Annotated in this window: 52 protein-coding genes, 2 pseudogenes and 1 riboswitch; of the genes and pseudogenes, 30 read left to right on the top strand and 24 right to left on the bottom strand. The window is 45.5% G+C overall.

The genetic code is table 11. From position 1 onward, the window contains the following. Window positions 1-156 precede the first annotated feature (156 nt). Window positions 157-1,345, bottom strand: a pseudogene (locus K941_RS14790) (RNA-guided endonuclease InsQ/TnpB family protein). Continuing rightward, window positions 1,342-1,956, bottom strand: coding sequence for an IS607 family transposase (locus K941_RS0105030; protein WP_029102751.1), 615 nt, complete (start codon window positions 1,954-1,956; stop codon window positions 1,342-1,344). The pseudogene K941_RS14790 and the gene K941_RS0105030 overlap by 4 nt, the downstream one beginning before the upstream one ends. Between K941_RS0105030 and K941_RS16785 the strand changes: the two genes are divergently transcribed. The 5 genes and pseudogenes from K941_RS16785 to K941_RS0105055 all read left to right on the top strand — a co-directional run bounded on the left by K941_RS16785 (window position 1,934) and on the right by K941_RS0105055 (window position 4,295). Further along, entirely contained in the window at window positions 1,934-2,305 is a 372-nt protein-coding gene (locus K941_RS16785; protein ID WP_167539587.1) for an SMI1/KNR4 family protein, read from the top strand. The genes K941_RS0105030 and K941_RS16785 overlap by 23 nt on opposite strands. Window positions 2,306-2,354: 49 nt before the next feature. Next, the gene (locus tag K941_RS0105040) at window positions 2,355-2,606 is read left to right on the top strand and encodes a type II toxin-antitoxin system Phd/YefM family antitoxin (protein WP_029102753.1); all 252 of its coding nucleotides are present in this window, start codon (window positions 2,355-2,357) and stop codon (window positions 2,604-2,606) included. Beyond that, window positions 2,599-2,857, top strand: a pseudogene (locus K941_RS14800) (Txe/YoeB family addiction module toxin). Before K941_RS0105040 ends, K941_RS14800 begins: the two are co-directional and overlap by 8 nt. Window positions 2,858-2,915: 58 nt before the next feature. Then, window positions 2,916-3,425: a peptidylprolyl isomerase gene (locus tag K941_RS0105050; protein ID WP_029102754.1), complete on the top strand. Its 510-nt coding sequence runs from the start codon at window positions 2,916-2,918 to the stop codon at window positions 3,423-3,425. A gap of 66 nt (window positions 3,426-3,491) precedes the next feature. Beyond that, window positions 3,492-4,295: a UDP-2,3-diacylglucosamine diphosphatase gene (locus K941_RS0105055; protein WP_029102755.1), complete on the top strand. Its 804-nt coding sequence runs from the start codon at window positions 3,492-3,494 to the stop codon at window positions 4,293-4,295. Between the two features lie 96 nt (window positions 4,296-4,391). Here K941_RS0105055 and K941_RS14805 read toward each other — a convergent pair whose 3' ends face one another. From K941_RS14805 to radA, 9 genes are all read right to left on the bottom strand, one after another. Next, window positions 4,392-6,908 (bottom strand): lipase family alpha/beta hydrolase, encoded by a 2,517-nt coding sequence (locus K941_RS14805; RefSeq protein ID WP_051225893.1) that lies wholly within the window; start codon window positions 6,906-6,908, stop codon window positions 4,392-4,394. Window positions 6,909-7,008: 100 nt separating this feature from the next. Further along, window positions 7,009-7,857 carry a tetratricopeptide repeat protein gene (locus K941_RS0105065; protein WP_029102756.1) on the bottom strand — a complete coding sequence of 283 codons (849 nt, stop codon included), beginning with the start codon at window positions 7,855-7,857 and terminating at the stop codon, window positions 7,009-7,011. Between the two features lie 166 nt (window positions 7,858-8,023). Beyond that, complete coding sequence (locus tag K941_RS0105070) at window positions 8,024-9,874, bottom strand: ABC transporter ATP-binding protein (protein ID WP_029102757.1); 1,851 nt, start codon at window positions 9,872-9,874, stop codon at window positions 8,024-8,026. 192 nt (window positions 9,875-10,066) lie between these two features. Next, window positions 10,067-10,795 (bottom strand): ABC transporter ATP-binding protein, encoded by a 729-nt coding sequence (locus tag K941_RS0105075; RefSeq protein ID WP_029102758.1) that lies wholly within the window; start codon window positions 10,793-10,795, stop codon window positions 10,067-10,069. Window positions 10,796-10,827: 32 nt separating this feature from the next. Then, entirely contained in the window at window positions 10,828-11,304 is a 477-nt protein-coding gene (locus K941_RS0105080; RefSeq protein WP_029102759.1) for a hypothetical protein, read from the bottom strand. Window positions 11,305-11,393: 89 nt separating this feature from the next. Continuing rightward, the gene (locus K941_RS14810) at window positions 11,394-12,425 is read right to left on the bottom strand and encodes an ABC transporter substrate-binding protein (protein WP_051225894.1); all 1,032 of its coding nucleotides are present in this window, start codon (window positions 12,423-12,425) and stop codon (window positions 11,394-11,396) included. Window positions 12,426-12,548: 123 nt separating this feature from the next. Further along, a riboswitch (TPP riboswitch) is annotated at window positions 12,549-12,650 on the bottom strand. Between the two features lie 254 nt (window positions 12,651-12,904). After that, on the bottom strand, window positions 12,905-13,711 hold the full coding sequence (locus K941_RS16355; protein ID WP_228130368.1) for a Hint domain-containing protein: 807 nt from the start codon (window positions 13,709-13,711) through the stop codon (window positions 12,905-12,907). A gap of 260 nt (window positions 13,712-13,971) precedes the next feature. Continuing rightward, window positions 13,972-14,739: an ABC transporter permease gene (locus K941_RS0105105; RefSeq protein ID WP_051225896.1), complete on the bottom strand. Its 768-nt coding sequence runs from the start codon at window positions 14,737-14,739 to the stop codon at window positions 13,972-13,974. Between the two features lie 35 nt (window positions 14,740-14,774). Continuing rightward, window positions 14,775-16,181: a DNA repair protein RadA gene (gene radA / locus K941_RS0105110; RefSeq protein ID WP_029102761.1), complete on the bottom strand. Its 1,407-nt coding sequence runs from the start codon at window positions 16,179-16,181 to the stop codon at window positions 14,775-14,777. Between the two features lie 709 nt (window positions 16,182-16,890). On the opposite strand from radA, the gene sodA reads away from it, so the two are divergent. Further along, on the top strand, window positions 16,891-17,505 hold the full coding sequence (gene sodA / locus K941_RS0105120; protein ID WP_029102762.1) for a superoxide dismutase [Mn]: 615 nt from the start codon (window positions 16,891-16,893) through the stop codon (window positions 17,503-17,505). A 489-nt stretch (window positions 17,506-17,994) separates the two neighbouring features. On the opposite strand, the gene K941_RS0105130 is transcribed toward sodA, so the two are convergent. The 6 genes from K941_RS0105130 to K941_RS0105155 all read right to left on the bottom strand — a co-directional run bounded on the left by K941_RS0105130 (window position 17,995) and on the right by K941_RS0105155 (window position 22,932). Continuing rightward, window positions 17,995-18,471, bottom strand: coding sequence for a c-type cytochrome (locus tag K941_RS0105130; protein ID WP_029102763.1), 477 nt, complete (start codon window positions 18,469-18,471; stop codon window positions 17,995-17,997). A 189-nt stretch (window positions 18,472-18,660) separates the two neighbouring features. Next, on the bottom strand, window positions 18,661-19,638 hold the full coding sequence (hemF, locus tag K941_RS0105135) for an oxygen-dependent coproporphyrinogen oxidase (protein WP_036387552.1): 978 nt from the start codon (window positions 19,636-19,638) through the stop codon (window positions 18,661-18,663). Window positions 19,639-19,744: 106 nt separating this feature from the next. After that, window positions 19,745-21,055: a S1C family serine protease gene (locus tag K941_RS0105140; RefSeq protein ID WP_029102765.1), complete on the bottom strand. Its 1,311-nt coding sequence runs from the start codon at window positions 21,053-21,055 to the stop codon at window positions 19,745-19,747. A gap of 324 nt (window positions 21,056-21,379) precedes the next feature. Further along, window positions 21,380-21,520, bottom strand: coding sequence for a hypothetical protein (locus tag K941_RS17335; protein WP_167539586.1), 141 nt, complete (start codon window positions 21,518-21,520; stop codon window positions 21,380-21,382). Next, the gene (locus tag K941_RS0105150; RefSeq protein ID WP_029102766.1) at window positions 21,517-22,701 is read right to left on the bottom strand and encodes an aspartate aminotransferase family protein; all 1,185 of its coding nucleotides are present in this window, start codon (window positions 22,699-22,701) and stop codon (window positions 21,517-21,519) included. The genes K941_RS17335 and K941_RS0105150 overlap by 4 nt, the downstream gene beginning before the upstream one ends. 48 nt (window positions 22,702-22,749) lie before the next feature. Next, on the bottom strand, window positions 22,750-22,932 hold the full coding sequence (locus K941_RS0105155; protein ID WP_029102767.1) for a DNA gyrase inhibitor YacG: 183 nt from the start codon (window positions 22,930-22,932) through the stop codon (window positions 22,750-22,752). Between the two features lie 561 nt (window positions 22,933-23,493). Between K941_RS0105155 and K941_RS0105160 the strand changes: the two genes are divergently transcribed. Further along, window positions 23,494-24,996: a DUF3360 family protein gene (locus tag K941_RS0105160; protein WP_228130366.1), complete on the top strand. Its 1,503-nt coding sequence runs from the start codon at window positions 23,494-23,496 to the stop codon at window positions 24,994-24,996. 667 nt (window positions 24,997-25,663) lie between these two features. Here the strand turns inward: K941_RS0105160 and panF are convergent. The 3 genes from panF to rpsT form a co-directional block, all read right to left on the bottom strand. Next, complete coding sequence (panF, locus tag K941_RS0105165) at window positions 25,664-27,100, bottom strand: sodium/pantothenate symporter (protein WP_036387555.1); 1,437 nt, start codon at window positions 27,098-27,100, stop codon at window positions 25,664-25,666. Next, on the bottom strand, window positions 27,097-27,429 hold the full coding sequence (locus K941_RS16790) for a YhdT family protein (protein WP_084137678.1): 333 nt from the start codon (window positions 27,427-27,429) through the stop codon (window positions 27,097-27,099). The genes panF and K941_RS16790 overlap by 4 nt, the downstream gene beginning before the upstream one ends. Window positions 27,430-27,603: 174 nt before the next feature. Next, window positions 27,604-27,870 carry a 30S ribosomal protein S20 gene (gene rpsT, locus K941_RS0105175; RefSeq protein ID WP_029102770.1) on the bottom strand — a complete coding sequence of 89 codons (267 nt, stop codon included), beginning with the start codon at window positions 27,868-27,870 and terminating at the stop codon, window positions 27,604-27,606. A 529-nt stretch (window positions 27,871-28,399) separates the two neighbouring features. Between rpsT and gyrA the strand changes: the two genes are divergently transcribed. From gyrA to K941_RS0105220, 6 genes are all read left to right on the top strand, one after another. Next, window positions 28,400-31,093: a DNA gyrase subunit A gene (gene gyrA / locus K941_RS0105185; protein ID WP_036387559.1), complete on the top strand. Its 2,694-nt coding sequence runs from the start codon at window positions 28,400-28,402 to the stop codon at window positions 31,091-31,093. Window positions 31,094-31,479: 386 nt separating this feature from the next. Further along, window positions 31,480-32,457, top strand: a complete 978-nt coding sequence (locus K941_RS0105195) for a DUF1852 domain-containing protein (protein ID WP_029102772.1) — start codon at window positions 31,480-31,482, stop codon at window positions 32,455-32,457. An 84-nt stretch (window positions 32,458-32,541) separates the two neighbouring features. Next, the gene (locus K941_RS0105200) at window positions 32,542-33,576 is read left to right on the top strand and encodes a methionine synthase (RefSeq protein WP_029102773.1); all 1,035 of its coding nucleotides are present in this window, start codon (window positions 32,542-32,544) and stop codon (window positions 33,574-33,576) included. An 80-nt stretch (window positions 33,577-33,656) separates the two neighbouring features. Then, window positions 33,657-34,163: a flavin reductase gene (locus K941_RS0105205; RefSeq protein WP_029102774.1), complete on the top strand. Its 507-nt coding sequence runs from the start codon at window positions 33,657-33,659 to the stop codon at window positions 34,161-34,163. A gap of 467 nt (window positions 34,164-34,630) precedes the next feature. After that, complete coding sequence (locus K941_RS0105215; protein WP_084137679.1) at window positions 34,631-35,746, top strand: peptidylprolyl isomerase; 1,116 nt, start codon at window positions 34,631-34,633, stop codon at window positions 35,744-35,746. 9 nt (window positions 35,747-35,755) lie between these two features. After that, a complete protein-coding gene (locus K941_RS0105220) occupies window positions 35,756-37,042 on the top strand; it encodes a molybdopterin molybdotransferase MoeA (protein ID WP_029102777.1) in 1,287 nt (428 codons plus the stop codon). A gap of 151 nt (window positions 37,043-37,193) precedes the next feature. Here K941_RS0105220 and K941_RS0105225 read toward each other — a convergent pair whose 3' ends face one another. Then, window positions 37,194-37,406: a hypothetical protein gene (locus K941_RS0105225; protein WP_029102778.1), complete on the bottom strand. Its 213-nt coding sequence runs from the start codon at window positions 37,404-37,406 to the stop codon at window positions 37,194-37,196. Window positions 37,407-37,916: 510 nt separating this feature from the next. Between K941_RS0105225 and moaA the strand changes: the two genes are divergently transcribed. The 11 genes from moaA to folD all read left to right on the top strand — a co-directional run bounded on the left by moaA (window position 37,917) and on the right by folD (window position 47,689). Beyond that, window positions 37,917-38,921: a GTP 3',8-cyclase MoaA gene (gene moaA / locus K941_RS0105240; protein ID WP_228130369.1), complete on the top strand. Its 1,005-nt coding sequence runs from the start codon at window positions 37,917-37,919 to the stop codon at window positions 38,919-38,921. Window positions 38,922-38,969: 48 nt separating this feature from the next. Beyond that, window positions 38,970-39,671: an MOSC domain-containing protein gene (locus K941_RS0105245; RefSeq protein ID WP_029102780.1), complete on the top strand. Its 702-nt coding sequence runs from the start codon at window positions 38,970-38,972 to the stop codon at window positions 39,669-39,671. Between the two features lie 34 nt (window positions 39,672-39,705). Continuing rightward, window positions 39,706-40,272 carry a molybdenum cofactor biosynthesis protein B gene (gene moaB / locus K941_RS0105250; RefSeq protein ID WP_029102781.1) on the top strand — a complete coding sequence of 189 codons (567 nt, stop codon included), beginning with the start codon at window positions 39,706-39,708 and terminating at the stop codon, window positions 40,270-40,272. Window positions 40,273-40,287: 15 nt separating this feature from the next. Further along, window positions 40,288-40,980, top strand: coding sequence for a molybdenum cofactor guanylyltransferase (gene mobA / locus K941_RS0105255; RefSeq protein ID WP_036387595.1), 693 nt, complete (start codon window positions 40,288-40,290; stop codon window positions 40,978-40,980). Then, window positions 40,977-41,450, top strand: a complete 474-nt coding sequence (gene moaC / locus K941_RS0105260; RefSeq protein WP_036387561.1) for a cyclic pyranopterin monophosphate synthase MoaC — start codon at window positions 40,977-40,979, stop codon at window positions 41,448-41,450. Before mobA ends, moaC begins: the two co-directional genes overlap by 4 nt. Beyond that, window positions 41,440-41,709, top strand: a complete 270-nt coding sequence (locus tag K941_RS0105265) for a MoaD/ThiS family protein (RefSeq protein WP_029102784.1) — start codon at window positions 41,440-41,442, stop codon at window positions 41,707-41,709. Before moaC ends, K941_RS0105265 begins: the two co-directional genes overlap by 11 nt. Before the next feature lies 1 nt (window position 41,710). Then, window positions 41,711-42,199 (top strand): molybdenum cofactor biosynthesis protein MoaE, encoded by a 489-nt coding sequence (locus tag K941_RS0105270; protein ID WP_029102785.1) that lies wholly within the window; start codon window positions 41,711-41,713, stop codon window positions 42,197-42,199. 115 nt (window positions 42,200-42,314) lie between these two features. After that, window positions 42,315-43,334: a ribonuclease Z gene (locus K941_RS0105280; RefSeq protein WP_029102786.1), complete on the top strand. Its 1,020-nt coding sequence runs from the start codon at window positions 42,315-42,317 to the stop codon at window positions 43,332-43,334. A 20-nt stretch (window positions 43,335-43,354) separates the two neighbouring features. Then, on the top strand, window positions 43,355-44,365 hold the full coding sequence (gene dusB / locus K941_RS14825; RefSeq protein ID WP_051225898.1) for a tRNA dihydrouridine synthase DusB: 1,011 nt from the start codon (window positions 43,355-43,357) through the stop codon (window positions 44,363-44,365). 92 nt (window positions 44,366-44,457) lie between these two features. Next, on the top strand, window positions 44,458-46,785 hold the full coding sequence (clpA, locus tag K941_RS0105290) for an ATP-dependent Clp protease ATP-binding subunit ClpA (protein ID WP_029102787.1): 2,328 nt from the start codon (window positions 44,458-44,460) through the stop codon (window positions 46,783-46,785). A 52-nt stretch (window positions 46,786-46,837) separates the two neighbouring features. Beyond that, window positions 46,838-47,689, top strand: a complete 852-nt coding sequence (gene folD, locus K941_RS0105295; RefSeq protein ID WP_029102788.1) for a bifunctional methylenetetrahydrofolate dehydrogenase/methenyltetrahydrofolate cyclohydrolase FolD — start codon at window positions 46,838-46,840, stop codon at window positions 47,687-47,689. A gap of 557 nt (window positions 47,690-48,246) precedes the next feature. Here the strand turns inward: folD and K941_RS0105300 are convergent. Further along, window positions 48,247-49,191: a LysR substrate-binding domain-containing protein gene (locus tag K941_RS0105300; protein ID WP_029102789.1), complete on the bottom strand. Its 945-nt coding sequence runs from the start codon at window positions 49,189-49,191 to the stop codon at window positions 48,247-48,249. Between the two features lie 136 nt (window positions 49,192-49,327). Next, entirely contained in the window at window positions 49,328-49,726 is a 399-nt protein-coding gene (locus K941_RS0105305; protein ID WP_029102790.1) for a type II toxin-antitoxin system HicB family antitoxin, read from the bottom strand. Between the two features lie 297 nt (window positions 49,727-50,023). Between K941_RS0105305 and K941_RS0105310 the strand changes: the two genes are divergently transcribed. Genes K941_RS0105310 through K941_RS0105325 form a run of 4 tightly spaced genes read left to right on the top strand, consistent with a single transcriptional unit; the run spans window position 50,024 to window position 54,503 of the window. Next, a complete protein-coding gene (locus tag K941_RS0105310; RefSeq protein WP_029102791.1) occupies window positions 50,024-51,544 on the top strand; it encodes an AmpG family muropeptide MFS transporter in 1,521 nt (506 codons plus the stop codon). Window position 51,545: 1 nt separating this feature from the next. Then, window positions 51,546-52,382: a peptide chain release factor N(5)-glutamine methyltransferase gene (prmC, locus tag K941_RS0105315; RefSeq protein ID WP_029102792.1), complete on the top strand. Its 837-nt coding sequence runs from the start codon at window positions 51,546-51,548 to the stop codon at window positions 52,380-52,382. A gap of 46 nt (window positions 52,383-52,428) precedes the next feature. Beyond that, window positions 52,429-53,163, top strand: coding sequence for a HesA/MoeB/ThiF family protein (locus K941_RS0105320; RefSeq protein ID WP_407662303.1), 735 nt, complete (start codon window positions 52,429-52,431; stop codon window positions 53,161-53,163). 26 nt (window positions 53,164-53,189) lie between these two features. Next, the gene (locus tag K941_RS0105325) at window positions 53,190-54,503 is read left to right on the top strand and encodes an ABC1 kinase family protein (protein WP_029102794.1); all 1,314 of its coding nucleotides are present in this window, start codon (window positions 53,190-53,192) and stop codon (window positions 54,501-54,503) included. A gap of 93 nt (window positions 54,504-54,596) precedes the next feature. Here K941_RS0105325 and K941_RS0105330 read toward each other — a convergent pair whose 3' ends face one another. Then, window positions 54,597-56,204, bottom strand: a complete 1,608-nt coding sequence (locus tag K941_RS0105330; RefSeq protein ID WP_029102795.1) for a carbon starvation CstA family protein — start codon at window positions 56,202-56,204, stop codon at window positions 54,597-54,599. Between the two features lie 317 nt (window positions 56,205-56,521). Between K941_RS0105330 and K941_RS14830 the strand changes: the two genes are divergently transcribed. Together K941_RS14830 and K941_RS0105345 are read left to right on the top strand one after the other, a co-directional pair. After that, entirely contained in the window at window positions 56,522-57,280 is a 759-nt protein-coding gene (locus K941_RS14830) for a coiled-coil domain-containing protein (RefSeq protein ID WP_051225899.1), read from the top strand. Between the two features lie 21 nt (window positions 57,281-57,301). Beyond that, on the top strand, window positions 57,302-57,616 hold the full coding sequence (locus K941_RS0105345) for an ATP-dependent Clp protease adaptor ClpS (RefSeq protein ID WP_029102797.1): 315 nt from the start codon (window positions 57,302-57,304) through the stop codon (window positions 57,614-57,616). Window positions 57,617-57,671 lie beyond the last annotated feature (55 nt).

Genomic DNA, 57,671 nt, shown 5'->3' on the forward strand with positions numbered 1-57,671 from the left:
AACCGTTCCAAAAAACCTACCAAAATCTACCCAAAGGCAAATTTAGCGTTTTCTTCCTACTTCATCGCTTGTTGCCCTTGCCATTTGGCGTAGGTCTTACATAAGCTCCATAGGCATTTTAAAATTGGGGATAGAACTCACCCGCCAAGATTTTTGTTAAGATAAGGTTAAAATCTTATCCGCTTTGTTTAAAATGTTGATACTGGCGTTGATGTCCCTATCGTGGTTTGTGTTGCAGTTGGGGCAAGTCCAGTTTCTAACAGATAAAGGTAATTCATCTAACTTAACACCACAACAAGAGCAGGTTTTGCTTGAGGGATAAAACTTATCCAGTTCTTTGACTGTCTTGCCCCATTGATTTGCTTTGTAGATGAGTTGCCTTTTAAGTTCATAAAACCCTAAATCATTGATAGCACGGCTTAGTTTGCGATTTTTTTACCATACCTTTGATATTTAGGTTTTCAATACAAATCACATCAAATCGTTTTACCAAATCAGTGGTGAGTTTGTGCAAAAAGTCTTTTCTGATACAACTGATTTTGTAATGCAATCGTGATAGCTTGGTTTTCGCTTTTTCACGATTTTTAGAGCCTTTTTGTTTATGGCTAAGTTGTTTTGATAATCTTTGAAGTTTTTTAAGTTTATTCTTTAAAGGTTTTGGTGCTTGTATCTTTTCTCCTGTTGAAAGTGTGGCAAGGTCGGTAATGCCTAAATCAATGCCAACAGCATTACCTGTTTTAAGAGTTTGATTGGTTTTAAGTTGTTTGGCTTGTGTGTTATTGTTCAGTTCAACCGCAATGGACACAAACCATTTACCACCTTTTGTAAAGACTTTGGCGGATAGGATTTTGCCATCAAAGCGTAAGTTTTCACGCATTCTTACCAAACCTAAATTTGGGATTTGAATGTATGGTTTGTTATTGATGGTTTTGAGTTTAAATTGGTCGTTGGATAGGCTAAAACGGTCATTTACACCTTTTTTGCGAAATTGGGGGTATTTGCTTTCGCCTTTAAAAAAGCGTTTAAAGGCATCGCCTAGTTGCATAATGGCAAGCTGGGGAGAGCATTTGGTAATTTCCAGCATAAAGGGAAACTGGGTGCGTTTGATGGCATTAAGCTGTTTTCTTAATTTGCCTTGTGTGGGTTTGTTGAGTTTGCTTTCGTTAATGGGTAGGTTCTTTGCTAAACAGTCATCACGATATTGTTTATCTTGTTCGTATTGCCTTTTCCACTCCGCCAATGCCCAATTATAAGCAAATCTTGCAACCCCGCAAGCCTTTTTAAAATAAGTGGCTTGTTTGTGATTGGGTTTTAGTTCAATGATGTGCCCACGAATGGCGGTCATTCTAACACCGCCTTAACAGCTTCTAACACTTTTTTATTTTTCTTACTGCGTGAACCATACAGACGAGCGGAAAATACCGTAATGATTTCTAGCACATCTTGAGCAAGCTCTTCTTCAAAGGATGGGTTTTCACCTTGATTGATGATGATAACTTCAACGTTTCTTGCTTCACAGATAGCAAAGACAAGTTCTGCACCAAAGCGTAATAGGCGGTCTTTATGGGTTAAAACCAATCTGCCGATTTCATTGTTTAATATGCCGTCAAGCAGTTGTTTAAGTCCTTTTTTATGGTAGCTCATGCCAGAACCTAAATCATTGATGACCTCATAAGTCCAGCCTTGTTTGGCACAGTAGCGTTCTAAAACTTGGATTTGACGCTCTAAATCGTCCTTTTGGTCGTGGCTTGATACTCGTGCATAGGCAATGGTTTTTCGGTCTTTGTTGCCTATGCCATGCAGTAGGTTTGGGTTGATTTTACTAATATCGTAACGTCTGTGTCCTTTAGGTGTTCTTTCGGCAACAAGCACACCACTTTCGTCCCATCTGCGTAATGTTGAGATGGACACGCCAAGTTGTTTGGAAGCTTCGTTGATACTAATCAATCTATTCATAATTACACATTATAGAGTAGATTTAGGTAGATTTCAAGTAGCTGTTTTTTGCCCTTTTGACTCATGCAGTATAAAAGAAATTGAAAGTTTTGAAAGAAAATTTTCAATAAAAATGCCAGAAGATTATAAAGAGTATCTTCTTAACTTTAATGGAGCAAAACCTATTAATAAAATATGCCGTTTAAACAATGATGAAACATCTATTCATCATATGTATGGATTGCATAACATTCAACATTGTTTGATAAATGTCAAAGATGGCAAATTGTTCTTTGCTGACGACAGTTTTGGCAGTGAATTTTTTATTGATGTACACCCAACCAACTTGATATTTACCACGGGTTTGTAAGGGTGTGCTGAGCACACCCTTTGATGATATTACTATATAGGAGACTATCATGCAAGTGATGAATTATAGCGAATTCCGCCAAAACCTAGCGTCCGCCCTTGATTATGTTCAAGACAGCCATGCCCCTGTGATTGTTAAACGTGGCAAAAATTCTGCGGTAGTGATTAGTCTTGATGAATATAATGCTTTTAAAGAAACAGATTATCTGTTGTCCAACCTTGCTAATGCCGAACACCTTATGCGTGGCGTGCAAGCGGTAAAAAATCGTCAACTTATCCAAAGGGATTTGATTGATGATTAGCTGGTTTGATGAGGCGTGGGAGGATTATTTGTATTGGCAAAGCCAAGATAAGAAAACCATAAAACGTATTAATGCCTTGATTAAGGATTGCAGACGAGACCTTTTTTGACGGTATCGGCAAACCCGAGCCATTAAAATACAACCTAACAGGATATTGGTCAAGACACATTGATGATGTCAACCGCTTGGTTTATTGTTATGAAAATAAAACGCTCATTATCATTTCATGCCGTCATCATTATGAGACTTAACAATTTATCAAATTTTTACTATAATACTCGCCAGTTTTCACTTTTATAAGGAATCCTTATGGACATGCCTATTGTACAGTTTGACACCACACACGGTGCGATTGTTATTGAACTTAACGCCGAAAAAGCCCCTGTTACGGTGGCAAACTTCCTTGACTATGTCGAAAGCGGTCATTATGATGGCACGATTTTTCATCGTGTGATTGACGGCTTTATGATTCAAGGCGGTGGCATGGATAGCGAGATGAACGAAAAACGCACCGGCACCCCCATCAAAAACGAAGCTGACAACGGTCTAAAAAATGACGTTGGCACAATCGCCATGGCTCGTACATCTGACCCACATTCAGCAACCGCTCAATTTTTTATCAACGTCAAAAACAACGACTTTTTGAATTATTCAAGCCCAACACCACAAGGCTGGGGCTATGCGGTGTTTGGTAAAGTAACAGACGGCATGGACGTGGTAAACCAAATCAAAGGCGTACCCACAGGGCGTTATGGCTATCATTCAGACGTACCAACCACGCCAATTGTCATTAACTCTGCCAAAGTGATTTCTAAGTAATTAGCCGTTATTTTGGGCTGTAAGGGCGAATCATTTTCGCCCTTTTTTATCATTTTAAGCCTTGCCATGCAACAATTTGACCATTTATTAACCACTCGCCCCCATGATATTAGTACGGTATTTGTTAGCGACTTGCATTTATCAAGCGACACGCCTGCTCTAAATCAAGCGTTTTTGGCACTTATCAAGGATTTGTACGTTTTGCCAAATTTGCAAAGCCTTTATATCTTGGGCGATTGGCTGGACAGTTGGATTGGCGATGATGATTATTTGACCTTATCCAATGACAAAAAAGCACGGCATTTTTTAACGCCCATTTTAAATACCCTAAAAACTCTCTCCACAAAAACCGCCATTTATGTCATGCACGGCAACAGAGATTTTGCCATTCGCCAACGTCTGTGTGATACCTTTCATGGCACACTTATCAAAGAGCTGCATTTTTTGACACTTTCAAATGGCACAACTATCCGCCTAGAACATGGCGACAGGCTATGTACCGATGATAAGGCGTATCAGCGTTACCGCAAAATCATCCAAAATCCTGTCATCTCGTGGCTTATTTTAAAACAACCGCTCGCCTACCGCCAACGCCTTGCTCACAAAATCAAAGCCAAATCCCACAGCGACAAACACCAAAAATCCGCCACCATCATGGACATAAACTCCGATATGGTCGCCAAAACCATGAAAACGTGCGATATCCTGCTACACGGACACACGCACCGTCCTGCCGTGCATACGTTGGGCGACAAAAAACGCATGGTACTTGGCGATTGGCGGTATATCGATGACAAAGTGCAAGCGGTGATTGGGGCGGTGGACAGTGATGGCGTAGGGCTTTGGGTGTTTGATTGGTTTGTAAAATAAACGCCATTTTTAACGTTATATCAGCAATCCATCAAGGACAAACATGATTTGCCCTTATGTCTCAAAAAACTCCCAATCATCAAAAAAATTGCCATATTAATTGAGATTGGCGTTTATCTCTTCTTTAATGCTTTTTTCGTTAATATCATCTGTTGTGGATTTCCCACTTTCTTTATCTTGCCCATCTTTCCTGTCTTGCTCGTCTTTTTCGTCATTTGCCACATCTGTTATCTTATGATTGCCGTGACGTGCCAAATGCTCGTGTAGGATTTTGCGTAATTGTAAAATGGTTTTGGGGTTTTCGTGAATGTTGTGTCCGCCTGTGACGACTGTTTCGCTGACTGCCCCGTCTAGGTGGGAGCTGTCATAGGGGACGATGCCGTCAGAGAGATTTTGCCCGACCAGATTACCCTGCAAGCTCTCGGCACTACCAGCACGGTCGCCCATGATGGTGTGGTAGGCGACATTGTCATTAATGGTTAGCTCTTTGGTAAGTTTTATAAAGGCGGATTGGTCGGAGAGCTGGCTTGGTCCATTTTGTAGGTAGAGTGAGCCGATGGCACTGTTTTGGAGCTGGGTGCTGTCCACTTGTCCGCTGTTTATGATGGTGCCAGTCACAGTTTTGGTGATGTCTAGGGGTAGACGGACGACACGGCGGGCAAAGCGGGTAAACCAGCGGTCGGCATAGTCCGTGCCTGCAAAAGGGGCGGAGATAAACACTGCTGTATCAACTTGTGGCAGGGTATGCAGGGCAAAGCGGTTGTTAAAATCTTCTTGGTAAGTGTCGGTCAGTAGCTGTCTGATTAGGGTATTGTCATGGGGGTGGGTTTGGTTGTTGGTGATTTTATTTAGGTCGCCATTATCCATGCCGTCTATATGCGTAGCATCAACCAATTTGTCCAAATCATCCAATTTACCCAAATCATCCAATCGGGGTAACAAATCATCATCGGAGACAAGCATTCTTGCCATGATACCACCCATGCTATGCCCGATAATCACGCTATGCTGGCTGGCAGGGTGAGTGCCGTTGGGGTCGATGAGTGTGTAGGCGGTGTCGATGACTTCACGGATTTGGTAGCGGTTTTCGAGCATGGGCAGGTTGGTGGCGTAGAACACTTGCCATACTTGATAGTTATCACGCAGGACGGGGTCGGCAAAGAGATTGTTGGTGAGATTGACCCATGTGGCAGGGCTAGACGCCAAGCCATGTATCATGATGATGACTTTTTGGTTGGGGTCGTAGGGCTTTAACATGAACAGTTGGGGCAGGGTGGTGGTGTTTTTGTTTAGCATGTTTAAAATGCCCACACCTTGTAGTTGGTTCTCGGCAAGCCATAGGGCGTACCCTGCTGAGAAGTTTGCCGATAGGGGGTAATTTTTGCCCAAAATCTCAATGTCTTTGGTTTTATAAGGGTTAAAAAAATGCACGTCTAGCACGTTTGCTGACAGCACGTCAGGCAAGTGCGTGCCTTGGGGCTTGACCACGCCTGTCAGGAGTATGTGTCCTGTGGGATGAATGCGACTGGCGATGCTGTCAGGGCCTTGGCTAAGCAGGGGGTTATTTGCTTTGATGTCATTGGTGGGGTTGTCGGTTGGATTATCGGCAGGGTCAGCGGTAGGGCTGTCGGTGGCGTGACTGATGCGTGGTTCGGTGGGCTGGTTTTGACCAACCAGCTCTCGTAGGGTAATCATTGGGCGATTAGGCAGCACGCTCACATAAGGCACACCCAGACCTGCTCGGCTACTGGTGGTATTTAGGTCTGCCAAACGTGAGTCATAAGCTGAGACTAGGTCGGAGAGCAGGTGCTGATTTTGTGAGCTTACATCTAGACTTGCCATGTAGTCAGGGTCATGGGCAAGGTAGAGATTGACGGTGACGTCATCGCTGTGGTAGCTGTTGGCAAGAATATGACCGTAGTCACTGGTGGGGGTGAGATGAAAGCCCTGCTGATGAGCGTCGGCAAAAGCCCCGTTTTGGGCTTGGTACAGCTCGCCAATCAGGGCGTTGCTCGCCACATGGTACAAGTCCTGAGCCTTGATGTCGCTCTCGGTGACTAGGGGCAATGTGGTCTTTTGTTCTGTTAAGCTGTCATAAAACAGATAGGCATAGCTGTGGTTAATGCTTGCCTTAATGGCATCTCGCTTAGCAGATAGGCAGGCGTGACGTTCCTTTTGCTTATCGGCTTGCTCGCTGGCGGATAGGGGAGCGTTGGCATAATAGGGGTCTAGCGGTGGGCGGGTTGGGCTTTGACAAGCGTCCTGCTCGCCAAGGCTTAGGGCTTTGGTGTAGTATAACTCAGAGAGTAGGGCAAGGGTGGGTCTGGCGATGTGCTGGCGGTCATTGACGGCAACTTGTGGATTGCCAAAGGCAAGTACTTCTTTGACTTTGTCCAAACAGTCATCAAAGGCATTCATGCACTCATTTTGGGTCAGACCTGATGACAGTAAGATACTGCTTGCCGCAGCACTGATTTGTGGGCGAGTGGTGATGTTGGCACGATGTGTTTCGATGATTTTGGATTGGATTTGTTTGGGCTTGTGAAGCGTGCTACACCCTGTGATAATAAGGGTTAGGGTAAGGCTTAGGGTACTTAGCGTAAGTTTGGTCATACGGGGTCTTGTTGTATTGATATTTTCCCGATAATTTTACATAAAAAATCCATCAAAAGGAATGTTTGATGGATTTATTTTTAAAAGTCTAAGCAAGTATTTATTGATTACTGGCTAATTGCAATGGCTTGACGTTGATGTTGTCGTTTTTGATGTTCCAAATATAATAACCGCCATTTTCAACGATACGAACCTGCTCGGCAATCTGAGCATTGGTCGGATGCTGACTTTGCAAGGCTTTTAGGCGAGATAATGCTCCTGCGTGGTTGTCCGCCAGTAGCTCGGCTTGGGCGAGACTTTGTTCGGCTTCTAGATAGCCAAGACTGGCAGCTTTTTGTAGGTATTTTTGCCCTTCGATAAAGCCACCACCTTCACTAATCATCATGCCGTATAGGAAGTTGGCTTCGGGGTTATCAGGAGCCAAAGCGATGGCTTTTGCCATGTATTTATTGGCACGCTGAGTGTAGTCAGTGCCGATGTTTAGGTTGCGAGCCATGCCGTTGATTTTGGCGGCACGCAAGATGACATCGAGGCTTGCGTCATTGGCATTGGCATAAGGTTCTAGCCAGTCGGAGAGATATTTGATGTTCTCGCTGGTGACAAACTCGGCGGTGCGATTGGGGAAATTTGGTGGATAGTGGCGAGCGTTAGGGGCGACATCATCAATAAAATCATCAATCAAGCTCACATCAAGGCGAGTGCTACCGCTTTGGTTGGCATTGATGACAACGGTGGCAATGCGATTGACGTTAGAGATATTAGCACTGATGGATGGCACGCCTGCCACAGACTGACTAAGTAGGTTGGTAGCGTTGGCATGGGAGATGGGTGTGGTTAGCTCACCACGCATGGCAGGGGCGATGCCTGCTGTGTTTAGCTGAGCCATGGCAGGTAGGGCGGTCAAGGCGATGGTGCTAAGTGCTACTTTGTAAAAGGGTGGGGTTTTCATGGGGTTCTCTTTTAAAAATCTTAAAATAAAGGTAAATTTTAAAAATTATAAGAAATTTACCTTAATCATCTATATGTATTGGACACTGTTTTAGTGGTAAATTGTTACAGGGTTGTCAGTTGTGTTACACTGTGTAGCCAAGTGTGTTTGACTGGGGCAGGCACGCCTACATCTCGCCCAAAAATCCGCCCGACTGTCTTGCCCATAGGTTAGCATAAATCCCGCCTTGGGCGATGAGTTCGTCATGACTGCCCATCTCAATAATCTCGCCTTTGTCCATCACCACAAGCTTATCAAGGCTGGCGATGGTTGAGAGACGGTGAGCGATGGCGATGACTGTTTTGCCTTTCATCATCTCATCTAGGCTTTGGGTGATGGCGTGTTCCACTTCGCTGTCTAGGGCAGATGTCGCTTCATCAAGCAGTAAGATGGGGGCGTTTTTGAGCATGACCCGAGCGATGGCGATACGCTGACGCTGACCGCCTGAGAGTTTCACGCCACGTTCGCCCACTTCGGTGTCAAGCCCTGTATTGCCGTGCTTGTCTTCTAAGGTTTGGATAAAATCCCATGCGTGGGCAAGGCGTGCCGCTGCGATGATTTCGTCATCGGTCGCATCAGGTCTGCCATAGGCGATGTTCTCACGCACGGTGCGGTGCAGCAGAGCGGTGTCTTGGGTGACCATGCCGATGTTTTGGCGGAGCGATGTCTGAGTGACGGCACTGATGTCCTGCCCATCAATGCTGATACTGCCCCCGTCCACGTCATAAAAACGCAGTAGTAGATTGACAAGGCTAGACTTGCCCGCCCCTGAGCGACCGACCAGACCGATTTTCTCGCCTGCTTGAATGGCTAGGTTGAACTTGTCAAATAGGGCAGTTCTGTCTTCGCCACGCCCGTAGTTAAAGGTCACGTCCTTAAACGCAATCTCTCCCCGCGCCACCACAAGCTCACCAGCATCAGCCCTATCCGTGATGGTGTGGGGCGTGGTTAGTGTTCTCATGCCGTCCTGTACCGTGCCGATATGCTCAAACAGGCTTGCCATCTCCCACATAATCCACTGAATCATGCCTTTAAGACGCAGGGCGATACCACTTGCCACCGCAATCGCCCCCACGGTCACTTCGCCCATCATCCACAGATACACGCCGATGGTGGTACTGCCGACTATCATGATAAGCGAGAGCGTCTCGGTCGTCGTCCCTAGGATGGACACCCACCGCATCTGGGCGTGGACGGTAGTCATGAACTCGCTCATGGCGGATTTGGCATAGGATAGTTCACGGTTGGAGTGGCTAAACAGCTTGACCGCACTGATGTTGGCATAAGCATCAGTCACACGTCCTGTCATCAAGGCACGAGCGTCGGCTTGGTTACTGGCGGTCTCACGCAGGCGGGGCAAGAAAAATTTCATCATACACGCCACACAAATCAGCCACGCCACAAACGGCAAAAACAGCCAAATGTCTAGCCCTAATAAAATCACACCACTGGTGACCAAATACGCCACGACAAACGACACCATCTCTGCCATCGTCATAATCGTATCACGCACCGATAGGGCGGTTTGCATGACTTTAGCAGAGACACGCCCTGAGAACTCATCATGATAAAACTGCATGGACTGTCCAAGCATGTGCTTATGAAACCACCACCGCAGTCGCATCGGCATGACCCCCTGCAATACTTGAAAGCGGATTAAGTTATCGATAAATTCGCCAAAAATGGACAGCACACACAGCCCCAAAATCAGCGTAATGGTCGCCCCCTTTTCTTGCCATAGAGTCTCGGGGGTGTAGACGGTCAGCCAGTCCACGACATCGCCCGCCCATGCAAATAACAGCGAGCTAAATATGCCAAGCAATATTGATAAAACAATACGCACCCCAACCCAAAATCTCGCCCCTTCGGTACACGCCCACAAAAACCCAAAAAACCCACGCTGACTGGGGTCGGGAGTAGGCATCGGACTGTCGGGGTAGGGGTTTAGGCGGTTTTCAAAGTAGCGAAATAAAGACATGGTTATTATTTATAAATTATGAAAGAAAAAGTAGCAAATTGGGCAAATTGCCAAAGGTGTAATGTGGGGTTTGTGGGGCTATTATTCAATATCAAAATTTTTAAAATACGTTTTTAAAAATGGAAAGCAAGAATAGAATTTAATTTGGTGTGGGCTCGGTGTTTATTGGGGTATTTAAATCCATGCAACCACTTAACCCTGTATCGCCCTAAGCACATCTTGTTTTAGATTTAAGTATTCTACACTTTGCAAAAAATCAGATGATTTATCAATGACAAAATGATGGGCAAGTGTGGCAGGAAGCCCCTTTAATACATACAATTCATCTGCCAAATAAATCGCTTCATCAATGTCATGCGTGATGATTAGGCAGGTCAGTTCCTTGTCTTTTTGAAACGCCCCAAACCATTCATACATCTGATTTTTGGTTACAAAATCCAGTGCCGAAAATGGCTCATCTAAGAGCATAAGACTGTCATTACTCAGATAAGTGCGAAGCAGTGCCACTCGCTGACGTTGTCCGCCTGAGAGCTGGGCGGGGTATTTATGGTGTAGCTCATCAAGCCCAAAGGCAGGTAGTAGAGGCATGATTTTGTCATGAATGGCGGATTTTGGCAGGTTTTGTAAGGTCAAAGGTAGGGCAATGTTGTCATAGACCCTTTTAAAGGGCAACAGCAAATCCTTTTGGAGCATATAGCCAACAAAGCCTGCCTGCCCCGTCCTATCCACGCCATCAATGGCTACCCGCCCATCGCTTGGGGCAATCAGCCCAGAGGCGATATTAAACAAAGTCGTCTTGCCCACGCCACTTGCCCCGACAATCGCCACTACTTCGCCTGTGCCAACAGACAAAGACAAACCATTAAATAAGGGTTTGTTTTCAAAGGAATGGTGGAGATTGTTTAGAATAAGTTTGGACATTTTTTAAAATTGAGATAAATTGGGGGTGAAAGTTAATTTTCTGATTGTTTAATATCCAATACATAATCATTAAACAACCAAATTGTATTATCACTTTCTATATAATTAACATACACTTGGGAATTGATAGGAATATTTGTACTAAAAGAGCGAAATTCTAGCGTTTGAGTATCTTTTTGAATTAAGGTATTAGGTGGGTTAAAAATAAGCCTATCAAAAAATTCAAAGTCATTTTTAAGCAATATTCCACAAACTTGATGAATGTTATCTTTAAAAATAGACCCCAACAAAGATTTGCCAAAAATAACCAAAAACAACAACGCCAAATAAGAGATAATTTTTGTTTTACTTTGGTGTTGTGGTGTGCTTTTATCAAAATAAAATAGAATAAGATAAATTACCATTAAAGGCAATGAAAAAATCAAATCAAACCCTGTTATTACAATGAGCATAATCATTGCAATCATAAAAGCAAAAAACTTTAACCCATCTTTTTTGGATAATTTCATTTTAAAAGATTTTCTATTATTTTAAATAAAGATGCGAATTTCACACCTTTATTCCATTATTGGGCAAATTGCAATTATCCCAATCAAAATCAAGGCAACAGCGTTGTATTTAACCCTGCCCCTTTTTCTATCGGTTTATCGGTCAATTGTTTGGCATTCACCCATTCAAAAAACTTATCCCAACGCACAGGGTCAATTTTGCCCCAGTCGCCCTTGTCGTCCAGATATTGCTTGGACATAAATTCTTGGCTTGCCATTGCCAACTCTTTATTGGTTTCGGGGGCGTGTTTGATAAGGATTTCGGCAGATTGGGCAGGGTTTTGGGCAGAATAGGTGTAGCCTTCTTTGATGGCGGTTAGGGCTTTTTTGTAGCGTTCGGGGTTTTCGCCCACCTTGCCTGTATTGGCAATCAGCACAGGCGAATAATAGTCAAAGTCAGGGTTGTGGTCTTTTAAATAAAAAAAGTTGGTCGGCTCGCCTTTTAGCCCTGCGTGAATGCCGTCCCAGCTATAATACGCCAAAATATAGTCAAATTGGTTCATTTTTAGGGCGGTGGTGGCGTCCGTACTCTCCCCGGGGATTTTGTGCAATGGCTCGCCCACGATTTCGGCAACGGTCGCATCGTCCACAGGGTCTTCCCAAGTGGAATAGCGTTTGCCGTGCAGGTCTTTGGGCGTACTTGCTCCCAAAGATTTGAGCGACAACAGCCCTGCGTTGTTGTGCTGGACAATGGTTGCCACCGCCACAATCGGCTCGCCTTTATTTAGGCGTTTGACCATGTTCGGCTGAAAATACACGCCCAAATCGGCACGATTGTTCGCCACCAGCGTGGACGCACTGTCTTCGGACGGCTGGACGATTTTGACATCAAAGCCTTGATTTTTAAAATAGCCATTTTCCAACGCCACATACAGCCCTGTGTGGTTGGTATTTGGCACCCAGTCAAGGGCGATGATAAGCTCTTCTAATGGTTTATTTTTTTCGCCTGTGGGGGCGGTTTGGGTTTTAGTGTCTGTTTGGGTTTGGGCAGGTTTGTTGTCGCCACACCCTACCAACACCACGCAAAATCCCATTGCCAAGCCCAAATGTTTAAACGCCACGCCATTGAAAGTTAAGTGCATTGTTTGCTCCATAAAAAAACCTTTAAGTGTCAAACACCCAAAGGCAAAAAATAAAAAACAACACAGCCAATCTTGGCGTTTACCGCACCAAAACAAGTTTTTAAACCAATCTTAAAACCAGTTTGCAAAATCATCATAGTTTCCTACGCCAGCATTAACTGTATCAGGTTCACGGGTATCATCTCAGCGTTATTTAAAAAAAATAAAGCACCCCGACTAATGTTTTAATTATAAAATAAAATAGAATGGTTGTCAAGTTTTTACTTTTTAATAAAATTTTTAATAAAAATACCATTTTTAAAACAAATAAAATTTGCAAGGTGCGTAATACGCACCAACACAAAAACCTTAATATAAAAAAGGTGCGTGATACGCACCTTACGCTTTAAAGTTTTTATTGGCAAATTTATTCATCATAATAAAATTTTGATATCTATATATCATTAAAAATACAAAAAATACCACATAACAAAACTTTATCAATGCATATCGTGCACTAAAATTCCAGTTCTTCCCGCAAAATAAGTATGATAATCTTCAACTTCAATATTATAAACAGTCGTGGTATAAGCAGGATAAGCAATCCCTTTGACCATTGTTCCTGTAAAACCATCACGGTTATAATAGGGCGTTGCCATCACTTCATTTTCGGGCAATGGCTCTATCTCGTTTGTTCGAGTATGGTTATCGCTAATATAGATTTGTCCAAATAAATCAAAGGAGTTGGGATTTGCTATTGCCCCCTCTAATGAGCCTTGCCATCCACCCATAATTTGCCCGCGTTGTAACCAAGCATACTTATCCAATTTAGACTTATAGAAAGGTTTAACACAAGCCACGACATAATAGTTGCCTGATGAGTTGATTAAAATATCTCCCATACGCAATTGGTCTACTCGTGTCCATCTTGGTTCATCATAATAGGTGGTACCGTCATCTCGTTCAAGGTAATCAAAGAACTTGGTTGTGTTATTGACATAGCCATACACCATAAAGGGGTGATTGGGTGTAACAGCAAAATTTTCAGTAATGAACCCCGAGTTATCTAGTCGAGTCGTGCCCACATACCATATTTCTTTATTTTCGTATTGGAAAGTATTGATGACTCGCTTGGGAACTGGTTTACCAATACCGTTTTCCGGCATTGACATGACCATATCGCCCACTTGAATGTCCTTAATGGGTTTCCAGTAGCCATCGCCTGTTTTTACCAAGGTACCACCCACAAAACACCCCATGGTTTGTGACTGGGTATTATTTTTTTGTCTGTTGTTCTGTTTGTATATACATCACATTCTCCAAAAACCAATGTTGCCCTTTGTTAAATTATGGGTAATAGAATATATGCCACGCATATTATTACCGCTTATACCATTTAAAATAATAACGCATTTTAAATAAATTACCCGATTATTTTTATAGTATAAAATAAGGATAAAATTTTGTCAAGTTTTGGTTTTAAAATTTATATTATCCATCAATTGATAAAAAGAGCAAATCACAATTTCTCCCACATTGTTTTTTTTGATTATATTTTTAAATACACTTATTTTTGATATTGATAAGCCAATAATTTTCGCTCCAATAGTTTAACCAATCCAATTAAAATCAAAGTCAAAATGCTAATCAAAAATATCACCGCAAACATATTATCCAGCTCATACGATTTTCGCACACGGGTCATATAGACCCCAAGCCCATGATAACCGCCAAGCCATTCTGCCACCACTGCCGAGATAAGAGCATACGACAACGCCACTTTTAATCCTGTAAAAAAATACCCCATGGAGGACGGTATTTTTAGATGGCGGTAAGTTTGATAATGACTTGCTTTTAGTGAACGAAAGAGATTTAATTGCTCTTTTTGTACCGAATTATAACCGTCCACAAGTGCAATCGTCATCGGAAAAAATACCGACAACACCACCAGCACCACTTTTGGCAATATGCCATAGCCAAGCCAAATCACAAGTAAAGGGGCAATGGCAATGGTAGGAATGGTTTGATTTAATAATAAAATCGGATAGACCATTTGACGAAAGTTTTTGGACAAATCCATTAAAATAGATAACACAAAACTTAATATCAGCCCAATGATTGTGCCCAAAAATGCCGTAATCAGCGTATATTTGGCATGACTCATCAGCAAATAAAAATCATCAATAAACGCCTTAACAATTTGCATGGGCGATGGCAATAAATAATCAGGCAATAACCCAAATCCAATGACCATTTGCCAAATAATTAGCAATAGAATAATTAGGCTATATTGAATGCCATGGGCGGTAAGATTTTTAAAAAAAGAGATTAACATAAATTTTATTTGGATTATTTAACTGCAAAAACCAATCACGCAAGCTCAAACGCCTTTATCAACGCATCATCTAGCCTATCCACGGCAATGATATTGATATTGGCAAAATTTTTATCGCCTACTTTGGGAGCGTTGGCTTTGGGGATAATGGCGTGGGTAAAGCCGTGTTTCATCGCTTCTTTTAGGCGTTCTTGACCGTTTGGCACAGGGCGAATCTCCCCCGATAGCCCCACTTCGCCAAATACGCACAGCCGTGCAGGGAGCGGTTTTTCCTTAATGCTAGACGCACAGGCAATCAGCACCGCCAAATCCGAGCCTGTCTCCATGACCTTGACCCCGCCCACGACATTGACATACACGTCCTGACCGCTCGTATAGATACCGCCATGACGGTGCATGACCGCAAGGAGCATGGATAGGCGTTGATAATCAAGCCCCAACGCCATACGTCTGGGCTGACCTTGCGAATCGTCCACCAACGCTTGCACTTCTACAAGCAAAGGGCGTGTGCCTTCACGGCTGACCATGACCACCGACCCTGCAATGGGTTTGTCATATCGACTCAAAAAAATGGCGGACGGATTGGCAACTTCCTTTAATCCTGTATCAGTCATGCCAAAAATACCCAGCTCATTGACCGCCCCAAAACGGTTTTTGACCGCACGAATCATTCTAAATCGGCTATCGGACTCGCCTTCAAAATACAGCACCGTATCCACCATGTGTTCTAGCACACGAGGCCCTGCCAATGCCCCTTCTTTGGTAACGTGACCCACCAAAAACAGTGCCGTGCCTGTCTGCTTGGCATAGCGTGTCAAGACGGCGGCGGATTCACGGATTTGGGCGACGCCCCCTGGGGCGGACTGTATGGCTTCGGTAAAGAGCGTCTGAATGGAGTCAATGACGGCAATGGCAGGCTGTTCGGCGGTCAGAGCCATGCAAATGGTCTCAACATTGGTCTCGGCAAGCACCCTTAGGCGGTCGGTCGGTAGCCCTAGTCGCACCGCACGCATGGCAACCTGCGACAGGCTCTCTTCGCCTGTGATATATAGAGCCGAGCCAGCCAGCGAATCACTACTTGCCATGTTAATGGCGGTCTGCAAAAGGATTGTGGATTTGCCGATGCCTGGGTCGCCCCCAATCAGCACCACCGAGCCTGCCACAAGCCCACCGCCAAGCACACGGTCAAATTCGCCCAAGCCTGTGGGCATACGGGTTTCTAGCGAAAAGCCGACATTGGCAAGGGTCATGACCCCAGAGCTGTCACCTGCATAGTTGGCGGTTTTTGGGGTGGATTTGGCGGTGGTTTTTTTGTGGTGGGGCATGGCGACATTGGGGGCTTCGGTGAGCGTGTTCCATTCGCCACAGTCGGCACATTGCCCTGACCATTTGCCGTAATTGGCTCCGCAGGATTGGCAGACGTAAGAGGATTTTTTTGCCATGATGAGAGTGTGTTAGGATTTGGGGTATTGTAGCATTTTTTATTTGGAGCGTGGCAAAAATTGTGCAAAAAGGCGGTTGTGTTTTTATAGGTTGGCTGGCTTTATAAAAGTGGGTTTAATAAATACACCCAAGAAACTTTAAAATTACTACAAATACAATGATATGTGAGCGTAGGGGGTGCTGAGCACGCCTTGTATAGTAATATCATCAAAGGGTGTGCTCAGCACACCCCTACAAGCCCGTGGTAAATATCAAGTTGGTTTATAAAGTTGAGAAATAAGGTATGGTCTGATAGGTTTATTTTATCAAATCTCTTTCCAAAATAAGAATAGACCTCTTGCGAAATTACGATTTTATTGGGTTTTTAAAAATTTCAAGTTCAATAAAATAAGGCTTTAAGGACCAGTATTTTTGAATTTCGCAAGAACTCTAATAAATCCTTATAAACACTAAGGTTAAAGTTTTTAAAAATGCACAAAAATCTGGTTTGGATAGAAGGTTGTTTTTAAAATGCCATTTGCTTTTTTTGCTTTGTGGTGGGTAAGATAAGTATTGACTATTTATTAAATAATGATAATTATTTAATAGATTGATTTTTTGTAAACTCATAAAATAGCACTTGAAATTTGCCAATTTTGCCTTTATATTGATGGGACAAATCAACGATTTGTACAAACACATTAACCCTAATTTTATTAAGGAATTATCATGTCTTTTACCCTGCCTGAGCTAGGTTACAGCTATGACGCATTAGAGCCACATTTTGACAAAGAAACCATGGAAATCCACCATTCTCGCCATCATCAAGCGTATGTTAATAACGCCAACGCCGCCCTAGAAGGCACCGAATGGGCGGACAAATCAGCCGAAGAAGTGATTGCCAATCTATCTGCACTGCCTGCCGACAAACAAACTGCCGTTCGTAACAACGCAGGTGGACACGCCAACCACAGCCTATTTTGGACAATCCTAAAAACTGGCACCACGCTTCAAGGCTCGCTAAAAGATGCCATCGTGCGTGATTTTGGTTCGGTAGAGGCGTTCCAAGAGCAATTTGAAAAAGCCGCCGCCACTCGCTTTGGTTCGGGTTGGGCATGGCTGGTTAAGCAAGGCGACAAACTTGCCGTTGTTTCAACCGCCAACCAGGACAGCCCACTGATGGGCAAAGACGTGGCAGGCTGTGAAGGTACGCCAATCATTGGTCTTGACGTGTGGGAGCATGCTTATTACCTAAAATACCAAAACAAACGTCCAGACTACATCAAGGCATTTTGGAATGTGGTAAACTGGGACAAAGCCCAAGAAAACTTTGATAAGGCATGATTTACAAAACGATTGTTTAAAATCATTATTGCTTTAAAAACAAAAACAAGCTCAAATCGGGCTTGTTTCTGTTTGTATAAAATATAGGTATTAATATTATTGATAGTAGTCCAAAAAGTATGCTGAACTAGGTTTTCCGTTCGCTCTGAGCTATGCTTACGGGTAGGAAAACCGTTAGGTTTCCCAAGCTCACCACGAACGGTTTTCTTTGTAGCATACTTTTTGAACCAGAGCCATATTATTGATTAATAATGTCTTTGAGTGAAGTTGTGGGGGTGTGCTGTGCATACCCTAAATATCAACGTATCATCAAGGGCGTGTGCAACACGACCCTACAAGTCCCGTGGCAAAATAAACACTTGGGTGAATCTCGCCCTCTCTTTTTTATATGTCAATTTACCAAAATTATCTTAATTGAACAATGATAAGGATAAATAAGGGCAAACCTAATTTATCCTTAAAATCATGCAAATGTCCAGCAATCAACAATCACTTTTTATAAACTTTATGGCAACTGCCACAGCCCTCTGCCATAACTCCAAAAGCAGCATTGACATCATCGGCACTTTGGGCAGTGGCGGCGACTGCCACAAGGTTTTGGGCGGCGGCATCAAACTCGTCTTTTTTGGCTTGAAAGCCTGTCGCATCTGACCATACAGCGTCCTGAGAGTTGCCTTTGGCATTGGCATCATTAAAGTGCGTCCACATTTGGGCGGTACTACCACTGATGAATTCAGCTTGCTCTTTAAAGGTGGCAACGTCAAAATTGGCAGGATTTTCCATCATGCCTTTTAAAATGTCATTGGCACCACGCCAATCTTGCATTAGGTCTTGGCGAGCTTTGACATCGGTTGATGTTGCTGAGCCGGCACCAGCAGGGGCTTTGTCGCCACAAGCAGTCAGGGCAAGGGCGGTTAGGGTGATGAGAGTGAAAGATTTTACCGATTGCATTTTTACAAATTTCATGGGGCTTCCTATCAAGGTGGCTTGGTATTTGACAAAAAAGAATTGGCAAAAACCAATTCTTTTTTATTATTCGTGAGTTTATACAAACTTTTGATATAAACTTGACCCAAATATATCACAAGCCTTTGATGATTTCAAACGCCATTGCATAAAAGCACGCAAAGTTACATTTGATAACAAAGCGGGCGTTTATGATTTGTCTATCAAACCGAGCCAATCTCTGGGCTTTAAATAAAAGTCGGTCAGTTCAAACTCTGGCGTGCCTGCCACAGGTTCGTAGCGATATGCCCAGCTTGCCAAAGGGGGCATGGACACCAAAATGGACTCGGTGCGACCATTGGACTGCAGGCCAAACAGCGTGCCACGGTCATAGACAAGGTTGTACTCAACATACCGCCCACGGCGATACAGCTGAAAGGCACGTTCATCGGCGGTATAGGGTCTGTGTTTGTTGTTTTCAAAAATGGGAATGATGCCATCAATGTAGCCTTGCCCTACCGCCTGCATAAAGGCAAAGCACCGCTCAAAATCCCAACCCTGTGTGGCAGTATTTAGGTCATCATAAAACAGTCCGCCCACGCCACGGCATTCGCCACGATGTTTTAGGTAAAAATAGTCATCACACCACGCCTTAAAGGTTGGGTAAACATCATCGCCAAAAGGCTGGCACAGCTTGTGAGCAACGGTGTGCCAATGCACGACATCATTCATCACGGGATAAAAGGGAGTTAAATCAAATCCGCCCCCAAACCACCAAATCGGCTCACCACCATCAGCAGGCGTGGCGACAAACAGGCGAACGTTGGCATGACTGGTCGGGACGTGGGGGTTTTTGGGATGGACGACCAAAGACACACCCATCGCCTGTGCGGTCGCCCCTGCCAGTTGGGGGTGGCGTTCACTGGCAGATGGGGGTAGGTTGCGGATGTGAATGTGGCTAAACATCACGCCCGCCTTTTCGATGACCACGCCATCAGAGAGTACGTTCGAGCGACCGCCACCGCCATCGGGGCGTTCCCAGACGTCGCTGATGAATCTGGCAGAGCTTGCCCCATCGATACCGCCTGCGTGTTCTTGGGCTTCTAGGGCTTGACAGATGTTGTCTTGTAAGGTTAATAAAAATCGGCGGACGGTTAGGATTTTATCGTCATCGATGTGTTTGCTCATGATGTTCTCGTGGTTTGTAAATGATTGATAAATAGTAAGGCTTTATTTTAAAAATTCAACAAAATAAACCCAATGCAAAGATTGGGTTTATTTTGTTATTTTGCCATCAACGTCCGTGCATGCGGTTTAACTGATTAAACAGCTCATTAAGATAAGCACGTTCTTCAGGGCTTAGAGAGCGACTGTCTTGCTCGCTGTTTTGACGGTTGTTGCCACGACTGGGGCGTTCGCCGACGATAATGGTAAGTTCATGCTCATCGTCGCCACGCTTGACCACGGCATCAAGTGTGCTGTTGGGGGCTTTGGCAGAAACGATACCGATGAGTGTGTTGGTGTTGTCAATGGTTTTGCCGTCTAGTGACAGCACCACATCGCCTGCCCGTAGACCTGCCTTACCTGCTGGACCATCCGCCATGACACTGGCGATGACCACACCTTCGTGAGTGGTGAGATTTGTGGGGTTTTCCCTAACGGGGGTAATCTCCACGCCAAGCCAGCCACGGCTGACCCTGCCAGTGCTAATCAGTCCGTTCATGACCTGTTCAACAATAGTGGTGGGAATGGCAAAGCCAATCCCCATTGAACCGCCAGAGCGAGAGTAGATGACGGTGTTAATACCGACCAATGCCCCATTGGCGTCTACCAAAGCACCGCCCGAGTTACCAGGGTTGATGGCGGCGTCAGTCTGAATGAAGTCTTCAAAGGTGGTCAGACCCAGTCCAGAGCGACCTGTGGCAGAGATGATACCTTGGGTGACGGTCTGACCCACGCCAAAGGGATTGCCAATGGCAAGAGCGACATCACCCACACGAATGGGTTCACGGCGAAACGCGAGTGGAACAAGGTTATCCATCTCAACCTTAATCACCGCCAAATCACTCTCCACGTCCGCCCCGACGATGGTCGCCCGTGCCTTACGCCCATCATTGAGAGCGACGGTAATCTCATCGGCTTTTTCGATGACATGGGCGTTAGTGATGATATAGCCGTCTTTGGAGACAATCACGCCTGAACCTAGACTGCTCGCTCCCCTGTCAATCTCTTGCCCTTGCCCATAGTATTCAAAAAACTGCTCCAACACAGGGTCGCCCATATAAGGGTTTTGCACCTTTTGGGTGGTGTAGATATTAACCACGGACAGACTGGCTTGGGTCACTGCGTCGTGATAAGAATCTACTGTGGGGGCGGTGTCAGGGTTGTTGTGAGCTTTGGGCGTGGCAAGGGTGGGTTGCCATGCCTGTTCGCTTGACTGTGTATTTGGGGCAATCTGCTCGGTTTTGGGGGTGCTTTGGGCGGTTATGGGTGTGGCGTTGTGTTTGGCGACCAATAGCACCAAAGCCGTGGCTAAGGCTAGGGCGATGAGCCACGGCAGGATAACCCAAATGCTTGCTCCTGTTTGATGGCGAGTGTTGTTCATGATTTTCCTAAAATTGTTTTGATAAAATAAAGTATGCTTCATTCCCAACTTAAAATAACAACCCGTTGATTACCCATAGATATTTTTTGGATTGTAGGGCGAGTTGCAGTTCGCCCTTGATAAATCAATCGCTTATAAGAAGTTGAGAATGAAAAGTATGGTAATTTTACCAAAATAAACTTCAACAAGTTTTGCAAAATCGGATGAATTTTAGGCATTTTTTTAACAATGGTTGCTAGAATATGGCAAATTTTACACCAAGTTTATCTTGGGACGTACCTACCATTGATAACATTTTACAAAACAAGATGAAAATTTAATGTTTCAATCAATTTTTGCATGAAAAATGGCTAAATCTTGTGGCTCGAAGTTAAAAACTTGCTTGATAGAATGACCATCAACCTCAAGTTTTTTCCTTGAAAAACGGGCGATTCCCCTGCTTTTTTTTAAACAGGCATTTTTCATGGCAAATACCAATATTCAACACGCCCCAAAGTCTTTTTTAACAAACCAATCAGCCTATCGGTCAAAATCACCGTATCATCATGACTGATATTTAAGGCAGGGAGCAGACGAATGACATTACCGCCTGTTACATTTAAAATCAGATGAAACTCATCACGAGCCATATCCACAATGTGCGTACAATCCACGTCATCAGGCAAGCCAAAACCTATCATCATGCCACGCCCAAGCACGTCTATTTGTGGGAAATGCTCACGCATGCTTTGACGGATAAAATCACTCTCACGCACCGCATTTGTCATGACTTCATCGGTCAGCTCATCATAGACGGCACAGACCGCACGACAGCCAAAGGGCGTACCACCAAAGGTAGAGCCGTGTGAACCTGCCCCAAATAAGTCTTTGGCTTTGCCTGACACCATACACGCCCCCACAGGAAAGCCGTTGCCCAGTCCTTTGGCGGTGGTTAGCACATCGGGTTTGACATTGCTATACTGATAAGCAAAATATTTGCCCGTGCGACCGTTGCCTGTTTGCACTTCGTCCAGCATAAATAGCCAGTCGTTATCATGGCAGATGTTTTGTAGTTTTTCTAAATAATCATCGCTTGGGGTATGCAGACCGCCTTCGCCTTGAATGGGTTCTACAAATACCGCACAAATGTCCTTATCATCGGTCAAGGCTTCCACGGCAGAGATGTCATTAAACGGCACACGGATAAAGTCATCATCTAGGGTAAAAAAGCCTGAGCGAGCCTTAGGGTTGGCGGTGGCGGTTACGGTGAGCAAGGTGCGACCGTGAAAGGCGTGCTCCATGACGATGACTTTGGGGCGAGATTTGCCTTGATTGTGGGCGTATAGGCGAGCCAACTTTAAGGCGCATTCATTGGCTTCGGCTCCTGAATTGGCAAAAAACACCTTATCCATGCCTGCCTTTTGGCACAGTATTTCACCTGCTTTTTCTTGCCAGTCAATGCCATACAGATTACTGGTGTGAATGAGCGTGTCGGTTTGCTCTTTCATGGCACGGCTGATAGTAGGGTGGCAATGCCCAAGCCCACACACGGCAATGCCTGTTAGAGCGTCCAGATACGCCGTGCCGTCTGCGGTATACAGATATGAGCCTTGTCCACGCACAAACGAGATGGGCTGACGGACGTAGGTTGGCATAAGATATGACATAATAAATCCTTAAATTTTTCTAAAAATAAATTGTTAAAATTAGGTAAATCACGCTTTTGGCAATTCATCACTAAATGGCGTATCATCGGTTGCCACACGATAGGATTCGTCCGCCCATGCTCCCAAATCAATGAGCTTACAGCGTTCACTGCAAAAGGGGCGGTTGGGGTTATCAGACCAACTGGTCGGTTTTTGACATTGGGGGCAGGGGTAAGTGGTGGGTGTGGTCATGTGATGGTCTTTGTGATTGTTTTGTGATGGGGATTTATTTTAACAAATTTTTATCATTTACACAAAATGAGTTTGTGTTGCTGGGGCGTGCCTGCCTTTGGTATTTGCAATAAAAAATAGGGAAAATCGCCTGTTTTTCATGCAAAAATTGATTTAAAATGTAAATTTTTATCTTATTTTCATAAAAATATTATCAATGATAGGCATGCCCTGGGTGTAATGGGTTTTAATGTCATTTAATGTCATTAAAAATTAGTAACTTAGCAAATATTTCATAATTTTTTGCAAATAAAACATGACAGTCACAAAAAAGAAAGTTATAATCAGCACTGCACTCTTGCTAGTACGATTGATTTATTAAATTATTGTTATAAAATAACCCAAAAAATATGTGTGTTATCTTGTAGAAATAATTAATGAATTGGTGAAATGGCAAGATTGCTTAGTGTTTTAAAAAGTGTTTTTTGGCATTGTTTGAGCGTGCAGATGAATGCAAGACTTGAACAAATGAAAAAACAAGGATTTTAAAACGCATTTTTCTCACAGTGATAGGAGATATTTGTGAGTGATGTTCAATCTGATTTAACCGAAGAGCAAATCCGAGAATACGCAATCAAAAGTTATGAAGAGCTTCATAAGCCTTCATCTGCCTTTGAGTCTCGTGACGCTTATCTAAGACACGAATTGCAAATCATGAAACCCAAAAGATGGGGTGTGAACTTGCCATTTCGTGATTATCGTTTTGAGTTTGAAGATACCATTCCTGCGATGGCGGGGATGATTGGTAAAATCGTCATGGTGGGAGCGATGGCAGCTGCCTTTGCTGCACCACTTGGCTTGGGCGAAGATTTTGTTTTGCAAAACGTCCGCTATGAGATGATTATCGCTTCAATCTTTGTACTTATTTTCTCGGCATTTTTCCTGCCAACATCCAACTTACCTGGCACACACGGACCACTCATTCCGCTCATTCCTATTGTGGTGGCGGCAGGTGGACACCCACTTGCTTTTGGTGTACTCATCGGGGTATTTGGACTGATTATGGCGGTCTTAAAAGGCGGCAGCCTCATGTCCAAACTCACCAGTAACGGGGTGGCAGGCGGGCTACTACTCTATCTGGGTTTTGTGGGGCTGATAGCTCAGGTCAAAAACATGATAGCGTGGGCGGATAAAATTGGTCTGCCACACATCGCCTTTATCATCATTTTGTCAACCATTGTCATGTATGCCTTGCTAGAACATTGGCAAAAACGTTGGCTTGCGGTGCCTATCGGCTGTGCGTTGGCAGGATTTTTGGCGTTTATCTTGGGAGCTCCCTTTGAGTTTAAGACCGAGCCGGGACTGCCACCACTTAGTCCGACCTACTGGTGGGGTGAGGATACAGGTTGGACACTAGGTTTGCCCGACGCCAAAGCCTTCCTCGTGGTGTTTCCTTTTGCGGTGTTGGCGGTTGCCATGTGGCCACCAGATTTCTTGGGACACAAAGTATTTCAGCAAATCAGCTATCCTAAGCACTCTGAACGTACACACATGAATATTGATGACACGACCATTACGTGCTCTATCCGTCAAATGGTGGGCTCAGCACTGGGCGGGGCGAACTTCACATCATCATGGGGTACCTACATCGTGCCTGCGTCCATTGCTAAACGTCCGATTCCTGCTGGTGCTGTCTTGACCGCGGTATTTTGTATCGTCGCAGCCATTTGGGGTTACCCCATGGACTTGGCGGTATGGCAACCTGTACTCTCCACAGCTCTTATCGTGGCGGTATTTGTACCCCTACTAGAAGCAGGCATGGAAATGACTCGTGCAGGTAAGACAACTCAATCAGCTGCCATCGTGGTGTTCTCATCAGCACTCGTGAATCCCGTGTTTGGCTGGTCGCTAACCATGATGCTAGACAACTTAGGTCTCATCGGTGATAAGAAACGTAGTGTTGAGCTCGGTCTGATGGGACGTGTGATTATCCCTGTGGCAGGTTTTGTGATTCTGTGTATTGCCATGGGCTTGGTGGGTATGTTCCCCGGTGTGCCTGCATTGCTCCCACAGTTTAGAGTCTAATGGTTTTATAAAACAAAAATCGCTCAATGGATATTGGGCGTTTTTTTTGTTGGGGTGTGTTGGTTTTTGTGTTTTTCATAACAACAGAGTCACTGTGAAATAATGGTTTTGCAGCATTTTTCAATTTTTAAACTCAAAATATCAGGATCTGAACGTATAAACATTTTATTTTGCAGTATGTCTAGGGTATGTTAAACATTGATGATATTTTTATACAATAAGATGCAAATTTATACTTTATCAATTTTTGCATGAAAAATGGCTATCCGACCACTTAACTGTGTAGATTTTAGGGCGTGCCTAACCTTTATAACACAATTTAAAATTTAGAAATTTTATAGAAATAAAATGGTGTTTTTGCATGAAAAATGACTAAATCTTGTTTTTCATAATAAAAGCTTGTTTGATAGAACGACTATCAAACTTCACTTTTTCCTTGAAAAACGTGCGATTTTTCTCATTTTTCATTGCAAATACAAAAGTTCAACATGCCCTAAGATTTTTACTTAATTTTCAAAATTAAGTGGGTCGGATTGTGGCTCAAAGCCAAAAACTTGTCTGATAGAAAACTCACAGCCTGCATTTTTTCCTTGAAAAACGTGCGATTCCCTGCTTTTTTAAACAGACATTTTTCATTGCAAATACAAAAGACAGGTACATTCTAACATCATACCTTTTTTATCTCCCCCACCTTATTCCCCACCAAAAATGCAACAAGCCCAATCACCAACGCAGGCACAACAGCGTGCAAATCCCATAAGGCGATTTTAAAATAGGCAATGATGACATAGCTCGTCAGACCTGCCACCATAGACCATATCGCCCCTGTGGCATTGGCTTTTTTGTAATACAGTCCAAAGACCAGCACCCACAAGAAAGTCGCCTCTAACCCACCAAAGGATAATAAGTTTAGCCAAATGAGCATATCTGGCGGATTTAGCATGGCAACGACCGCCAAAATCACGGTAAAGCCAAGCGTGAGCGTGGTGGAGTAGCGTTTGATTTTGGCTTCGTTGTGGATAGCGTCAGGCTTGATAGATAAATACAAATCCTTAATCAGCGTGCTTGACGACTGTATCAGCATCGAGTCAATGGACGACATAATCGCCGCCATAGGTGCCGCCAAAAATATCCCTGCCACAAAGGGCGGTAGCACCGTCATCATGAGCGTGGGAATGACCTTGTCAGGCACATCAAGCTCAGGCACGACCGCACGAGCCAAGACCCCTGCTAGGTGCATGCCTAAGACCAGCACCGTCATCACCACCGTTCCCACAAGTATCCCACGATGTAGTGAGCGACTGTCCTTATACGCCATCGCCCGTACCGCCGTATGGGGCAAGCCAATGAGACCAAAACACACCAGTACCCAAAACGACAGCATAAATGTTGCCGACAGCTTATCATCAACGCCTGTTGGGGTCAGTAGGCGTGGGTCAATGGCGTGCAGGGTGGTCATGGCGTTCTCCATGCCCCCTGTGGCGACAAGCGTTGCCCCAAGTAGGAGCATCGTGCCGATGAGCATGACAAGCCCCTGCACGGTGTCGGTCAAGACCACCGCACGAAAGCCCCCAATAAAGGTATAAAGCCCAATCACAAGGGCAAACACGCCAATCGACCATTCATAAGGCAGACCCAGTGTCGTTTCAAGCAGACGACCTGCCCCAATAAACTGTACCACCATCATGCCAAAAAACGCCAGTAGGAGCGAGACACACGCAAGCCACACCACGACTTTATTTTGATAACGGGCAAATAATAGGTCATTGATGGTAATACTACCTGTTTGGCGGGCGAGCATGGCAAACTTCTTACCAAGCGTGCCAAGCGTAAGCCAGATTGCAGGCACTTGTATCATGGACAGTAGCACCCAGCCCAAGCCAAATTTATACGCCGCCCCCGGCCCGCCGATGAATGAGCTTGCCGAGACGTAAGTCGCCACCGTGGTCATCGCAAGCACAAATCCGCCCATGGAGCGTGAGCCGACATAGTATTCATTTAAAAATCCGCCCGTTTTGCGTTTTTGATAAGCGTGCCACGCCACCCCAAACACAAAAAACAGATACAGGACAAGGGGGATTAAAATTTGGATATTTAAATTCATGCGTTTTCCCCTTGTTTGGCATTGTGATTTAATTCGTTACTTAATTCACCGTCCAAATCCACTTCCTGATAAACCGCCTTTAACACCGTCATGCTGATTAAAATAAAAATCAGGGGCAAAAAAATACAGCTTAACTCAAACCACAACGGCAAACCCAAAAGCCCCGTCCCTGCTGGCATAAAATAGGCAAAAATCACCCAACCTGCCATATACAGCAAGGTCAGATACAAAGACCATTTGGCCTCACGGTTTAACTGATGGGTGAGTGGGGCAGGCTTTGGGGGTTGGCTTGGGGTGGGTTGGTTGGCTTGGGGCGGGGTGTCTGACATGGTGCGTCCTTACAAATTCTTATAAAACCCTTTACATAAGGGCAGGATAAAAGCAAAATAAAGGCGAAAAAACGCACAAATTTTAACACAAAATCTGCCACTTTAAAATAAAAAAGACCTTAATTAATATTAAGGTCTTTTTAAGTCTGTTACCAAAACTGGCATGAGTGCCGATTAAGCTTTTAGGGCTTTGATGGCTTTGTTTAGACGGCTCTTATGACGAGCGGCTTTGTTTTTGTGAATGATGCCTTTGTCAGCCATGCGGTCAATCACAGGAACGGCTTTGTCGTAGGCTTCGGTTGCTAGGTCATAAGACTTAGATTCGATGGCAGATACCACACGTTTGATGCAGGTACGAACCATAGAGCGTTGAGAAGCGTTTTGGGCACGGCGTTTGACGTTTTGGCGTGCACGTTTACGAGCTTGGGCTGAGTTTGCCATGATGATTTCCTTACAAAAAGTAAAAATGGATAAAAGTAACTTAGTGTAGGCGATAATTCAGGCAGCCACCGAATTACCCAATAAAATAAAGGAGACACGTTGCCTAACACAATAAAGTCGATATATTAGCAAATTTTTGCGATTTATTCAAGTGTATTGTTGGGGCGTGTTGAATATTGATAACATTTTTTACAAGGTAATGATGAAAATTTGACAATTTCAACCCATTTTTGCATGAAAAATGGCTAAATCTTGTTTTTCATCGTCAAAATCCTTGTTGATATTTCAATATCAACTGCGGACTTTTCCTTGAAAAACGGGCGATTTCTCTCATTTTTCATTGCAAATACCAACATTCAACACACCCTAAGTTTTAAAAATGCTAAAAAACCACCAAACCATAAAGTTTTAACATATTGATTTTTAATTATTTTTTAAAATAAAAAGCTTGCATTTTATGGCGTAAAATTCGCCATTTTTGCCATTTTGTGCTATAATGTCGCCTTTATGTGTGTTACTTGGAAAAATTATGACCGATAGCGTAACCCCCGTTGGGATTGTTGATGAATTAAAGCAGTCCTACCTTGACTATGCGATGAGCGTCATCGTCTCTCGTGCCTTGCCTGATGTGCGAGACGGCTTAAAGCCTGTTCACCGCCGTGTGATGTACGCCATGCACGAGCTGTCCAACGATTATAACAAACCCTACAAAAAATCTGCCCGTGTCGTGGGCGATGTTATCGGTAAATACCACCCTCACGGCGACACTGCCGTGTATGATGCCATTGTGCGTCTTGCCCAGCCGTTTTCTATGCGGTATATGATGGTGGACGGACAGGGTAACTTCGGTTCGGTGGACGGCGACCCACCTGCCGCCATGCGTTATACCGAAGTGCGTATGCAAAAACTCACGCACCAAATGCTTGCCGACCTTGACAAAGACACGGTGGACTGGGAGGATAACTATGACGGCTCCGAAAAAATGCCGTCTGTGCTACCTGCCCGTGTGCCAAACCTGCTTGTCAATGGAGCAACGGGCATTGCAGTCGGCATGGCGACCAACATGGCACCGCACAACCTAACTGAAGTTGTGAACGCTTGTCTTGCCTATGCCGATAACCCACAGATTGATGGCGATGAGCTGGCAAGCCACATCAGCGGGCCTGACTTCCCCACAGGTGGTATCATCTATGGGCGAAGTGGCATTTTTGACGCCTATCGCACAGGCAAGGGGCGACTGCACATTCGTGGGCGTTATGTCATTGAAAATATGGAAGGGGCAAGCAAAGACCGTGAACGCATTGTCTTTACTGAGATTCCTTATCAAGTCAATAAAGCCAAACTCATTGAGCAAATCGCCCAACTTGTCAATGACAAAAAATTAGACGGTATCACAGGCGTGCGTGATGAGTCTGACAAAGAGGGTATGCGGATTGCCATTGACCTAAGACGTGGCGAAAATGCCGAAGTTGTGGTAAATAATCTATTTTTGCAAACACCCTTAGAGTCCAGTTTTAGTATTAACATGGTTGCTCTTGACAACGGACAGCCACGCCTTATGACCTTGCATGACTTGATTGCCAGCTTTATCCGTCATCGCCAAGAAGTCGTTACACGCCGTACCATTTTTGAGCTGAATAAAGCCAAAGCTCGTGGACATTTGTTGGAGGGCTTGACCATTGCTCTTGCCAACATTGATGACATCATTGAGACCATTAAAAAGTCCGCCAACCGTGCCGAGGCTCGTGAGAACCTGCTTGGGCGTATCTGGCAGGCGGGCAATGTGGTTGCCATGCTAAAAAATGCAGGGGCAACGTCTATCCGCCCCGACATCATCGAAGGTGAGGACTTAAACGCACCGTTTGGGCTTGTCAATGACGACAAAGAATACCGCCTATCACCCGACCAAGTAAACGCCATTTTGGATATGCAACTCCACCGCTTGACAGGTTTGGAGCAGGACAAATTATCCAAAGAATACCAAGAGATTTTGGGCGAGATTGCACGCTTACAGATGATTTTGGCGGATTTTGACAAGCTCATGGGCGTGATTAAGGCGGAGCTTATCCAAATCCGTGATGATTTTGGCGATGAGCGTAAGACCGATATTGTGGACGCACGAGCCGATTTTAGCCGTGAAGACTTAATCCCAGAGCAGACGGTGGTCATGACCGTGTCGCATACAGGCTATGCCAAAACCCAAGCCGTGAGCGACTACCAAGCCCAAAAACGTGGCGGAAAAGGCAAATCAGCAACCGCCATGAAAGAAGATGACGTGATTGAGCATTTATTAGTTACCAGTACGCACGCCCATATTTTGTGCTTTACCAATACAGGGCGAGTGTTTGGCTTGCGTGGCTTTGAAGTGCCGATTGCGTCTCGTGGCTCAAAGGGTAGACCGCTTGTCAATCTTATCAACATTGACCCAAGCGAGAGCGTAACCGCCATTTTGCCTGTGGAGAGCCTAGCCGATGACGGTAAATTTGTGTTTTTTGCCACGGCAAGCGGTACGGTCAAGCGTGTGGCGTTGTCGCAATTTGCCAATTTGCGTGCCAACGGACTAAGAGCCATTGACCTTGTGGATGGCGATACCTTGATTGGCGTGGCGATTACGGACGGTGAGCAACAGATTATGCTGTTCTCCAACGAAGGCAAAGCCATTCGCTTTAAAGAATCCGCCATTCGTGCCATGGGACGTACTGCCAAGGGCGTGCGTGGTATCCGTGTCAATCTGCTCGCCAGTCTCGGCTTGGACGATGATGAGCCGACCGATGACGATACCGATGATAGTGATAATGACAGCGTGGTGTCGGTCAGCCGTGTGGTGTCGCTCGTGGTTGCCCCACAGGCAGGCGAGATTTTGACAGCGTGCGAAAACGGTTACGGCAAACGCACCCCGATTGACGACTATCCGACCAAAGGGCGTGGCGGTCAAGGCGTGATTGCCATTAAGACATCAGAGCGTAACGGCCAGCTTGTCAAAGCGGTGGCGGTAACAGGCGATGAAGACGTGATTTTAATCTCCGATAAAGGCACGCTTGTCCGCACACCGGTCGCCCAAATCGCAACCGCAGGACGTAACGCCCAAGGGGTCAAGCTCATTCGCATTGGCGAGAGCGAAACGCTGGTGGGGCTTGCGTGTGTGGAGCATGAAGAGCCAAGCGATGATGATAGCGACAGCGAACATGGCGAGATGATAGAAACGAGCCAAGACAGTGAATGATAAAAAAGGCGGATTGATGTCCGCCTTTTTGTTGGGCGTGTTATTGGGTGTATAAATGTGTTTTGCCTTTATTGGTCTTCACCTGAATTTTTTTCAACTTTTTTTTAAAATATATCAGTTTTTTTCATTAAGAAAATGTGGTTTAATAGTGCGTGTTGAATCTTTGTATTTGCGATGAACAATGAGAAAAATCGCACGTTTTTCAAGGAAAAAGTGAAGTTTGATGGCCACTCTATCAAACGAGCTTTTGACACAGAAAAACAAGATTTAGCCATTTTTCATGCAAAAACATTGTTCATACCTAAAATTTTTTAAAATGTAAAATGTGTTATAAAGGTTCAGCACGCCCTACACCCATTCCAAAAACAACCCCGTAAGGTGAAAAAATGACCGCACAATTTCAATGCCGAGTGCATACCCAGCGTTTTGATGAAAACTATGAGCCAGCCAGTAGCACTCGTTTGACCACCAACTTTGCTAACCTAGCTCGTGGCGAAAACCGCAAACAAAACCTACAAAACGCCATTGCCATGATTAACAACCGTTTTAACGATTTGGCGAACTGGGACAACCCCACCAACGACCGCTATTCGGTGCTGATTGACATTGTGTCTATTGACATTGACGTGGCAGGCAAGGGCGAATTTTTCTCAGGATTAGAATGGTTAAAAACGTCTGTACTTGACCACAAAACAGGCAAAACCATTGACGGCATCATCGGCAACAGCTTTTCATCGTTTGTCCGTGATTATGATTTTAGCGTGCTACTTCGTGAGTACAACAAGGACAAGCCTGAATTTAGTGTGCCAGAAGGCTATGGCGATTTGCATGGCAAATTGTTCAAATTCATGGTTGCGTCCGAAGAGTACAAAGCCCAATCCAAAAAACCGCCCGTACTGTGCCTAAGCGTTGCGACCACTCGCACCTACCACAGAACCACCAACACACACCCGATTTTGGGCGTGGAATATGTGCAAAACGACTATTCATTGACCGATGAATATTTTGCCAAAATGGGCTTAAAAGTGCGTTACTTTATGCCACCAAAATCGGTTGCTCCGTATGCGTTTTATTTTGATGAAAATGCTGATTTGTTGAATGATTACACCAACTTAGAGCTCATCAGCACCATTGCGACCATGGAAGCGTTCCAGCGTATCTATCGCCCAGAGATTTATAGTGCCAATTCGGTGGCGGGGCAAGTGTACAAGGGTAGTCTAACTTATGAAGACTATGCCGTGCCGAAAGTGGATTATGACCGTGTGGAGCGTAACGATTTGGCGGTAAAACAAGGCAAACTTGCCGAAGAGCAGTTTATCAAGCCGTACAAAGAGATTTTGGACGCTTGGCTTGCCGAAAAATAAAAGATGAATTTCAATCAACCGATTTAATTGTCGGTTGATTTGAATTTTTTTGGTATAATGCAAATTTTAATTTAGGAAAATACAATGAGCAAACTTTTACTTCCCACTTCCACCGCAGGCAGTTTGCCAAAACCGTCTTGGCTTGCCGAACCCGAAAAACTGTGGTCAGAATGGAAATTTGAAGGCGATGAGCTACGCCAAGCCAAGCAAGACGCACTACTTATATCGCTTGCCGAGCAGACCCGTGCAGGCATTGACATTGTCAGCGACGGTGAGCAGACTCGTCAGCACTTTGTAACCACGTTTATTGAGCATTTGGACGGTGTGGATTTTAACAAGCGTGAAACCGTCCGTATTCGTAACCGCTACGATGCTAGTGTGCCTAGCGTGGTAGGCGATGTGTCTCGCCCGAAATCGGTGTTTGTGGACGATGCCAAATTTTTGCGTCAGCATACCGACAAGCTCATCAAATGGGCGTTGCCTGGCCCGATGACGATGATTGATACCTTGTATGACGGGCATTACAAGAGCCGTGAAAAATTGGCGTGGGAATTTGCCAAAATCCTAAATGAAGAAGCAAAAGAGCTAGAAGCGGCAGGCGTGGATATTATTCAGTTTGATGAGCCTGCGTTTAATGTGTTTTTTGATGAGCTAAACGATTGGGGCGTGGCAACTTTGGAGCGTGCCACCTCCGGGCTAAAATGCCAAACAGCGGTACATATCTGCTACGGCTACGGCATTAAGGCGAACACCGATTGGAAGCAAACGCTTGGCAACGAATGGCGACAATACGAAGAGAGTTTCCCAAAACTGCAACAATCCAAAATTGACATCATCTCGCTAGAATGCCAAAATTCTCGTGTGCCAATGGATTTGATTGAGCTGATTCGTGGCAAAACGGTCATGGTTGGGGCGATTGACGTGGCGACCAATGAGGTTGAAACACCTGAGCAAGTGGCGGATACTTTGCGTAAAGCCTTGCAATTTGTGGATGCAGATAAACTCTACCCAAGCACCAACTGCGGTATGGCTCCACTATCTCGTACGGTTGCTCGTGGTAAGTTGCACGCTCTTAGCGAAGGGGCGAAAATTATCCGTAACGAGTTGGCAGGTAAATAATCAGCCAAATCGAATGAATGTTGGGTTTTCTGTATGAAAATCCAACATTTGTATTTATAAAATAATTTAAGAAAATAACAATGGTATCAGTAACAGATTTTAAAGACGCAATGGCAAAACTCACCACCGCTGTTCATGTGATAACGACAGACGGTGTGGCAGGGCGACATGGTTTTACGGCATCGGCAGTATGTAGCGTGACCGACACGCCCCCGACTTTGCTTGTGTGTATGAATACAAACATCGGATTTTATGACAATTTTGTCAAAAATGGCGTGCTTATGGTCAATACCTTGACCGCTGAACAGTCGCACTTATCTAATACGTTCGCATCACGGCTAAATTCTGATGAGCGTTTTGAGCACGGCACTTGGGAGACACTAACCACAGGCTCGCCAATGCTAACTGATGCCTTGATGAGCTTTGATTGCAAGATTAGCGAGATTAAAGAAGTTGGCACGCATGGGGTGTTCATTTGTGAGATTATCGCCATTCGTCAAGGCGACAGTGATAAGGCATTGACTTATTTTAACCGTAATTATCATAAAACTGATGACGGCACGGCATTATACAGCCAACAAAATTGAATTTTACTACAAAAACCTTTCGCCACAAGCTTGCCTGTGGATCGTTTTCCGTCATGGGCAGGCATGGCTCACCACGAACGAAAACCGTAGTACTTTTTCATTTTGTATGGTGTAAAAGCTAGGGCATGCCTGCCTTTGGTATCTGTAATGAAAATGCCTTTTTAAAAAAGCAGGGGAATCGCACGTTTTTCAACGGAAAAACGCAGGCTGTAAGTTTTTTATCAAACAAGCTTTGGTCTTCGCGCCATAAGATTTGACTATTTTTCATGCAAAAATTGATTGACATTGTCAAATTTTCATCTTGTTTTATAAAAATGTTATCAATGGTAGGCACGTCCTAGTATTTAAAAGCAACAAGCGGGGTTCTATGGCGTGCCATGCTTGCCAAATACTTAACCAAAAGGAGTATTTTATCCTTGACAAATATCATGAATAATACACCAAAACCAATATCCCAAAGGTGTCTTATGACCGTCCAAGCCTATAACCCCAAAGCCCCAAATAACCCCGCCCCCACTTCAAACCCCCAAACCAGCCCTGAGCTATTACAAATCAGCGAGCCAAGCCAAGCCCACGCCAAACCGTCAGATGGTTCGTGCGGTTGTGGTGGCTCTCACAACCACAACCATAGCCATGCCCATCATCATAACCACGAGCCTGAATTTTTTGATGACGGCATTCGGGTCATGCCCACATCAGACGACCTAAAACGCTTATCATCGGACGCCGAACTCATACAGCAAGCCATCAGCGAAGAAAACGCCAATCACAGCAATCTTATCGCTTCATCTCGCCAAAGCGTGCCGACCATTACGGTCAATGGCGTGCTTATCAGCGAGCAAGCCATTGGCGAAGAAGTGCAGTATCACCCTGCCGACAGCCAAGACGAAGCGTTGTTTTTATCCGCCCAAGCGTTGGTCATTCGTGAGTTATTACGCCAAGCGGTCATGGCGGATGATGAATTAAAAGACGAATGGCAAGTCGATGATGAGAACGCCATCTCAAAACTCATCGCCAAAAACGTCCACCCCAACACGCCAACCGACAGCATTTGTGAGCAGTATTACACCGCCAATCAAGGCGAGTTTACCGCACCGCCTGTCATGAAAGTTCGCCATATTCTCTTTGCTTGTCCGCCCGAAGAAGGCGAAGAACGCATTGAGCTAAAAAAACGTGCCTATGAGCTGATTGATACCATCAAAAACAGCCCCAATCCGTCAGGCGAATTTATTACCCAAGCCATGCAATACTCTGCCTGTCCGTCCAAGACAGATGGGGGCGAGCTTGGTATTTTACAAAAAGGGGCGACTGTACCCGAGTTTGAAAAGGCGGTCTTTGCTCTGCCCAAAGGACTTGCCCCAAGCCCCATTGAGAGCCGTTATGGGGTGCATATTGTGGACGTGATGGAGCGTATGGACGGTAAGGCATTGAGCTTTGATGAAGCCCTGCCCATGATTAGAAATAGACTGTCTCAGCAGGCATTTCATCATGCGTTAATTGATTATCTGTACACCCTAAAACAAAATGCCGACATCGTGGGCATTGATATTAGTGTTAATCAAGAGAACATTTATCGAGGATAAGGAGGGATTATGATTAGTGTGGAAGACTTACAACACGCCATCAACACCACGGCAAGCACGCACGCCAAGACTTATCAGGATACGCTAGCTTTGCCCTTATTGTCCGCCATCGGTCATGTACTGGCACAGGACATCACGGCAGGCTTTGACATTCCTCGCCAAAACTTGTCCGCCATGGATGGTTTTGCCTTGGGGGTAGGGTCGGATTTGGCAAGCGGTAGTCAGTTTGTTGTCATTGGCGAGTCGTGTGCAGGCAAGCCCTATCATGGGGCGATAGGTGTGGGGCAAGCGGTGCGAATTTTTACAGGGGCGGTCGTGCCAGATGGGTGCGATAATGTGGTCATGCAAGAAAACACCGATTGGGACAACATAAAAAATAGCATTGACAAATCCACCACTTACACCATCACCCTTGCCAAAGACTCATACACAGGCAACAACATAAGACACCAAGGCGAAGAAGTCGCCACAGGCGAGTGCGTGCTGACCGTGGGCAAACGCCTAAATCCTGCCGACATCAGTCTGCTTGCCAATCTTGGTGTGGCAGATGTGGTGGTGTATCGTCCGCTTGTGGTGGGGATTTTGGCAACAGGGGACGAGCTTGTGAACGTGGGCGAGAGCCTGCCAAGCCTTGCCAATATCTACAACTCAAACACACCCACCCTAAAAGCACTTCTAAAAGACTTGCCTGTCATCATCAAAGACTACGGCATTATCCCTGACGACTTGTCCAAGACCTGCCACGCCATAGAGCAAGCGGTGCATGAATGCGATGTGGTGGTGTCAAGTGCAGGGGTGTCGGTGGGTGATTATGATTTTTTGACGCACGCCATTGACAAACTGGGCAAAATCACCCATTACAAAGTCGCCATGAAACCAGGCAAGCCTTTTGTTTTTGGCGAGCTTTATGACAATGCCGACAGCCCCAAAACGGTGCTGTATTTTGGGCTACCGGGCAATCCTTTGTCCTGCGTGGTGGGCTGTTTGCAGTTTATCATTCCTGCCTTGTGGCGACTGTCTGGGGTGCGTGATGATGACTTACCCAAGCGATTGACCCTAAGCGCAACCCCAAGCCACGACATCAAAAAAAGGGCAGGGCGTAAAGAATTTATGCGTGGCATATACCATCAAGATGAGTTTGGCAGATTTGTGGTGCAAGCGGTGGGCGTGCAAGACTCGCACCGTATCAAGCAATTATCGCTTGCCAACTGCCTTATCGTGGCGGACAAAGACAGCGAAGGTTATTTGGCAGGCGATGAGATAACGATAGAGCCGTTTGGGTGGGGGTTTTATTGATTGGGGTTTGTTTTTTAAAAGGGTAAATTGATTTTGCCCTTTTTTAAATACTAGGCTGTCTTGTAAATAAATATACTCAATAAGCGTGGATGTAGGGGGTGCTGAGCACGCCTTGCACAGTATGTTATCCAAGGGTGTGCTCAGCACACTCCTACAAACCTGTGGTAAATATCAAGTTGGTCGGGTGTACATAACCCAATAACCATATCATGGTCGCCACGACATAAATAATTGCAGATAACACAAGACCAAGCCATATGCCAGTATCATTATAGGGGCGGACATAACCGCCAATAAATGTACATATCGTACCAAAAATAATCGCCCCAGTCAGCCAAAGAATAAAGAATAATATCAATATCATGGGGTTGTTTTCTTGATTTAGTTTATCAGGTTTTGTTAAATTTCAATAAAATGTTACCAATGGTAGGCACGCCCTAAATATGATTTTTATTATTTTTAAAAAAATTCGATGAGCGACTCCAAAAACCCTTGAATAAAAGCACACAAAGCCACAGCCAAAATAATCAAAGGTATTGCCAATATAGGAAATAATAAACAAAGTGCAATCAATACCCCAATAAATAAACCTAAGAGTGACGTCATATCATTTAGCCTTTGATTTGGATTTTTAAATCATACAGCGATTTGGTTTGATGTTCAAGTAGTTTTGTGAGTAAATGTTGTGGCTGTACAAATAAAAACCCCATCACCCCACCCCTACCCCCAAAGTAGTATGCTGTTTACCTTTTGGGCGATTGGGGTGGATGCACGGTTTTGCTACACTTAGCCCATACCCACAACCGAGGCAACGCCTTACGAAGCCATGAAAACGTCCGTCCCCACCTACCACGCCAAAGCCCCCTTTGCTGACATGGGCGGGCAAGGCTCACACACTCAACTTGCCCCCACCCCACTTGTGGACGGATTTAACAGACAGCTGACCTACCTACGCCTATCCGTTACCGACTTTTGTAACTTTCGCTGTGATTACTGCTTGCCGAACGGCTATCAAGGCAAACGACCCGATGACGAGCTGACACTTGCCGAGATTGACACGCTTTTTGACGGCTTTGTCAGTCTTGGTACAAAAAAAGTACGTCTGACAGGCGGAGAGCCGTCCGTTCGCCGTGATTTGGCGGACATCATTGCCCTTGCCAAACAGCATGGCATTGCCAAAATCGCCATCTCATCAAACGGCTACAAACTTGCCAAACACCTATCATCTTGGCAAAACGCTGGGCTTAATCAATTAAATCTTAGCATTGACAGTTTTGATAAAAACATATTCAAAAAAATCACAGGCTTTGACATATTGCCCACGCTATTAAATGATGTGGATAAATTATTACAAATGACCGACATTAAATTAAAAATGAACGGTATTTTAATGCACGATACCGCTTATGATAATTTATTATCCGCCCTTGATTTTGTCAAAGAGCGTCCTGTTACTTATCGCTTTATTGAATTTATGCAAACCAGTGATAATGCCGATTTGTTTTTTGCTCAAAATCAAACCGCCCAGTTTATCAAAGACTACCTTGTTACACATGGCTGGCAACCCAAGCCTAAAGTCCAAGACGATGGACCTGCTATTGAATATATCCACCCTGATTATGCAGGCAGTATTGGCATTATTGAGCCGTATGCCAAAAACTTTTGTGATAGTTGCAATCGCTTAAGAGTCAGCAGTCTTGGCAAAGTGCATTTGTGCTTATTTGATTCTCAAAATTATGACATTCGCCCTTATCTTGCCACACAAGATAAAAAAGGGCTAATGACAGCACTAAAAGGCTTAATGCCAATCAAACCTGAACACCATTATTTAGACAGTCATAGCGGTATGATGAATAATTTATCACTGGTGGGCGGTTAGTTATATCTTATGATATGATATGGCTTTTAATGCATTAGGTGTTCAATCATGACCGCAGAGACAATCACACAAGCAGATGATTTGCCCAGACTTGTTGGCACATTAACCGATGTACGAGCAGGCAAGGTAGAGCCGTTCGTGCGTGGCGTGAGTGCCATTAACAAAATAGCGATTGACGGTAGCATGACGGTAAATCTGCTGGGTCTGTCCGAGGATGAGCAGGCAGAACATAAATTTCATGGCGGACATCTAAAAGCCCTGCATCAAATGCCCATCACGACCTATGACGCCATCAATCAAGAGTTTAATTTGAACGCACCCATCGGCTCATTGGGCGAGAACCTAACCGTGATGACATCAGGCGAACCGATGTGCGAGGATAATGTCTGCATTGGCGACATTTATCAGTTTGGCGAGGGCGATGACAGCGTACAGGCGCGTCTGATACAGCCACGTCGCCCCTGCTATAAGATTAATGACAAGCTTGGCAACGCAGGCGTGTCCTATTTCGTGGCACGAGAGGGCATTGCAGGGTGGTATTATCAGGTGGTGCGAACTGGGGTGCTTCATGCGGACATGCCTGTTTATCTTATTGACCGCCCTTATCCTTTTGCTAATTTGACGGCGCTGTGGTCATTAATTAACCAAAAATCTGGCATTGAGGCACAGACGGCGGATAAATGGCTTGGTATTGACTGTCTAGAAATCAGCTGGAAAAAGAAAATCCATGACAAACGTAAAGCTCATTGATATTTTATTTACTTTAATTTAAAAGGGCAATCCTATGTGCAAGATTTGCAATAACCCCAACCACATCGCTCCACCAAAAGCGGACAAGCCATTTATTCCGCTCAACATCGCCGTGCTGACCGTCTCGGACACTCGCACGCTGGATGAAGACACATCAGGGCAGTATCTGGCGGACAGTATCACAAAGGCAGGACATACGCTCATTGACCGAAAACTCACAACAGATGACATCTACCAAATCCGTGCCGTGATGAGTGCGTGGATTGCTGACCCCAATGTTCATGCCGTCATCAGCACGGGCGGTACGGGCTTTTATCATCGGGACAATATGCCAGAGGCGGTGTCGGTGCTGTTTGACAAAGAAGTGGCAGGCTTTGGCGAGATGTTTCGCCTACTCTCCAAAGATGACATCGGTATGTCCACCTTGCAATCTCGGGCGGTGGCAGGTATGGCGAACAGCACGGCGATTTTTTGCTTGCCGGGTTCGACAGGGGCGTGTCGCACGGGCTGGGAAGGCATTTTGTTAGAACAGCTTGATAACCGCACACGCCCATGCAACTTTGTGCCACATCTTATGCGTCAAAATCCCACGCACAGCTAAGCGATGGGCAAAGCCATGAGCGTCATTGGTCTATTGATTTTGGCAGGGGGTAATTCTCGCCGTATGGGTTCGCCCAAGGCGTTGTTGCCTTTGCCAAATCATCAGACATTGCTTAATTTTCACATCAATAATGCCAATATGTTAAATCTGCCGATACTCATTGGTGATAATGATAAAGGATTTTTGGATAAGTGTTTTTCAAACAATACCAATTCAATCAATTCATCTGTTGTTATCATTGATGACTATATCAAAAATGCAGGGGCATTATCTTGTATATTATCCGCTTTTCATTATTGTCAAACTCATTTTATTAATCAAGATAAATCAACGGACAATAATTTATCCGATAAATTTTTGATGGTGATTAGCTGTGATAATTTGATTGATGTTGGTCAAATTTTTAATTTATTAAAAAAGGCTAATTTAAAAAATCATCATGGGGCATATCTAAAAGACATATCAAGCGATAAAGATTATCCGTTATTAGGCTGTTATTCGTTGTCTTTATATGATGAATTAAAAATATATTTGGATAAGGGCGAGCGGTCTGTGATGAAATTTTTAAAGGATAAAGATATTTGCCAAATACCCATGCCACTATCCACGCCAACAGATTGGCGAAATCTTGCCAATTTTAATGCGCCCGATGAATTTAAATTGGCATTATCGTATTTTAAAAACAACCCACAAAAAGAGCAATCATGAATCTTACCCATTTAGACAAAGACGGCAACATCACCATGGTGGACGTGGGCGACAAAATTGCCACCGCACGCACCGCGAGTGCACAGGGCAAGGTGGTGTTCACCCCTGACGTGTACCGCCACATCAAAGACACAGACGGCATGACCAAAAAGGGCAGTATCATTCAAACCGCCCACATCGCAGGGATTATGGCAGGCAAAAAAACGCATGAGCTGATACCCTTATGCCACGCCTTGCCCCTTGACACCATCAAGATGAGCTTTCGTTATGCCGATGATGAGTGTGCCATCGTGGTGGGGGCGACCGCCAAAGTTACCCATAAGACAGGCGTTGAAATGGAAGCCCTGACCGCCGTGTCGGTGGCGTGTCTTACCATCTATGACATGACCAAGGCAATCAGCCACGACATCACGATAGAAGGCATTCATCTTGTCCAAAAAACAGGGGGGAAATCTGATTATGACAAATAACAATCAACCATTTGATACGATAAGCCTTACCGTGCTGTACTTTGCCAGCCTTGCCGAGCAGGCAGGTAAGGATAGCGAGACTGTGCAGGTGGACAGTGATGACTTGACGGTAATTTATGCCAAATTGTCCGCCAAATACGGCTTTGATTTGCCCCAAGACAAGGTAGCAGTTGCCATCAATCACGAGTTTGGCAGTTGGGGCGATGGCGTGTCATCGGGCGATACAATTGCCTTTATTCCGCCTGTGGCAGGGGGCTGATATGAAAACGGTTCATGATAATGCGTTAATCACAAGCCTGCCCAAGGATGAAGCCTATGAGCTTGCCCGAGTGGACGGTTTTGCTTTGTCGGATTGCCCCATTGATGATAGATTGTTAAAATCGTATCTGCTAAACGACACCGCAGGGGCGCTCGTCACGTTTGAAGGGTGGGTGCGTAACCATAATAATAAGCGAGCGGTGAGCCGTCTGACTTATTATGGCTATGAACAGCTTGCCATCAACCACGGAGCGAAGCTCATCCGTGAAGCCAAAGCCAAATTTGACATCACACACGCAGTCGCCATTCACCGCATTGGCGAGCTTGGCATTGGCGATATGGCGGTGTGGATTGGGGTGTGTGCGTCTCATCGCACGCCTGCTTTTCACGCTTGTGAATGGTTACTGAACGCCATCAAAGCCGACATTCCTGTGTGGAAGCAGGAATTTTATGATGACGACAGCAGTTTGTGGTTGTCTAATAATGGTTAGGGATGATGGATGGCGACATATCGGGACGGTAAAATCACCCTGATTTATTTTGATAAATCCCAACCCATTTTGATAAATATGGTACAATGTGCCACCATATTTATCAATTAACTCCATGTTCAAACTCACCTTTTTAGGCACATCAAGCGGTGTGCCAACTCGTGAACGCAACGTCTCTGCCCTTGCCCTAGAATGCATTGCTAACGCCCATGCCAAACGCAATACTTGGCTACTCATCGACTGCGGAGAAGGCACTCAGCATCAGCTCATGAAAAGCCATCTGTCGCCCAATGACTTATCCGCCATACTCATCACGCACACGCACGGCGACCACTGCTATGGGCTGGGCGGACTTTTGGCGAGCCTTGGCATGAACAGACGTACCAAGCCTTTGACGCTCATCGCCCCAAAAGCCATTGCCAAACTGCTTGATACGCTGACCATCGTGAGTGAGCTACAGTTTAATTATCCCATTGATTTTATTGCCATTGAGGATAATTTGGAGCGTGAATTACCCCTTGATTTGGGCGACAATCATCGCATTCTTATACGCCTGCACACGCTATCGCACCGCATTGCATCGTTTGGCTTTGAGATTGTCCAGACCCTTGATAAAGACAAACTTTTGATGGGCAAATTAAAAACCGATAACATCGCCAATAAATATTGGCATGAGATTTTAAAGGCGGATACACCCCTAAGCCTTGATGATAATACCATCAATCCGCGTGATTATAAAATCCACACCCAAAGCACCACCAAAATCGTCATCGCAGGCGACAACGACACGCCAAGCCTACTGACCCAAGCCGTCAAAGACTGCCACGCTCTCGTCCACGAGGCGACTTATACCGATGATGTCATGCAAAAAATAGTCAGTAAACCTGCCGATCAGGGCGGATTTGACCCTAAGCATTCTAGTGCCAAAATGGTTGCTCAATTCGCCCACGCCTGCCACGTTCCCATGCTGATATTGACCCATTTTAGTGCCAGATACGCCCCTTTTGATGATGAAACCGCCAAACAGCCCAACATGGGGCATATTCGTAAGGAAGTGGAGAGTTATTATGACGGCAAACTGGTGCTGGCAAAGGATTTTTTGCAAGTGGCGGTAGGCTTGGATGCTATAACTTAACCTAATAAAATCAATAATTTATGAATAAACACATACTCTTGACCCCCCTAACCATCGGCAATCAAACCATTGCCAATCGCCTGATTGTCGCCCCAATGGCAGGGGTAACCGATAACCCCTTTCGCCGTCTTGCCAAGTCCTTTGGGGCAGGTCATGCCGTCAGCGAGATGATTATTGCCGATACCGCCCTATACGCCCGCCAAAAGTCGCTGTACCGTGCCAACTTCTCGGGTGAGATTGCTCCCATATCCGCCCAAGTGGCAGGAGCGGAGCCTGATAAACTTGCCCAAGCGGTGCGATTTCAAGTAGAAAATGGGGCGTGTATCGTGGACATTAACATGGGCTGTCCTGCCAAAAAGGTGTGTCGCAAATTGTCGGGGTCGGCACTTTTGCAAGACTTAGATTTGGTAAAAAGACTCCTTGACAGTGCGGTAGAGTCGGTTGCCGATTTGGGCGTGCCGATTACCCTAAAAACACGGCTCGGCTTTGCCAACGGGCAAGAAAATATCCTAACGGTTGCCAAAATTGCCGAAAACGCAGGCATATCCGCCCTTGCCATACACGGACGCACCCGAGAGGATTTTTATACAGGCAACGCCCGTTATGAGCTTATCAGGCAAGTCAAGGCAGACGCCAAAATCCCCATCATCGTAAACGGCGACATTGACAGCCCCCAAAAAGCCAAATGGGTACAAGAGTACACAGGGGCGGATGCGGTCATGATAGGGCGAGCAGGGCAGGGGCGACCGTGGATTTTTCGGGACATTGCCCATTATCTTGCCACAGGTGAGCTTTTGCCATCGCCTAGCGTGAGTGAACTGCGTGAGATTGTACTGGCTCATTTGGACGAGCTGTATCAATTTTATGGCGAATATTCAGGCTGTCGCATTGCCCGCAAACACATCGCTTGGTACACAGGCGGACTTGCCAATTCCAACGCCTTTCGTGAGGCGATGTACCGTGAAGAGACGACAAGCGGACAATATAAAGTTGTTGATGAGTTTTTAAAAGTCACACAGGCGAATAAATAATCCCATAATCCATCATTTTTTGCAAAACAATCATGGTTTTTTGTGGCATTATCCCCATATTGTTATAAAAGCATTTATCAAGTAGGACTTTTATGTTTAATAAAACCTTTGAAAACACTCGCCAAGCGGTAGAAGATTTCGCCCGCAAAGAACAGCACGAATACATCACGGTTGAGCATTTGCTGCTGGGACTTATCAGCGACCCCGAAGCACGAGAGATTTTGACGGCGTGTGGGGTGGATTTGGACTTTTTAGCAAATGAGTTAAAGCGATATTTGCAAGTTTATATCCCACGCATTACAGGCACGCACGCCACGCCCATGATGACCAAAGCCTATCAGCGAGTGTTGCAACGGGCGATTTGGCACGTACAGACCAGTGGGCAGGGGCGAGCGGTGTCAGGCATTGATGTATTGGTGGCGATATTTAAAGAGCGGGACTCACAGGCGGTGGCACTGCTCAAATCGCAGGGAATATCAGGCTTGTCAGTCATGCGGTATCTGTCGCATGGCATGAATGAGCCTAATGATGAGCAGGGCGAGAGCGAAGAAGATGACAGTCCCAAAGCCCAAAAGTCCGCCCCCAAAAAAGACCCGCTCAAAGAGTTTGCCCAAAATCTTAACGAGCGAGCCAAGCAGGGTTTGACCGACCCGCTCATCGGACGCATGGCGGAGATAGAACGCACCGCCCAAATCCTATGCCGTCGCCGTAAAAATAATCCCCTACTGGTGGGCGACCCTGGGGTGGGCAAGACCGCCATTGCCGAAGGGTTGGCATGGCTCATCACCAGTGGCAAAGCCCCCAAAGCCCTAGCCGATACCATCATTTATAGCCTTGACATCGGTTCATTGGTGGCAGGGACGAAGTTTCGTGGCGATTTTGAAAACCGTATCAAAGACTTATTAAAAGCCATTAAAAAACAGCCCAATGCCGTGCTATTTATTGATGAGATTCACACCATCATCGGGGCAGGTTCATCGATGAATAGCACCATGGACGTATCTAACCTTATCAAGCCTGCCTTAGCCAATGGCGAATTACGCTGTATCGGCTCAACGACCTTTGCCGAATACCGCCAAGTCTTTGAAAAAGACCATGCCTTATCCAGACGTTTTCAAAAAATCGACATCAAAGAACCAAGCATAGAAGACAGCATTGGTATCTTACAAGGCTTAAAAGCCCAATACGAAGCCTTTCATCGGGTCAGCTATACCGATGACGCCATCAAGTCGGCGGTGGAGCTGTCTGCCAAGCACATCCATGACCGCTTTTTGCCCGACAAAGCCATCGATGTCATCGATGAAGCAGGGGCGAGAATGCGACTGCAACATGGCGAGAAGTTGGACAATGCTAATCATGACACACAAACAGCCATCATCGGCACGGTGGACGTGGCACAAGTCGAAGAAATCGTCGCTAAAATCGCTCGCATACCACCCAAATCGGTGAGTCGTGATGATGTGGAAGTGTTGAAAAACTTAGAGCGAGATTTAAAACACGTCGTCTTTGGGCAAGATGAAGCGATTGGTAAATTAGCCGACAGTATCAAGCTGGCTCGGGCAGGGCTCAAATCCGCCGAAAAACCCATCGGGGCGTTTATGTTTGCAGGACCAACAGGAGTCGGCAAAACCGAAATCGCCCGTCAGCTTGCCTTTGCCTTGGGCGTGGAGCTTATCCGTTTTGACATGAGTGAATACATGGAAGCCCACACCGCGTCACGGCTCATCGGGGCTCCCCCTGGCTATGTCGGCTATGATCAAGGCGGACTTTTGACCGAAAAAGTCCATCAACACACCCACTGTGTGCTACTGCTTGATGAGATTGAAAAAGCCCATCATGACGTCTTTAACCTACTGCTACAAGTCATGGATCATGGCACGCTGACCGACAATAACGGCAGAAGCGTGTCCTTTAAACAAGTCATTCTCATCATGACGACCAATGTCGGGGCAGAGAGTATTAGCCGTACATCGATGGGCTTTACCGAGCAAGACCACAGCAGTGATAACTCTGAGGCAATGAAACGCACCTTTACCCCAGAGTTTCGCAATCGTTTGGACGCGGTGGTGCAGTTCGCTCCGTTATCTAGTGAGACCATCGGTTCGGTGGTGGATAAATTCATCATCGAGCTACAAAGTACCCTAGATGATAAAAACGTGGTGCTAGAAGTCAGCGATGACGTGCGTACATATCTGGGCGAGAAGGGTTATGATAAACTCATGGGGGCAAGACCGATGGCACGACTGGTGACCGATGAGCTTAAAAAACCCCTTGCCGAAATGATACTCTTTGGCGAGCTGGCACAAGGTGGGGTGGTGCAAGTGTCGCTTGATGATGAAAAATTGGCAAATGATGATAAAAAGTCATCAAAATTACGCTTTGATGTGGTAAAATCAGCACAAACAGTAGATATGGTGTAGGATTATCCTAAGCATATCATTAGATGATTGCGTTAATATAAAAGGTGGATTTATGGCACAGATTTTAGATGGTAAAGCCCTTGCTGGTCAAATTGAAAAAGAACTTAGCGAGCGAGTGCAAAATCTTAAAGACAAGACAGGACGTACACCCATTTTGGCGACTATCCTAGTCGGCGATGACCCAGCGTCAGCGACCTATGTCCGCATGAAAGGCAATGCCTGTAAGCGTGTGGGCATGGACTCTATCCGTGTGGAAATGCCAAGCGAGACGACCACCGATGAGCTACTTGCTAAAATCCGTGAATTAAACACCAACCCCGATGTGCACGGCATTTTATTGCAGCACCCTGTGCCTGCTCAGATTGATGAGCGTGCTTGTTTTGATGAGATTGCCCTATCCAAGGATGTGGATGGCGTGACTTGTCTGGGCTTTGGACGTATGGCGATGGGCGAGCGTGCTTATGGTTCTGCCACACCGCAAGGTATCATGCACCTGCTAAATCACCATAACGTACCACTGGCGGGCAAACACGCTGTGGTGGTGGGGCGTAGTGCGATTTTGGGCAAACCGATGGCGATGATGCTCCTAAATGCCAACTGCACCGTAACCATTTGCCACTCTAAGACCGCTAATCTTGTCGACCATGTCCGCCAAGCGGACATCGTGGTGGGGGCGGTGGGCGTGCCAGAGCTTATCAAAAAAGATTGGATAAAACAAGGGGCGGTGGTTGTGGATGCAGGCTTTCACCCGACTAAGACAGGCGGTGTGGGCGATATTGAGCTTGATGGTATTGAAGAGATTGCCAGTTTCTACACGCCTGTACCAGGGGGTGTGGGACCGATGACCATTAACACCCTAATCCGCCAAAGTGTCGAAGCAGGCGAGTTGGAAGCAGGTTTGTAAATACTGCCCCATTCTCAATTTCGCTTCGGGCAAAAGATAAGATGAATGCGATAACACACCCAGTCAAAATGCACACAAACCTTCCTTGATTGGTGGTGTTCCCTTGTCTGTGTGTCGTCATGGTGGTGCAGGATGACTCAAGAACTTTAAATTTGTGGTAAGTTTGGTTTTTGTGCAAATCAACATGTGTATTAATTTGGCTTTAAAACTTATCTACTGATGGGTATGCAAGGTCAAGTGATTGACTTTGGTTTAACACCTGCTAATATTGATGATGGATAAGAGAATTATGATATCTGTCCAACCGACTTACCAGAAATCTATTTGCTTATGGTTTTTACACAGAGATTGGGGATACCTGTCTTTTGTGACACAATTTACATTGTAGGGTGTGCCTGCCTTTTGTATTTGCAATGAAAATCACGAAAAATCGCACGTTTTTAAGGAGAAACGTAGGCTGATAGTCATTCTATCAAGCAAGTTTTTTGTTTGAAAAACGTACGATTTCCCTGTTTTTAAACAGGCTTTGTATGGTGGATATCAAAGGCGGGTACGCCCTAGCGTCTATCAAATTGAGCTTGACACAGTTTGATAAACTCACCGCCAAATTTGCGAATGTCGCTGTCATCACGCACCGCAATCCAACTGGTAAACCGCCCAAAGTGGCTCACAGGGATGGCAACAAGGTCAGGATAGTTGGTAGGTTCATACGCCATCTCAGCGATGATGCCTATGCCTAGACCTGCCGATACATAGGTGCTAATCACGTCCGAGTCTAGGGCGGCAAGCACGATTTTGGGTTGTAATCCTGCCTGCTCAAACGTCTTATCAATGGCACTTCGCCCTGTAAAACCGCCATGATAAGTAATGATGGGAAAACTTGCCAGTTCAGGCAAATCCACACCATCCATCACGCCTGCTACTCCTGCCAGCTCATGGTCTTTGGGGACGATGACTACGTGCGACCAGTCATAATAGCGATGACAGCGTAACACGGCGTTGTTGAGCAGGCTCTCGGTGGCAATGCCAATGTCGGCTTGCCCACGAATGACCATTTGGGCGATGGTCTCAGGGTCGGCTTGTTGTAGTACCAGATTGACCTTAGGGAATTTTTGCAAAAACTCCTTGACAATGGTGGGCAAGACATAGCGGGCTTGGGTGTGGGTGGTGGCAACGGTCAGCGTGCCTTCTTGGGCGTTATTAAAATCAAGGCTTAGGTTTTCGATGGTGCGTATCTCGGCAAAAATCGCTTCGATGTGGGGCAGTAGCGATTTACCAATGGGGGTAAGCCCTGTTAGGCGTTTGCCTTGACGGGTAAATACGTCCGCTTTGAGCTGATTTTCTAGGGCGGCGATTTGTTTGGATAGGCTGGACTGACTGGTGTGGAGCAGTTCGGCGGCTTGGGATAGGTTATAACCATTGACGACGGTATGCCAGACGGTTTCTAGCTGTTTGAGCTGAATTTGTAAATGCTTTTGGTTGATGACCACATCTATCGCCATGATACGCCCCTTAATCTGAGTTATAAAGTGCTGTCATTATAAAAGCCACCACCAAAAAAGAAAATACCCAAAAAGAAAAAACAAATGCCGATTAGGAATATCGGCATTTGTGCGGTATAAAGATGGAGATTATCCGCTAAGCATTGGCAAGTTCATGCTCTATTGCTTTTAAAATAAAGGCTTTAATATCGTGTTCGTCATAGCCGATTTGTGCTTGGATTTGGGTAAGTAAGGCACGGGGTAGGTGCAGGTTAAAGGGTTTTTGCTTGCTGTTAAAGAGCATGGAATTTAAGCTAATCATTGCCCATGTTTGCCCTGCAAATTTGGGGTTGGTTAGATGATTGGTGATGTTCTCAGGTTGGGGCAGGTCACTGCCATCATCTGCCAGTTTTTGTAAATGCCCAATCAAGGTAGAACGTACTTTATTAATCGTATCGGCGATGCTGTCGCCAATTACGTGAATTTCTGGCAAATCAGGTACTTGGGCATGAAAAGTATCATCTTCTTGTCTAATGGCAACGCTAAAAAGTTTCATGATGGATTGATGTGCTAAAAGGGATTTTTATTTTGTCATAATTATAATAAATTGGCAATATGTTAAGACTGGCGGTAACTTTAAAAGGTTAGATGGTTGATTTGTTTACCAAACGTATCTTATGTGGATATTGCGATTTAGGCGGCATGGTTTCTGTCGGTGAGTGTATTTAACTTGATGTGTGGGGTCGACATGTGGGCATGGGCATGTCTGATTTTGAAAATATCACAATAACTTTTTGTAAAATAACCAAAAATAGTCTAAAATGGCAGATTATTTTTTAACTCATGCACAGCGATGATACAACAATCTGATTTTTCGGCATTTAAGGCGGCTTATTTTAATCGTCAAGCCTTATCCATGCTATTTTTAGGCTTTGCCGCAGGCGTGCCGATTTTGCTGATTTTTTCTAGTTTGGGCTTGTGGCTAAGAGAGGCAGGCATTGACCGCAGTACGGTGACGATGTTTAGCTGGGCGGCGTTGGGTTATTCGTTTAAGTTTATTTGGTCGCCATTGGTGGATGCTTTGCCCTTGCCTGTGCTTGGTAAAATACTCGGTCATCGCCGTTCATGGCTACTACTATGTCAGGTGTTTATCATTACTGCCATTATTATGATGGCGATGACTGACCCCGCTCAGGTTGCCCCGTCCGTGATGGCGGTGGGGGCGGTGTTGCTTGGCTTTTCGGCGGCGACCCAAGACATCGTGATAGATGCCTATCGTATCGAGTCCGCCCCGAGCGAGATGCAAACGGCGCTCTCGGCAAGTTATGTGGCAGGTTATCGCATTGGCATGATTATCTCGGGGGCGGGGGCGTTGTATTTGGCGGAGCTGTTTGGCTCCAAAGAAGGCATGTATCAGTATGTGGCATGGCAAAAAACCTATCTCATCATGGCGTGTGTCATGCTCATCGGTGTGGCGACCACGCTACTGATTCGTGAGCCTATCCGTCAGGTCAAACCTGTGTTTACCCAGACCGCAGACTACGCAAGACTGTGCGTGGTATTCGCACTCTCGGTGGTGGCTTTTATCATGACGTATCGGACGATGGGTGGGGTATTGCCAGAGTCAGAGAGTGTGGGTATTGCCTTTTTGCTGGGCTGTGTGCAGTTCATCAGTAGTGCAATCGCCATGGGGGCGGTCAGCTATGGCTTGGTGCAGGCAGGCGTGGTCAGACGAGAAGTGGCACAGGCGACATGGGTTGCCCCTATTACCGATTTTTTTGCTCGTTATGGTAAAAAGGCGATGCTACTGTTGGCACTCATTGGCTTGTATCGTATCTCGGACATCGTGGCAGGGAACATCTCCAACCTATTTTATCAAGATTTGGGCTTTACCAAAATCCAAATCGCCAATGCGGTCAAAGTGGTGGGCGTGATTGCCAGTATTGGCGGTGGCTTTGTTGGGGGCTGGGTGGCTCAGCAGATGGGGGTCATGAGAGCGATGATGGTGGGGGCGATACTGGCGTGTGCCACGAACCTGTTATTTATCATCCTTGCCAATATGCCGACCATTCTGGTCATGTATTTTGCGGTGATTACCGATAACCTAGCGGCAGGTTTGGCAAGTGCGGTATTCATCGCCTTTTTGTCGGCACTGACATCCATTCGCTTCACGGCGGTGCAGTATGCCCTGTTTTCATCACTCATGACCCTATCGCCAAAAATCTTGGGTGGTTATTCGGGGGCGATTGTGGATGCGACCGATTATCCCACGTTTTTTGCCATCACATTTGTAATTGGACTGCCGATTTTATATTTGATTCATTTGGCAGATAAACACATCTCGCTGGACGAGTCTGTACTTGACAAAGAATGACATGCACACCATCAATGCCCTAAAAGCCCAATTTCGCAAGCTATCGCACGCACACCTGCCTTATCATTGGTTTGAGTCGTTGCTGTTATTTGTGTTAAATAAAGACAAAGCCTTTTTAATCACCCACGATGATTATCTGCTGACTGCTGATGAATATGATGGGCTAGAAAGTGGCATGGCAAAACTATGCTCGGGCGTGCCACTTGCATATGTCATCGGCAGGCAGGGCTTTTTTGGGCATGAGTTTTCGGTCAATGAACACACGCTTATCCCACGCCCTGATACAGAGATGTTGGTGGAGGCGGCGCTTGATGTGGCGGCGGATAAGGGTTTGGGGCAGGCTCGGATATTAGATTTGGGGACAGGCTCGGGGTGTATTGCCCTAAGCATAGCAAAGGCGTTGCCGTCTAGTACGGTGCTGGCGGTGGATTATTCTCATCGTGCCTTAGACGTTGCTCGGCGAAATGCACAAGATTTGCAAGTGGCAAATTGCCAATTTATCCAATCAAATTGGTATGAAAATATCCCCATACAGAGCTTTGATGTCATCGCCTCCAATCCGCCCTATATCGCACGCACCGATGAGCATTTGGCGCAGTTGGGAGCGGAGCCTATCACGGCATTGGTGGCAGACAATCACGGCTTATCCGATATTGAAAAAATCATTAAGGGCAGTGCAGTGTATCTCATGCCCAGTGGCGTATTAGCCTTAGAACATGGCTACGACCAAGGGGCAGGCGTGCGGACGCTTTTTGCCAAGGCAGGCTTTAAAGACGTTCGCACCGTCAAAGACTATGGCGGCAATGATAGAATCACGATGGGGATTTGTGATGAGTGATAATGATAAAAAAATGACTACCAGTGAGCTTAGCGATAATGAACTCATGCGGTATGCCCGTCAGATTCTGCTAAATGACTGGGACATGGATGCACAGCTACGCCTAAAAAGTAGCCGTGTGCTGATTGTGGGTGTGGGTGGTCTGGGCTGTCCTGTCTCGCAGATTCTGGCACGGGCAGGCGTGGGGAGCATGCATTTGATTGACTTTGATGTGGTAAGCCGTAGTAACCTGCAACGCCAAACACTGTTTAGAGAGTCGGACATCGGTCAGCCAAAGGTGGCAGTGGCAAGCCGTGCATTGGCGATGCATAATGAGTTTATTAACATCACTCATCAGGACGTGGAGCTAAATGCAGATAACATCACAGCGATAATTGGGGGTAGTGGTGCGGATTTGGTGATTGATTGCACGGATAATTTCACCAGTCGTTATTTGATTAACCAAACCTGCCGAACGCTCGGTTTACCCCTGTTGTCCAACTCTGCCATTGGTGAAGTGGGGCAGATTGCGTTGTTTGATAAGCAGACAGGCTGTTATGAGTGTTTGTTTGGGCAGGACAAAGATGATAACAGCAGTATTACCCAAAACTGTGCCACATCAGGGGTGTTGTCTAGCACCGTGAGTATCATCGGCTCGATGTCGGCACAGATTGCCCTAGATTATCTCGGACGGAGGCATAACCCCATCGCTCACGAGCTGTTATTATGGCGGGGTAGAACCATGACTTTACAAAAAATGCGATTTGCCACCAATAAACACTGCCCACTGTGCCACGCTTAGCCGTACCATTCTTAGATGATAAAACCATGAAAACATCACCATTACAATTTGCCAAAAAATCCCTAAACACAGGGGCAAACGTCCTAGGTCGCCTACATAAAAGTGCCAGCGTGGCAGGGCTATCCGCCTTGCGTGTTGCCAAGGGCGAGCAGATGGATGCTTATCTGTTAAAAGATGCCTTTATGCAGATGGGCGTGACTTATATCAAACTTGGGCAGTTCATCGCCAGCACACCATCACTGTTTCCCCGTGAGTATGTGCTTGCCTTTGCTGACTGTTTGGATGCCACACCGCCTGTGCCATTTGCCAAAATGCAAGCCGTGCTGACTGAGGAGCTGACCGATGATGGGCGTGGGCTTGATGATATTTTTGCGTTCATCGACCCTGTGCCACTGGCGTCAGCGAGTATCGCACAGGTGCATAAGGCGGTGTTAAAAGATGGGCGAAAAGTCGCCCTAAAAATCCAAAAGCCCGATGTTGGGGCGATTATGCAGACTGACCTAGGGGTGTTACATGGGGCGTTTTGGGCGATGGAGCGACTCTTGCCGATGATGAAAACTGCCAATCTTGCCCCCATCATCGATGAGATTCGCACTCGCATGACTGCTGAGACTGACTTTTTGGCGGAGGCTCGCCACATTGATAAATTTCGTGAATTTTTAGAAAAAACAGGCAGTCAGCACATCACCGCTCCCAAAGTTCATCACGACCTGTCGACCAAGCGTGTGTTGGTCATGGATTTGTTGGTTGGTAAGTCGCTCGTTGATGAAAGCTTGCTTAGCGACATCGCCCAAAGCAATCACACCACACCCCAAAAAGTGATGGCGGATGTGTTAGATACGTGGTTTTTGTCGCTGATGATGACGGGCGAGTTCCATGCGGATTTGCACGCAGGCAATCTCATGTATCTGACCGATGGGCGGATTGCCTTTTTGGATTTTGGGCTGATGGGGCAGATTAAGCCGAGCAGTTTGCAGGCGTGTTTTTCATTGGTGCAGTCTCTGCAGCTTAACGACTATCACGGCATGGCACAGGCGATGGTCGATATTGGCATGACCCACAGCCATGATAAAATCAAAGTAGGACAACTGGCAGACGACCTAAAAGCGATGATGGACAAGGTGCATGGCTCGCCCCAAGAGACGGATAATCTGAACCTGCTCATGCTAGAACTTGTGGAGATTGGCAAGCGTTATGGCGTACATTTTCCTAGGGATTTTGCGTTATTAACCAAGCAGTTATTGTACTTTGATAGATTTATGGTGACACTTGCCCCTGAGATGGAGCTGTTTGAAGGCGAGCGGTTAAAGGTGGTGATAGAAGAAAGGGCATCAAATTAAAGCGTACCCATCTTTTGTAACACAAATTGCATTTTAAATTTGTTAAAAAACCACGCTCTAGGACGTGGTTTTTTGCATGTTATAATTGCATTTTCACACTTTTATCGCCGTAGAAGTGATTTTTTCTTCCACCACCACCGCATCAGGGTCGCCTGCCACGCTTTCACGTTTGACAAACATAAAGAATGCCCCTGTGGTTAGTGCTGTCAGCCCAATGCCAATCCATACCGACAGCGTATAATCAAGCCCAAAGCCGATTTTGTTGTACGCTAAAAACGTATAACATGCCGCACTCATAAAGATGGCAGGCAATGTGCAAACCCAGTGGAGCTTACGATAACGATACAGATAGCCTGCCCCTGTCCACAGCATGACCACCGCCACAGTTTGGTTTGCCCAGCTAAAATACCGCCATAGGATTTCAAAGTCCACTTTTGAGATGATAAAGCCAATAACAAATAGCGGAATGGCAATCCACAAACGCTTGACGAGCGTGCGTTGCTCCATGGTTATAAACTCAGCAATGATAAGCCGTGCCGCCCGAAACGCTGTATCACCCGAGGTGATGGGCAGGATAACCACGCCAAGCACCGCAAAGATACCGCCAATGGTGCCAAGATAGGCAATCGAGCTGTCATAGACCACCTTAGAGGGTGAACCGTCAGCAATGGCACCTTGTAGGCTAGCCAAGTCAGGATAGAACGACATGCCGACCGCACACCAAATCAGGGCAATAACGCCTTCGGTAATCATCGCTCCATAAAAGATAAAGCGACCTTCGGACTCATTCTCAGCACAGCGAGCCATGAGCGGGGTCTGCGTGGCGTGAAAGCCCGACAACGCGCCACAGGTAATGGTCAAAAACAAGAGAGGCCAAATAGGCAAATCGCCTTTGGGTTGTAAGTTCATAAAGAAGCTCTCAACCGTCAAACCACCCATGCTATTAAAGAAATAATCACCCTGTCCGCCAAATTCATTTTTAAGCAGACCATAAGTCATGCCAAGCGACATGAATAGTAATAATCCGCCAAAAAATGGATAAACCCGACCGATGATTTTGTCAATGGGCAGTAATGTGGCGATGATGTAATAAATAAAAATCAGGGCTGTCCACAACACCACGATGGTGTCTTTATCCATACCAAACACGGTATTTTTGACGCTCTCGGTGGCAACAGTAACGCTCTCGGCATTATTGATATTAATCACCCCTGTGGCGTTACTGCCAAAAGTATCCATGGTGATGGAGCTAAGTAGGGCGGCAGGACTTGCGACAAAGACCACGCCAACAAGCACAAGCAGGACAACAGCAAGCAAGTTAATAAAATGCTTAACAGGTTGCCCCAGATATTTGCCCGTCAGATACGGCATGCTTGCCCCGCCATTTCGCACTGAGAGCATGCCACACATGTAGTCGTGTACCGCCCCTGCAAAGATACAACCAAACACAATCCATAGCATTGCCACAGGACCATACAACGCTCCCAAGATGGGGCCAAAAATTGGGCCTGTGCCTGCGATGTTAAGCAGTTGAATGAGCCAAATGCGTTTTTTGGACATGGGGATGTAGTCCACGCCGTCTGTCATAGTGTAGGCAGGGGTGTTTTTGTTGGGATTGATGACAAAGATTTTTTCAATCATCTTGCCATACACAAAATAGCCTGCCACCAACACAGCGACACAAAAGAAAAACCACAACATAAACAATCTCCTAGATTGCTTTATCAGAATAGTTTATTGCATAATAAATAAAGTTAATAAATAATGGTCTTTTAAAAAACCAACCAAAATTTACCATCGCTTACAATACCGCAAACCGATAAAAACGTCAATGCACATTTGTGGGTAGCTGATAACAATTTATGATTAATTTTATAAATAAATGATTTTTGTATTTTAAAGGGTAAATTGGTAAAAATTAGGGCGTAACGTTTGTTAATTTTTTGGTATAATAATGCATTTTTACGTGTAAATATACATGTCTCTTTATTGTTCACTTTGTGTGGTTTGATTTTGTCATGAATTCTTTAAATCGTAAGTTTCGCCAGCAAGGCATTTCTCATCAGCGTGGTTCGGCACAGCAGATTTTGGTGCTGTTTGTCATTGCTTTGGCGTTGGTAGCGATGGTCATGGCAGTTTTTGGCTATAAAATTGGACACAAGCAAGGACTAAGAAAAGGGGTGAGCCTGCAAACCGTTCAAGCCCAAGACGGCAGTGAAGACCCATTACAAGGCATGACGGTCAATGAAGCCAAGTTAAAACAACAGCTTGACTCAGCGGTCAAAGAGCGTGACATTAGCCTGTCAAACCTAGAAACGTTGCGTGAACAAAATGAAGAGCTGACCACAAAAAACCTGCAACTGGCTCAGGTTAATGAGCTGTTTAAGAAAAAACTTGCCAAAGATGGCGGTATTCCCCTTGAAATATTGGGCAGTGAGATTCTGGCGTTGCCTGATAACACCTATGAGTATCGTTTTGATGTGGCGATGATAGCGTCATCAGGCTCGACCATGAACATGGCACCCAAGATGACCCTGCTAAATGCCACCAGCATGGTGCAAATCCCCTTAAAACCTGCCATTTATGAGATTAAAGACGTGGAGCGGATTCGTGGGCGGTTTGTCATGCCCAAAGATTTTGTGCCTAAGCAAATCAAGCTAGAAATCAATGCAGGTGGTGAGCGTGTCGAACAGCTCTATAACTGGCAAGTGGGCGAAGTCGTTGCCCAAAGGGAAGATAAGGGCGTGAGTGAGCGTCCTGTCGGTGCAGGCGAATAACAGTAAAAGCAAAGGTGTGATATGAGCCAACATGAATCTGATATCGACAGCCAAAACGATGTGATAACTAAGCCAGAACAGGCAGAAGTCCCATTGTTTCATGTGGTCATGCATAATGATAACTTTACCACGATGGACTTTGTGGTGTTTGTGCTCGTTGAAGTGTTTGCTCATGGCATGGATAAAGCCGTATCTTTGATGATGGACATTCATCAAACAGGGCAGGCGATTGTGGCGACCCTACCCAAAGAGATTGGCGAGATGAAAATCGCCATCGTGCAAGAGTATGCCGAAGAAGCCGAGTTTCCGCTGTTGGTTACTTTAAAGAGAGCATAACAGAATAAAATATATTCTTGTGTAAAATCAATATCTTATCTTTAAAACAGTATTG

The sequence above is a fragment of the Moraxella caprae DSM 19149 genome, assembly GCF_000426885.1.
GTDB classification, from domain to species: Bacteria; Pseudomonadota; Gammaproteobacteria; order Pseudomonadales; family Moraxellaceae; genus Moraxella; species Moraxella caprae.

Excerpts from the sequence above, each read along its gene's own strand:
- K941_RS0105030 (WP_029102751.1), bottom strand. The coding sequence starts at position 1,956 with ATGAATAGATTGATTAGTATCAACGAAGCTTCCAAACAACTTGGCGTG.
- K941_RS0105040 (WP_029102753.1), top strand. The coding sequence starts at position 2,355 with ATGCAAGTGATGAATTATAGCGAATTCCGCCAAAACCTAGCGTCCGCC.
- K941_RS0105050 (WP_029102754.1), top strand. The coding sequence starts at position 2,916 with ATGGACATGCCTATTGTACAGTTTGACACCACACACGGTGCGATTGTT.
- K941_RS0105055 (WP_029102755.1), top strand. The coding sequence starts at position 3,492 with ATGCAACAATTTGACCATTTATTAACCACTCGCCCCCATGATATTAGT.
- K941_RS14805 (WP_051225893.1), bottom strand. The coding sequence starts at position 6,908 with ATGACCAAACTTACGCTAAGTACCCTAAGCCTTACCCTAACCCTTATT.
- K941_RS0105065 (WP_029102756.1), bottom strand. The coding sequence starts at position 7,857 with ATGAAAACCCCACCCTTTTACAAAGTAGCACTTAGCACCATCGCCTTG.
- K941_RS0105070 (WP_029102757.1), bottom strand. The coding sequence starts at position 9,874 with ATGTCTTTATTTCGCTACTTTGAAAACCGCCTAAACCCCTACCCCGAC.
- K941_RS0105075 (WP_029102758.1), bottom strand. The coding sequence starts at position 10,795 with ATGTCCAAACTTATTCTAAACAATCTCCACCATTCCTTTGAAAACAAA.
- K941_RS0105080 (WP_029102759.1), bottom strand. The coding sequence starts at position 11,304 with ATGAAATTATCCAAAAAAGATGGGTTAAAGTTTTTTGCTTTTATGATT.
- K941_RS14810 (WP_051225894.1), bottom strand. The coding sequence starts at position 12,425 with ATGCACTTAACTTTCAATGGCGTGGCGTTTAAACATTTGGGCTTGGCA.
- K941_RS0105105 (WP_051225896.1), bottom strand. The coding sequence starts at position 14,739 with ATGTTAATCTCTTTTTTTAAAAATCTTACCGCCCATGGCATTCAATAT.
- radA (WP_029102761.1), bottom strand. The coding sequence starts at position 16,181 with ATGGCAAAAAAATCCTCTTACGTCTGCCAATCCTGCGGAGCCAATTAC.
- sodA (WP_029102762.1), top strand. The coding sequence starts at position 16,891 with ATGTCTTTTACCCTGCCTGAGCTAGGTTACAGCTATGACGCATTAGAG.
- K941_RS0105130 (WP_029102763.1), bottom strand. The coding sequence starts at position 18,471 with ATGAAATTTGTAAAAATGCAATCGGTAAAATCTTTCACTCTCATCACC.
- hemF (WP_036387552.1), bottom strand. The coding sequence starts at position 19,638 with ATGAGCAAACACATCGATGACGATAAAATCCTAACCGTCCGCCGATTT.
- K941_RS0105140 (WP_029102765.1), bottom strand. The coding sequence starts at position 21,055 with ATGAACAACACTCGCCATCAAACAGGAGCAAGCATTTGGGTTATCCTG.
- K941_RS17335 (WP_167539586.1), bottom strand. The coding sequence starts at position 21,520 with ATGAAAAATGCCTGTTTAAAAAAAAGCAGGGGAATCGCCCGTTTTTCA.
- K941_RS0105150 (WP_029102766.1), bottom strand. The coding sequence starts at position 22,701 with ATGTCATATCTTATGCCAACCTACGTCCGTCAGCCCATCTCGTTTGTG.
- K941_RS0105155 (WP_029102767.1), bottom strand. The coding sequence starts at position 22,932 with ATGACCACACCCACCACTTACCCCTGCCCCCAATGTCAAAAACCGACC.
- panF (WP_036387555.1), bottom strand. The coding sequence starts at position 27,100 with ATGAATTTAAATATCCAAATTTTAATCCCCCTTGTCCTGTATCTGTTT.
- K941_RS16790 (WP_084137678.1), bottom strand. The coding sequence starts at position 27,429 with ATGTCAGACACCCCGCCCCAAGCCAACCAACCCACCCCAAGCCAACCC.
- rpsT (WP_029102770.1), bottom strand. The coding sequence starts at position 27,870 with ATGGCAAACTCAGCCCAAGCTCGTAAACGTGCACGCCAAAACGTCAAA.
- gyrA (WP_036387559.1), top strand. The coding sequence starts at position 28,400 with ATGACCGATAGCGTAACCCCCGTTGGGATTGTTGATGAATTAAAGCAG.
- K941_RS0105195 (WP_029102772.1), top strand. The coding sequence starts at position 31,480 with ATGACCGCACAATTTCAATGCCGAGTGCATACCCAGCGTTTTGATGAA.
- K941_RS0105200 (WP_029102773.1), top strand. The coding sequence starts at position 32,542 with ATGAGCAAACTTTTACTTCCCACTTCCACCGCAGGCAGTTTGCCAAAA.
- K941_RS0105205 (WP_029102774.1), top strand. The coding sequence starts at position 33,657 with ATGGTATCAGTAACAGATTTTAAAGACGCAATGGCAAAACTCACCACC.
- K941_RS0105215 (WP_084137679.1), top strand. The coding sequence starts at position 34,631 with ATGACCGTCCAAGCCTATAACCCCAAAGCCCCAAATAACCCCGCCCCC.
- K941_RS0105220 (WP_029102777.1), top strand. The coding sequence starts at position 35,756 with ATGATTAGTGTGGAAGACTTACAACACGCCATCAACACCACGGCAAGC.
- K941_RS0105225 (WP_029102778.1), bottom strand. The coding sequence starts at position 37,406 with ATGATATTGATATTATTCTTTATTCTTTGGCTGACTGGGGCGATTATT.
- moaA (WP_228130369.1), top strand. The coding sequence starts at position 37,917 with ATGGGCGGGCAAGGCTCACACACTCAACTTGCCCCCACCCCACTTGTG.
- K941_RS0105245 (WP_029102780.1), top strand. The coding sequence starts at position 38,970 with ATGACCGCAGAGACAATCACACAAGCAGATGATTTGCCCAGACTTGTT.
- moaB (WP_029102781.1), top strand. The coding sequence starts at position 39,706 with ATGTGCAAGATTTGCAATAACCCCAACCACATCGCTCCACCAAAAGCG.
- mobA (WP_036387595.1), top strand. The coding sequence starts at position 40,288 with ATGAGCGTCATTGGTCTATTGATTTTGGCAGGGGGTAATTCTCGCCGT.
- moaC (WP_036387561.1), top strand. The coding sequence starts at position 40,977 with ATGAATCTTACCCATTTAGACAAAGACGGCAACATCACCATGGTGGAC.
- K941_RS0105265 (WP_029102784.1), top strand. The coding sequence starts at position 41,440 with ATGACAAATAACAATCAACCATTTGATACGATAAGCCTTACCGTGCTG.
- K941_RS0105270 (WP_029102785.1), top strand. The coding sequence starts at position 41,711 with ATGAAAACGGTTCATGATAATGCGTTAATCACAAGCCTGCCCAAGGAT.
- K941_RS0105280 (WP_029102786.1), top strand. The coding sequence starts at position 42,315 with ATGTTCAAACTCACCTTTTTAGGCACATCAAGCGGTGTGCCAACTCGT.
- dusB (WP_051225898.1), top strand. The coding sequence starts at position 43,355 with ATGAATAAACACATACTCTTGACCCCCCTAACCATCGGCAATCAAACC.
- clpA (WP_029102787.1), top strand. The coding sequence starts at position 44,458 with ATGTTTAATAAAACCTTTGAAAACACTCGCCAAGCGGTAGAAGATTTC.
- folD (WP_029102788.1), top strand. The coding sequence starts at position 46,838 with ATGGCACAGATTTTAGATGGTAAAGCCCTTGCTGGTCAAATTGAAAAA.
- K941_RS0105300 (WP_029102789.1), bottom strand. The coding sequence starts at position 49,191 with ATGGCGATAGATGTGGTCATCAACCAAAAGCATTTACAAATTCAGCTC.
- K941_RS0105305 (WP_029102790.1), bottom strand. The coding sequence starts at position 49,726 with ATGAAACTTTTTAGCGTTGCCATTAGACAAGAAGATGATACTTTTCAT.
- K941_RS0105310 (WP_029102791.1), top strand. The coding sequence starts at position 50,024 with ATGATACAACAATCTGATTTTTCGGCATTTAAGGCGGCTTATTTTAAT.
- prmC (WP_029102792.1), top strand. The coding sequence starts at position 51,546 with ATGCACACCATCAATGCCCTAAAAGCCCAATTTCGCAAGCTATCGCAC.
- K941_RS0105320 (WP_407662303.1), top strand. The coding sequence starts at position 52,429 with ATGCGGTATGCCCGTCAGATTCTGCTAAATGACTGGGACATGGATGCA.
- K941_RS0105325 (WP_029102794.1), top strand. The coding sequence starts at position 53,190 with ATGAAAACATCACCATTACAATTTGCCAAAAAATCCCTAAACACAGGG.
- K941_RS0105330 (WP_029102795.1), bottom strand. The coding sequence starts at position 56,204 with ATGTTGTGGTTTTTCTTTTGTGTCGCTGTGTTGGTGGCAGGCTATTTT.
- K941_RS14830 (WP_051225899.1), top strand. The coding sequence starts at position 56,522 with ATGAATTCTTTAAATCGTAAGTTTCGCCAGCAAGGCATTTCTCATCAG.
- K941_RS0105345 (WP_029102797.1), top strand. The coding sequence starts at position 57,302 with ATGAGCCAACATGAATCTGATATCGACAGCCAAAACGATGTGATAACT.